We start from the raw sequence: 55,786 nt of genomic DNA on the forward strand, positions 1-55,786 counted from the left end.
GGGCCGCGTCCTTCGCCGCCGCCCCGCCGTCCGCCGCGCCGCCGCTCGAAGCGGTCGAGGCCCAGTACGCCCCGCCGCCCCCGGCCAGCAGCACGGCCGCGGCCACGGAGGCCACCGCGAGGGGCGGACGCCGCCGCCGGGGGCCGGTCACGTCGTTGTCGGGTCGCTCGGTGCTCACCGGATCGCTCCTTCGACTGCGTTGCCGTCGCGGTGTCTGCCGCGTGCCCCCCGGACGGGGACACCGGTGGGACGGAGCGGAGGGGCGTGCGGTTCCCCGACGGCCGCCGTCAGTCGCCGTACTCGGACATCGCGTCGATCAACCGGGCCGACGCGGGCGGGACCGTCACCCCGTGGATCAGGGCCGGCTCCACCCGGGCCGGGGCGCTCTTCGCGGGCACGGCCCAGTGCGGCGCCATCCGCGCGCAGTCCCCGCGCAGCTCCGCCAGGCTCACTTCGGACTCTCGCGATGCGGTGTGCTTCGACATATCCGCACCGTAACCACGGTCACGCTCGGGTAGAAAGCCCTACTATCGGGTAGTTTTCCCTATTCCTCGTCGGAGAGCTCACCCGGTAGCGTGAACTGTCACGCCGTCCCGGAGGGCGCAGTCACGGCCCTTCGCCTTCCGCAGGAGTAGCCTCCCCGTGCGTATCGCAGTCACCGGCTCCATCGCCACTGACCACCTGATGACGTTTCCCGGCCGTTTCGCCGACCAGCTGGTCGCGGATCAGCTGCACACGGTCTCCCTCTCCTTCCTGGTCGACAACCTCGACGTGCGCCGGGGCGGTGTCGCCGCCAACATCTGCTTCGGCATGGGGCTGCTCGGCACCCGCCCGATCCTGGTCGGCGCGGCGGGCTCGGACTTCGACGAGTACCGCGCCTGGCTCGACCGGCACGGCGTCGAGACCGGCTCGGTGCGGATCTCCGAGGTGCTGCACACCGCCCGCTTCGTCTGCACCACCGACGCCGACCACAACCAGATCGGCTCCTTCTACACCGGCGCGATGAGCGAGGCCCGCCTCATCGAGCTGAAGAACGTCGCCGACCGCGTGGGCGGCCTCGACCTCGTCTCCATCGGCGCCGACGACCCCGAGGCGATGCTCCGCCACACCGAGGAGTGCCGCTCCCGGAACATCCCGTTCGCCGCGGACTTCTCGCAGCAGATCGCGCGGATGGACGGCGAGGAGATCCGCATCCTCCTCGACGGCGCCACGTACCTCTTCTCCAACGAGTACGAGAAGGGGCTCATCGAGTCCAAGACCGGCTGGAGCGACGAGGAGATCCTCGCCAAGGTCGGCCACCGCGTCACCACCCTCGGCGCCCGCGGTGTCCGGATCGAGCGGGCGGGCGAGCCGGTCATCGAGGTCGGCTGCCCCGAGGAGGAGACCAAGGCCGACCCCACCGGCGTCGGCGACGCCTTCCGCGCGGGCTTCCTCTCCGGCCTCGCCTGGGGCGTCGGCCTGGAGCGCGCCGCCCAGGTCGGCTGCATGCTCGCCACCCTGGTCATCGAGACGGTCGGCACCCAGGAGTACACCCTGCGCCGCACCCACTTCATGGACCGCTTCACCAAGGCGTACGGCCACGAGGCCGCAGCCGAGGTCCAGCAGCACCTGGCGTGATTCAGCCGAGCCGGCGGACCACATAGGCCGAGCCCCGGTCCGCCGGCTCCTCGCCCATGTACTCCTGACCCCGCATCTCGCACCAGGCCGGGATGTCCAGGCGCGCCGCCTCGTCGTCGGCGAGGACCGTCACCGTGGCGCCCACCGGTACCTCCCCGATCACCTTTGCGAGCTCGATCACCGGGATCGGGCAGCGGCGGCCCAGTGCGTCGACGACCAGGGACGCGGCAGGCTCGGGGGAGGGGGACACGGAGGGCGCCGACGCCGGTGCGCCGAGCCGCTCGCGCACCTCCGCGACCACTGCGGGCAGCGCGTCGAGGAAGCGGTCCACGTCGGCCTCGGCCGTGCCCGCCGGCAGCGAGACCCGGATGTTCCCCTCCGACAGCACACCCATCGCCTTGAGCACATGGCTCGGCTCCAGCGTGCTGCTCGTACAGGACGAACCGGACGATACGGAGAACTCCCTCCGGTCCAGCTCGTGCAGCAGAGTCTCCCCGTCGACATAGAGACAGGAGAAGGTGACCAGATGCGGCAGCCGCCGCTCCGGATCACCCACCACCTCCACATCGGGCACCCGCTCCGCCACGACGGCCCGGATCCGGTCGATCAGGGCCCGCAGCCGCACCGACTCCGCCGCCGCCTCGTCCCGTACGGCGCGCAGGGAGGCGGCCGCCGCCACGATCGCGGGCAGGTTCTCGAACCCCGGCGCCCGCCCCGACTCCCGTTCCCCGGCGGGGCCTTGTGGTGCGAAGCGCACTCCCTTGCGGACGGCGAGCAGCCCCACCCCGGCCGGCCCGCCCCACTTGTGCGCGCTCGCCGTCAGCAGCGACCAGCCGCCCGCCACCGGCCCCCAGCCGAGCGACTGGGCCGCGTCCACCAGCAGCGGCACCCCGGCATCCGCGCAGCGCGCGGCGACCTCGGCCACCGGCTGCTCGGTGCCCACTTCGTGGTTGGCCGACTGGAGACAGGCCAGCGCGGTGTCCGCCCGCAGCGCCCCGGCGTACGCCGCCGGGTCCACCGCTCCCGACCGGCCCACCGGCACCTCGGTGAAGGAGCCGCCCGCCGCCTCGTGGGCCGCCGCCGAATGGAGCACCGAGGAGTGCTCGACCGCCGACACCGCCAGATGGCGGCCGACACGCCGACGCCCCGAAAGTGCCCCGGCAATTCCCGCGTGCACCGCGGACGTCCCCGAAGAGGTGAACACCAGCTCGTCCGGACGGCAGCCGACCGCCTCCGCGGCGGCCTCCCGGGCCGCGTCCAGCAGCAGCCGGGCGCGCCGGCCCTCCCGGTACAGCCGGGCGGGATCGGCCCAGCCCTCGTCCAGCGCGGCAAGCAGTGCCTGGCGTGCGACGGGGTGCAGGGGGGCGGCGGAGGCGGCATCGAAGTAGGGCACGCCGCCACGCTAGCCCGCGCCCGGCCCCACCTCGGCGGCGGCCGCCCTCCCCGGCCGGGCGAGTGGCCGTCAGATGGGGGCCGGAGGCCCGGATTCCACCCCTTGGGGGTGTCGGGCGGCGCGTTGGGCACCCTCCCCGCGCGACCCCAAATAGCGTCCAGTAGGGTTTGGTCCGCATAAACATCCAAACCCCTGCCCGCGTCAGGGCCGGCGACCGACCAGAGACATACGGGCGCGCCGACCGTGCGGGCGAGACTCTCGGGAAGGCGCTACGTGAGTCCCAACGGCTCCGACCGCTCGTCGCGGCGCCCGATGCGGCGGAAGCTGCCGCAGGTGCTGACTGCGGGCCTGGTCCTGGCGACGGCCTCCGGTTGTTCATACAACTGGGAGGATTTTCCCCGCCTCGGTATGCCCACCCCGGTAACGGAAGAGGCCCCTCGGATCCTCTCCCTCTGGCAAGGCTCGTGGGCGGCAGCGCTCGTCACGGGTGTCCTTGTCTGGGGGCTGATCCTCTGGAGCGTCTTCTTCCACCGGCGCAGCCGGACCAAGGTGGAGGTACCTCCGCAGACCAGGTACAACATGCCCATCGAGGCGTTGTACACAGTGGTTCCCCTCATCATCGTCTCGGTGCTCTTCTACTTCACCGCGCGTGATGAGTCGAAGCTCCTTGAGCTCTCCGACAAGCCCGCCCACACCATCAACGTGGTCGGCTACCAGTGGAGCTGGGGCTTCAACTACATCGAGAAGGTGGAAGGCCAGCCCGCTGCGGGCAAGGAGATCCCCAAGGAGCTCTCGGCCATCCCGGACAGGTTCCAGAAGGACTTCCCCGAGGGCGCCGGCGGCGTCTACGACGTGGGCATCCCCGGGACCCGTAACCCCCAGAACGGCAACCCGGGTCCGACCCTGTGGCTGCCGAAGGGGGAGAAGGTCCGCTTCGTCCTCACTTCGCGCGACGTCATCCACTCCTTCTGGGTGGTGCCGTTCCTCATGAAGCAGGACGTCATTCCGGGCCACACCAACGTGTTCGAGGTGACCCCCAACCGGGAGGGCACCTTCATGGGTAAGTGCGCCGAGCTCTGTGGCGTCGACCACTCCCGGATGCTCTTCAACGTCAAGGTCGTCTCCCCCGAGCGTTACCAGCAGCACCTCAAGGAGCTCGCTGAGAAGGGTCAGACGGGCTACGTGCCGGCGGGCATCGAGCAGACGGACCCGGCCAGGAATGCGGAGAAGAACCAACTGTGAGCATCCTCAACGAACCTCAGGGTGCTGCGCCGGCAGACGACTCGTACGAGGACGAGCTGCCGGTGCGGCGCAAGGAGCCGGGAAACGTCGTCATCAAGTGGCTGACCACCACTGACCACAAGACGATCGGCTCGCTCTACCTGGTCACGTCGTTCGCGTTCTTCATCATCGGCGGAATCATGGCGCTCTTCATGCGCGCCGAGCTGGCTCGTCCCGGCACGCAGATCATGTCGAACGAGCAGTTCAACCAGGCGTTCACGATGCACGGCACGATCATGCTGCTGATGTTCGCGACGCCGCTGTTCGCCGGGTTCGCGAACTGGATCATGCCGTTGCAGATCGGCGCGCCCGATGTGGCGTTCCCGCGGCTGAACATGTTCGCGTACTGGCTGTACCTCTTCGGCTCGCTCATCGCGGTGGCGGGTTTCCTGACCCCGCAGGGTGCGGCCGACTTCGGCTGGTTCGCCTACGCGCCGCTGAACGACGCGGTCCGCTCGCCGGGTATCGGCGCCGACATGTGGATCATGGGCCTGGCCTTCTCCGGCTTCGGTACGATCCTCGGCTCGGTCAACTTCATCACCACGATCATCTGCATGCGCGCACCCGGCATGACGATGTTCCGCATGCCGATCTTCACCTGGAACGTCCTGCTGACCGGTGTGCTGGTCCTGCTGGCCTTCCCGGTTCTGGCCGCCGCGCTCTTCGCGCTGGAGGCGGACCGTAAATTCGGTGCGCATATCTTCGATTCCGCCAATGGCGGCGCGTTGCTCTGGCAACACCTCTTCTGGTTCTTCGGACACCCAGAGGTGTACATCATCGCCCTGCCGTTCTTCGGAATCATTTCCGAGGTCATCCCGGTATTCAGCCGCAAGCCGATGTTCGGCTACATCGGTCTGATCGCCGCGACGATCGCCATCGCCGGTCTTTCCGTGACGGTGTGGGCGCACCACATGTATGTGACGGGCGGCGTGCTCCTGCCGTTCTTCTCCTTCATGACCTTCCTTATCGCGGTGCCAACCGGTGTGAAGTTCTTCAACTGGATCGGCACGATGTGGAAGGGGTCCTTGTCCTTCGAGACACCGATGCTCTGGGCCGTCGGCTTCCTGATCACCTTCACCTTCGGTGGTCTGACCGGCGTCATCCTGGCCTCGCCCCCGATGGACTTCCACGTCTCGGACTCGTACTTCGTCGTCGCGCACTTCCACTACGTCATCTTCGGCACCGTGGTCTTCGCGATGTTCTCCGGATTCCACTTCTGGTGGCCGAAGTTCACCGGCAAGATGCTGGACGAGCGGCTCGGCAAGATCACGTTCTGGACGCTGTTCGTGGGCTTCCACGGCACGTTCCTGGTGCAGCACTGGCTCGGCGCCGAGGGCATGCCGCGTCGCTACGCGGACTACCTCGCCGCCGACGGCTTCACCGCTCTGAACACGATCTCGACCATCGCGTCCTTCGTGCTCGGACTGTCGATGCTGCCGTTCTTCTACAACGTCTGGAAGACCGCCAAGTACGGCAAGAAGATCGAGGTCGACGACCCGTGGGGCTACGGCCGTTCGCTGGAGTGGGCGACTTCCTGCCCGCCGCCGCGGCACAACTTCCTCACGCTGCCGCGCATCCGTTCCGAATCGCCGGCGTTCGACCTGCACCACCCCGAGATCGCGGCGCTCGAACAGCTTGAGCACCACTCCGAGTCGGACAAGGCCCTCGCCGGCGGCAAGGAGGCAGGCAAGTGAAGATCCAGGGACAGATGTTCATCTGGCTGAGCGTCTTCATCCTCGCCATGGCCGTCGTGTACGGCGTGTGGTCGAAGGAGCCGGTCGGCACCACGGCCCTCTTCCTGGCCTTCGGCCTGGCCCTCATGATCGGCTTCTACCTGGCCTTCACGGCCAAGCGGGTCGACGCCATGGCCCAGGACAACAAGGAGGCGGACGTCGCCGACGAGGCGGGCGAGCTGGGGTTCTTCTCCCCGCACAGCTGGCAGCCCCTCGCCCTGGCGGTCGGTGGCGCCTTCGCCTTCCTGGGCATCGCCGTCGGCTGGTGGCTGATGTACTTCTCGGCCCCGCTGCTCCTGATCGGCCTCTTCGGCTGGGTGTACGAGTACTACCGGGGTGAGAACCAGACCCAGTGACACCCCGCCAGAGGTGACACGCGCTACACCACGAAAGGCCCGCATCGCCGCAAGCGACGCGGGCCTTTCGCTCGTTTGCAGTCACTGAACGCGCTGCAACGGACGAATCTTCTTAGCGTGGACGCATGAACCACACGCCGCGCATCCGCACCGTAGTGAGCTGCACCCTGCTGGTCGTGACCCTCGTCGCGGGTGCGACCGCCTGTGGCTCACCCGACGGCCACCCGCTCTCGACGAAGCCGTACGACGCGGGCGACCAGGTCTCCTTCAACGGCCCCTCCAAGAACGAGAAGGCCGACCCCGACAAGCCGCTGGAAGTCGTCGTCAAGGGCGACGACGGCCGCATCACCGACGTCAGCGCCGTGGACACGGGGGGCCGCCACCTGGCGGGCGAGCTCTCGGCCGACGGGCGCCGGTGGCGCTCCACCGCCCCGCTCGCGGCCGGTACCGGATACACCGTCAGGGTCTCCACCGAGAACAGCGACGGCGCCCCCGGCGTCCGTACGCTCTCCTTCGACACCTCCTCGCCCAAGAAGCTGCTGAAGGTCGCCTTCGGCCCGCAGGCAGGCACCTACGGCGTCGGACAGCCCGTCACCGCGGAACTCAGCGCCCCGATCACCGACAAGGCCTCCCGGGCCACCGTCGAGCGCGCCCTGAAGGTGCGCTCCACCCCGGCGGTCACCGGCTCCTGGTACTGGGTCGACGACAAGACGCTGCACTACCGCCCGAAGGAGTACTGGCCCGCGAACGCCACCATCGAGGTGCGCTCCAACCTCACGGGCATCAAGGTGACCAAGTCCCTCTACGGAGCCGAGGCCAAGCCCCTGAAGCTCACCACCGGCGACCGTATCGAGGCCATCACCGACGCCTCGGACCACTCCATGACGGTCCTGCGCAACGGAGAAGTGATCAACACCATTCCGGTCACCACCGGCAAGCCCGGCTTCTCCACCCGCAACGGCGTCAAGGTGGTGCTGGCGAAGGAGTACTACGTACGGATGCGCGGGGAGAGCATCGGCATCGCGGCGGGCTCCTCCGAGTCGTACGACCTGCCGGTCTACTACGCCACCCGGGTGACCTGGAGCGGTGAGTACGTCCACGCCGCGCCCTGGTCGACCGGCTCCCACGGCTATGCCAACGTCAGCCACGGCTGCACCGGCATGAGCACCGGCAACGCCGCGTGGTTCTTCGAGACCGTGCGCCAGGGCGACATCGTCAAGGTCGTCGGCAGCGCGGGGGAGGACATGAGCCCGTTCGGGAACGGGTTCGGCGACTGGAACCTCTCCTGGGAGAAGTGGCAGAAGGGCAGTGCCCTCAACGAGGGGGTGCCGGACAGCCCTCAGACCCTCCAGGCCGCCCGGCTGCGCCCCCACGTCTGATCCCGGCCCCAGGAGTGCCCCGCGACGCGGAACGCCCCTCAGGCGGCCACAGGGGCCCAGGGATGCGCAGAGGCCCCTCAGGCCTCCACAGCGAGCCGGCGGCGCAGCAGCGCCGCGAGCGCGTCGGGGAACTCCGCCGGGTCCACCGGGAGCGTCACCGCGGACTCCGCGCGGCTCCAGGTGGCCAGCCACGCGTCCTGCGGGCGGCCCATCAGCAGCAGCACCGGCGGGCAGTCGTAGATCTCGTCCTTGATCTGCCGGCAGACGCCCATACCGCCGACGGGAGCCGTCTCGCCGTCCAGCACGCAGACGTCCACACCGCCCTTGTCCAGCGCCGCCAGGACGGCCGGGAGGGTCGCGCACTCCAGGAACTCCACCGGTGGGACGTCCGCGGCAGGCCTGCGACCGGCTGCCAGCCTCACCTGCTCGCGGATGTTGGCGTCGTCGCTGTAGACCAGGACCGTGGCGGTCGCCTGCATTGTTCCTCCGTGACATCGGCGTCGTCGGGGCTCTCGGGGCATGAACCGATGCGCGGATCGTACTCCGCCCGACTGCCTGTCAGCACCGGTAATGACGACGATTCGATGGGCCGTTCGGCGCAGGGCGCACCCCCCGCAGACGGCACGGACACACCGAACGGCACCCCCCGGAGTGAGGGCGGGATAAGCGACCGACATAATGTCGGTCGTGGCGACAGCAACGACAGTAGAAACCGGGCACGCGCACCCGTCGGTCAATCGGCCGAACCTCACCAGCGTCGGAACCATCATCTGGTTGAGTTCCGAGCTGATGTTCTTCGCGGCCCTCTTCGCGATGTACTTCACCCTGCGATCGGTGACGGGACCCGAGTACTGGAAGGAGATGGCCGGCCATCTGAACTTCCCGTTCTCGGCGACGAACACCACGATCCTGGTGCTCTCCTCACTCACCTGCCAGCTCGGCGTCTTCGCCGCCGAGCGGGGCGATGTGAAGAAGCTCCGCACCTGGTTCATCATCACCTTCGTGATGGGGTCGATCTTCATCGGCGGCCAGGTCCTGGAGTACGTGGAACTGGTCAAGGAAGCGGGGCTCTCCCTCTCGTCCGGCCCGTACGGTTCGGTGTTCTACCTGACCACCGGCTTCCACGGACTGCATGTGGCGGGCGGTCTCATCGCCTTCCTGCTGGTTCTCGGGAGGACGTACGCGGCCAAGAGGTTCACCCACGAGCAGGCCACCTCAGCCATCGTCGTGTCCTATTACTGGCACTTCGTCGATGTCGTGTGGATCGGCCTGTTCGCCACGATCTACATGATCAAGTAACCGGGCTCGCACCCGCCCACCATCGACGCAGAAGATCCTGACACCGGGGTAATCCGTGAAAAAGCTCTCCGCACGACGACGCCATCCGCTGGCGGCGGTCGTCGTACTACTCCTCGCGCTGGCGGCTACCGGGGGGCTGTACGCCGCGTTCGCGCCTGCGGGCAAGGCGCAGGCCGATGAAACCGCCCAGTCCCTCGCCATCGAAGAGGGCAAGAAGCTCTACGCCGTAGGCTGCGCCAGCTGCCACGGAACCGGCGGTCAGGGCACCACCGACGGGCCGTCCCTCGTGGGCGTGGGTTCCGCCGCCGTCGACTTCCAGGTCGGCACGGGCCGTATGCCCGCGCAGCAGCCGGGCGTCCAGGTACCGAAGAAGAAGGTCATCTACACCCAGGCGGAGATCGACCAGCTCGCGGCGTACGTCGCGTCGCTCGGCGCCGGTCCGATCACGCCGACCGACAAGCAGGTCGACCCGGCCGGCGCGGACGTCGCCAAGGGTGGCGAACTGTTCCGCAACAACTGCGCCCAGTGCCACAACTTCACGGGTAAGGGCGGCGCGCTGACACACGGCAAGTACGCCCCGGACCTCGAAGGCGTGAGCCCGAAGCACATCTACGAGGCCATGCAGACCGGCCCGCAGAGCATGCCCTCCTTCCCGGACACGACGATGCCCAACCAGCAGAAGAAGGACATCATCGCGTACATCCAGACCGTGAACGGTTCGGAGACGGCGAGCCCCGGTGGCCTTTCGCTCGGTGGTCTCGGTCCGGTCAGTGAGGGTCTGTTCACCTGGATCTTCGGGCTCGGCGCTCTCATCGCAACTGCCGTTTGGGTCGCGGCCCACACCGCTAAGGCCAAGAAGTCATGAGTAGCCAACAGATTCCAGAAGACAGCCTGCCCGCAGTGCAGGAGACCGCGCACGGCGCGGTCGAGGGTACGGACGACCCGTTCGCCGACCCGGGGCTGCCGGCCCACCAGCCGCGCATCCAGGACCTCGACGAACGCGCCGCGCGCCGCTCGGAGCGGGCCGTCGCGTTCATGTTCACCCTCTCGATGCTGGCGACGGTGGGCTTCATCGCCTCCTACGTCATCTTCCCGGTGGACAAGATCGTCTACATCTGGCCCTTCGGTCATGTGAGCCCGCTCAACTTCTCCCTGGGTCTCACCCTGGGCTTCGCGCTCTTCTTCATCGGCGCGGGCGCCGTCCACTGGGCGCGCACCCTGATGTCCGATGTCGAGGTCGCCGCCGAGCGCCACCCGATCGAGGCCGAGCCCGAGGTCAAGGCCCAGGTGATGGCCGACTTCGCGGCCGGTGCCGAGGAGTCCCAGCTCGGTCGGCGCAAGCTGATCCGGAACACCTTGTTCGGTGCGCTGGCCCTGGTGCCGCTCTCCGGTGTGGTCCTGCTGCGCGACCTCGGTCCGCTGCCGGAGAAGAAGCTCCGCACCACCATGTGGGCCAAGGGCAAGCTGCTCGTCAACATGAACACCGGCGAGCCGCTCCGTCCCGAGCACGTCCCCGTGGGGTCGCTGACCTTCGCCAGGCCCGAGGGGCTTGAGGAGGACTCGCACGACTTCCTCACGCAGATCGCCAAGGCCGCCCTGATGATCGTCCGCATCGAGCCGGACGACATCAAGGACAGGCGCCAGCGCGAGTGGGCCCACGAGGGCATCGTGGCCTTCTCCAAGATCTGCACCCACGTCGGCTGCCCGATCAGCCTGTACGAGCAGCAGACACACCATGTGCTCTGCCCGTGCCACCAGTCCACCTTCGACCTCTCCGACGGCGCCCGCGTCATCTTCGGTCCGGCCGGCCACGCTCTTCCGCAGCTGCGGATCGGCGTGAACAGCGAGGGCAACCTCGAGGCGCTCGGTGACTTCGACGAGCCCGTCGGCCCTTCCTTCTGGGAGCGCGGATGAGTACTGCGACAACGAACCCGCCCGCCGACCAGGCGGGGCAGCGCAAGGCACCCGCGGGCGAGCGGGTCGCCGACTGGGCGGACGGCCGGCTGGGCATCTACGGCCTGGCCAAGGCCAACATGCGCAAGATCTTCCCGGACCACTGGTCCTTCATGCTCGGTGAGGTCGCGCTCTACAGCTTCATCATCATCATCCTCACGGGTGTGTATCTGACGCTGTTCTTCCAGCCGAGCATGAACGAGATCGTCTACCACGGTCCGTACGAGCCCATGCAGGGCATCCGGATGTCGGAGGCCTACGCCTCGACGCTGAAGATCAGCTTCGAGATCCGTGGCGGTCTGCTCGTGCGGCAGATCCACCACTGGGCCGCGCTGATCTTCCTGGCCGGCATGTTCGTGCACATGATGCGCGTCTTCTTCACGGGCGCCTTCCGCAAGCCGCGCGAGATCAACTGGGTGTTCGGCTTCCTGCTGTTCGTGCTGGGTATGTTCACCGGCTTCACCGGCTACTCCCTCCCGGACGACCTGCTCTCCGGTACGGGTGTCCGCTTCACCCAGGGCGCGATCCTGTCCGTGCCGATCGTCGGTACGTACATCTCGATGTTCCTGTTCGGCGGCGAGTTCCCCGGTCACGACTTCGTGGCCAGGTTCTACTCGATCCACATCCTGCTGCTGCCGGGCATCATGCTCGGTCTGCTGGTGGCCCACCTGATCCTGGTCTTCTACCACAAGCACACGCAGTTCGCGGGTCCCGGCCGGACCAACAAGAACGTCGTCGGCATGCCGCTGCTGCCCGTGTACATGGCGAAGGCCGGAGGCTTCTTCTTCCTGGTCTTCGGCATCATCGCGATCATCTCGGCGATCGCCACGATCAACCCGATCTGGGCGCTCGGCCCGTACCGCCCGGACCAGGTGTCCACCGGCGCCCAGCCCGACTGGTACATGGGCTTCGCCGAGGGTCTGGTCCGTGTCATGCCGGGCTGGGAGATCGTCTTCTGGGGCCACACGCTCAACCTGGGCGTGTTCATCCCGCTGGTCCTCTTCGGCCTGGTGCTCACGCTGCCCGCGGTCTACCCGTTCGTCGAGTCCTGGATCACCGGGGACAAGCGCGAGCACCACATCCTGGACCGCCCGCGCAACGCCCCGACCCGTACGGGCCTCGGCGTCGCCTGGGTCACGGCGTACTTCATCGGCCTCGTCGGCGGTGGAAACGACCTGTGGGCCACGCACTTCCACCTGTCGATCAACGCCATCACCTGGTTCGTCCGGATCTTCTTCTTCGTCGGACCGGTCATCGCGTTCATCGTCACCAAGCGGATCTGCCTCGGTCTCCAGCGCCGTGACCGGGAGAAGGTGCTGCACGGCCGCGAGACCGGCATCATCAAGCGGCTGCCGCACGGTGAGTTCGTGGAGGTCCACGAGCCGCTCAGCCAGGAGAAGCTGCACACGCTCACGGCGCACGAGCAGTACAAGCCGGTCGAACTCGGGCCCGAGGTCGACGAGAACGGCGTCAAGCGCAAGATCTCCCCGGTGCAGAAGCTGCGCGCCAAGCTCAGCAAGGGCTACTACGGCGAGAACAACCAGATCGCCAAGCCCACCACCGAGGAGTACAAGGAGATCACCGAGGGCCACGGCCACCACTGATCACCTGAACTGATCGCCACCACGAGAGCCCCGTCCATTCGATGGACGGGGCTCTTTGTGGTCCCCCGGGCTGGATAGGGTGGAGCCATCCTTCTGACCGGCTGTGGACCCTGGAGCGGACCATGAACGTTGTGACCCCGAACGGCGGCGACAGCGTGGCGGCCCCTTCCTGGCCCGGTCTGCTGAACCCCCTGCTGCGCGGCGAGAACCTCAGCTCCGAGGAGACCGCCTGGGCCATGGACCGCATCATGAGCGGCGAGGCGACCGACGCGCAGATCGCCGGGTTCGCCGTCGCGCTGCGGGCCAAGGGCGAGACCGTCGAGGAAGTCACCGGGCTGGTCCGCGCGATGTACGCACACGCCAACCTCATCGAGGTGCCCGGCCGCACCGTCGACATCGTCGGTACCGGGGGCGACCTCGCCAAGACGGTCAACATCTCCACCATGTCCGCGATCGTCATCGCGGGCACCGGCGCCAAGGTCGTCAAGCACGGAAACCGGGCCGCCTCCTCGGCAAGCGGCTCCTCCGACGTACTGGAGAAGCTGGGCGTCAACCTGGAGCTGACCCCGCGACGGGTCGTCGAGGTCGCCGAACAGGCGGGCATCACCTTCTGCTTCGCCGTGAAGTTCCACCCCGCCCTGCGGTACGCCGCCAAGGCCCGCAGGGAGCTCGGCGCGCAGACCACGTTCAACATCCTGGGCCCCCTCACCAACCCGGCCCAGGTGCGCGCCCAGGCCGTCGGGGTGGCCGACGCCCGCATGGCGCCCATCGTCGCGGGTGTCCTGGCCGACCGGGGCAACTCCGCGCTGGTCTTCCGGGGTGACGACGGGCTCGACGAGCTGACGACCACCGCCACCTCCCGGGTCTGGGTGGTCCGCGACGGCGCGGTCCGCGAGGAGCCGTTCGACCCGCGCGACGTCGGGCTGCCCATCGTCCCCGTCGAGGCGCTGCGCGGCGCCGACGCCTCGTACAACGCCGATGTGGCCCGCCGCCTGCTGGACGGCGAGAGGGGCGCGGTGCGCGAGGCGGCGCTGCTCAACTCGGCGGCCGCGCTGGTCGCGCTCGACCCGGGCCCCGGCGCGCTCACCGAGCAGATCGCGGCGAAGATCGCCGTGGCGGCCGAGGCCATCGACTCCGGCGCGGCCAAGCGCGCCCTGGAACGCTGGGTCGCCGCCAGCAACGCCTGAGCACGCCGGAGAGACACCTCCGGCGCACACGGTGTGACGCGGGGCGCAGTCCGGATACCGGACCGCGCCCTTGCGCGCGTGCGGGCGTATGGCAAGATGCTGCGCAGGTCATGAGTGACAGCGACTACGGCCCCGGCCCGCTGTCCGGCAACCCTCCGTCCGTGGCGGGGTGCCCCGGGTGAAGACCAGGCCGTAGGCAGCGAGGTCTGCGGCAAGCGCGGGCCCCTCGGCATCCAGCGGATGCCAGCCCCCGGGGTCCTGGTCCCTAGGGAGCCTCTTGTGAGCAAGCGAATGCGTTAGGGCCCGTCGTTCGGCTCAGGCCGTGCTCGCGGGCCCAGGGCTGACCGCCCTCTTCCGCGCACTTTTCCTTTCTTCTCCCGCGCTGCCGCGTACCCGCCGGCACGTGGATCTCGCCTGCCTGTTACGGGAGTTCGCCATGTCTGTCTCCACCGCTGCCCTCGACCCGTCGGTTTGTGCCCCGCTGCCCGTTCTGGGGCAGGACGTCACCGTTCCGCTCGTCACCGGCGGTGAGGTCACCTACGCCGCACTCGACTACGCCGCCAGCGCCCCGGCCCTCCAGCGGGTCTGGGACGACGTCGCCGCCTATGCCCCGTACTACGGCAGCGTCCACCGCGGGGCCGGATACCTCTCGCAGCTCTCCACCGACCTCTTCGAGAACAGCCGCCGCACGGTCGCGGAGTTCCTCGGCTGCCGCGCCGACGACCAGGTCGTCTTCACCCGCTCCACCACCGACTCCCTCAACCTGCTGGCCGCCGCGATCCCCGCCGACTGCCAGGTGTTCGTGTACGAGACCGAGCACCACGCCTCCCTGCTGCCCTGGCGCGACGCCCAAGTCACCTACCTCAACGCGCCCCGCACCCCGAGCCAGGCGGTCGAGACCCTGGAGCGCGCGCTGGCCGACCGAGCCCCCTACGGCCCCGCCCTCGTCTGCGTCACCGGAGCCTCCAACGTGACCGGCGAGCTGTGGCCGGTGAGGGAACTGGCCGCCGCCGCCCACGCACACGGTGCCCGGATCGTCCTGGACGCCGCCCAGCTCGCCCCGCACCACCCCGTCGACATCGCCGAACTCGACGTCGACTGGGTCGCGTTCTCCGGGCACAAGCTGTACGCGCCCTTCGGCTCCGGGGTCCTGGCCGGACGCGCCGACTGGCTCCGGGCGGCCGAGCCGTACCTCGCCGGCGGCGGCGCCTCCCGCAAGGTCGCCCGGCGCGCCGACGGCGGGGTGGAGGTCGACTGGCACACCACCGCCGCCCGCCACGAGGCCGGTTCGCCCAACGTCATCGGGGTCTACTCCATCGCCTCCGCCTGCAAGGCCCTGACCGAGGCGGGCTTCGACACCCTGGTCGCCCGCGAACAGGAGTTGGTGCGCCGGGTCCGCGAGGGGCTCGCGGACGTCCCCGAGGTGCGGGTGCTCTCGCTGTTCGGCGACGACGCGCCCCGGGTCGGGGTCATCTCCTTCGTGGTGCGCGGCTGGAACAGCTCCCACTTCGCCGCAGCCCTCTCCGCGGAGTACGGCATCGGCGTCCGTGACGGCCTCTTCTGCGCCCACCCGCTCGTGCGTACCCTCCTCGGCAGCGACCCGCAGGACCCGGGCGAGTGCGGCGCCCCCGAGGCCGAGCCGGGCGAACGGTCCCTGAACGCGATCCGGGTCAGCTTCGGCGCCGGTACGCCGGACGAGCACATCGAGCGCTTCCTGCGCGCGGTCACCGAGCTGGTCCGCGAGGGCGCCCGGTGGAAGTACCGCACCGAGGACGGCCGTTGCGTACCGGACCGGGGCGGGATCGCCCAGGTCCAGGTCCGAGAGACCCCGTGAACCACTTCGGCCGGGGACAGGCGCACCGCCTGTCCCCGGCCGAAGCGGTTCGCCTACGCGTCGAGGCCGATGGCGAACGCCGCTTCCAGGTCGTGCTGGGAGTACGTACGGAACGCCACATGGGTGTCGGTGCCCTCGACGCCCGGGATCTTGCTGATCCGGCCGGGGATGACATCGGCGAGGTCGTCGTGGCGGGCGACCCGGACCATGGCGATCAGGTCGTAGGTACCGGTGACGGAGAAGACCTCGCTGACACTGTCCAGCGCGGCGATGGCCTCGGCGATCTCCGGAATCCGGTCCACGCTGGTCTTGATGAGCACGATCGCGGTGATCACGGCTGGCTGTCTCCCTCGGTGGCCGTGGCTGGAACCTTCACTCTAGCCCTACGCCCATAGCGCCCCCAGGCGTAGAGGAACCCGACGGCGAACCCGGCCACATGCGCCAGATACGCCACGCCGGGTCCGGAGTCCGCGCCCTGTGCCGCCGCCCACTGGAGCCCGAACCAGAAGACCAGCACGATCCAGGCGGGAAAGCGCAGCGGTAGAAAGAAGAGGAACGGGAACAGGCTGGTCACCCGGGCCCTGGGGAACAGGTACAGGAACGCGCCGAGCACCGCGGAGATCGCGCCCGACGCCCCGACCAGCGTCTGTCCGGAGTCCGCGTGCGCCGCCGCGTAGCAGACGAGGGCCACATAGCCGCAGCCCACGTAGAACAGGGCGAACCGCACCCGGCCCATGCGCTCCTCGGCCATCGCGCCGAACACGTACAGGAACAGCAGGTTCCCCAGCAGGTGCAGCCAGCTGCCGTGGACGAACAGCGCGGTGAACGGCGTGATCAGCGCATGTGCCGAGCCGTCCCACAGCTCCGCGGGGATCACTCCCCACCGCTCGAAGTACCCGGCCTGCGCGGCGAGCAGCGCGTCCTCGGTGCCGTACGAGGCGTGGAAGCCGGACAGCGGGCTGACCAGGAAGATCACGACGCACAGGGCGATCAGCCCGTACGTGACCGGGGCACCGCTCGCCGTCGCCGTCTCCCGGAGCCTCCCGGCCGTGGCCCGTCGGCCGACCTGCCGCCAATCGATCATGTACAGAGCATGACGTACCGGCGGAGAAGGGGACGGAGCGCCTCGCCGTGCCGATGCTTATACGCGAGGCCGTAGGGTTACGCCAGGACTTCCGCAGTTCGACGGCGCACCGCGAGATCCTTGGCGTAGGACAGGAAGAGACGCGGCGGCGCGCCCGGCGCGGGCTCCGGCAGACGACGAAAGAGGACGCAACGATGACGACGGTTCCCCTGCCGACGGACGGGACCCGCTGGCGCTGCACGCTGTGCGGCAATCTCACGCGCTTCGACGTGACCCGCTCCTCCAAGGTCGTGGAGTACGTGCACCTCGACCTGGCCGGTGAGTCGAGTGTCGAGGAGCGGGAGGTGGTCAGTGAGACCATCGAGTCCGTCCGCTGTCGTTGGTGCAATGCGGTGGATCAGATCGAACTGGTGGACAGGCCGGGTGCCGCTTCCTGAGGGAGCGCACCCATCGACATATCTATGGGGTGACGGACGGTGGATCAGCCGACCAGCGGCGCCGAACCGGCCGATGCGGCCGACGGCGGCGCAGAGGCGCTCGACCGTCCGCTGCCCGAAGGTGTACGGCGGCGGGTCGTCGCCCTGGTCTCCGATGCCTTCGGCGGACTGACCGTCGCCGAACTGCCCACCCAGTTGCGGCAGTATGCCCGGTTCACGCCGACCCGTCGGGCCAAGTTCGCCGGGAACGCGATGGCCGCCGCGCTGGAGAGCGACGCCCTCTTCCGGCAGCGGATCGGTGAGCGGCTGGGCCAGTCCCAGCCGGAGCTGGCCGGTGCGCTGGAGGCGGGTTCGCCGCCCGCCGCCGCCGACCCCCTCGATGTGGCCGCCGCCGCGTACGTGCTGCGCCCGGTGGGCTGGGTCAAGCTCGTCGAAGCCGCGGGCGAGGAGGTCCAGCGCGCGGACGCGGAACGGGCCGACGAGGAGACCCGGCGCGAACTGGTCCAGCTGCGGGAGGAGCTGGAGCGGGCCCGCGCCCACACCCGCGCCGAGACGGAGCGGCTGCGCACCGAGCTGGAGGCGGCCCGCAAGGAGGCCGAATCGCTCCACCGCAAGCTGCGCAGCGCCCTGAGCGAGGTCAAGCGCGGCGAGGCCGCCCTGCGCCGCAGCGCCGCCGCCGCCGACACCGTACGGGCCGAGGCGGCCGCCCAGGTCTCCGCCGCCGAGAGCGAGTCGCGCCGGCTCAAGGGGCGTCTGGGGGAGGCGGAGTCCGCCCTGGAGGCGAGCCGCCGGGCCGCCCGCGAGGGCCGCTCGGTGGAGGACATGCGGCTGCGCCTGCTGCTGGACACCGTGCTGGACGCCGCCTCGGGGCTCCGGCGCGAACTGGCCCTGCCCCCGGTGACGACGCATCCCGCGGACACCGTGGACGCGGTGGAGCCGGGCCGGATGTCGCCCAAGGACATTGCCGCCAGAGCCCTTTCGGAGACGGATCCGGCGCTGCTGGACCAGCTGCTGGCGCTGCCGCAGGCCCACCTCATCGTGGACGGCTACAACGTGACCAAGACCGGCTATCCCCAGATGCCGCTGGAGAAGCAGCGGTTGCGGCTGCTGGGCGGCCTCTCGGTGCTGGCCGCGCAGACCGGCGCGGAGATGACCTGCGTCTTCGACGGCGCCGAGCTCGCCGCGCCCGTGCTGCTCGCGCCGCCGCGCGGGGTGCGGGTGCTGTTCAGCAAGGCAGGGGTCACGGCGGACGAGCTGATCCGCCAACTGGCCCGCGCCGAACCGCCGGGACGGCCCGTGGTGGTCGTCTCCACCGACCGGGAGGTGGCGGACGGCGTGGCCAAGGCCGGGGCCCGGCCGGTCGCGTCCGTCTTGCTCCTCAAGCGGCTTTCCCGCGTCTAGAGGGCTCCCTGAGGTGGATGTTCCGCATGTGTGGCATGTCGGATTTGCGGGAACGTACCGTCAAGTCGCTGCTACACGCGGTGGGGTGAGAGTAAAGAAGTGCCTGGTGTGACGAGAAAATTCCTGTGAGGATTTGAACTGATCACGAGATGGTCACTAGGGTCAGGCCTCGAACCTTCGCACGGTTGATCACCCACCCGGGGTGGCAGCGGAGGAACCGCCGAGTCCGTGACGTTGCTCCGTGACGTTGTACGGAGCCGGGGATTCTTTCCCCCACAGCCCGGTAGGCGGCTCAGAGGAAGAAGGAGCTCGCCTCCGTGGCGTCCCACCGTCGTCCCAAGCAGCCGAGCCGCACTCGTGTGACCGTGCTCACCGCGACCGCCGCTGCGGCCGTGGCCCTGACCTCCCAGGCCGCCCACGCCGACCCCAAGCCGAGCAAGAGCGAAGTCAAGGCGAAGGTCGACAAGCTCTACCACGAGGCCGAGGCGGCCACCGAGAAGTACAACGGGGCCAAGGAGCAGCAGGACAAGCTCAAGAAGCAGGTCGACGCGCTCCAGGACAAGGTCGCCCGCGGACAGGGCGAGCTCAACGACCTGCGCGGCGAACTCGGTTCGATCGCCACCGCCCAGTACCGCTCGGGCGGCATCGACCCCTCGGTGGCCCTCTTCCTCGCCTCCGACCCGGACAGCTTCCTCGACCAGGCCTCCGCGCTCGATCAGCTGACGGTCAAGCAGACGGAGTCGCTGCAGAAGATCCAGTCCAAGCAGCGCACTCTCGCCCAGCAGCGCAAGGAAGCGCAGGACAAGCTCGGCGACCTCGCCGACGTCCGCAAGGCGCTCGGCGAGAACAAGAAGAAGTACCAGGGCAAGCTCGCCGACGCGCAGCGCCTCCTCAACAGCCTGACCGCCGCAGAGCGCGCGAAGATCCAGGAGGAGGAGAACCGTGCCAGCCGCGCCTCCACCGAGCGGGTCGAGCTCGGCAAGGAGGCCCCCGCCTCCAACCGCGGTGCGGCCGCCCTCGCCGCCGCCGCCACCCAGATCGGCAAGCCGTACGTCTCCGGCGGCTCCGGCCCCAACTCCTACGACTGCTCCGGGCTGACCCAGTGGGCTTTCGCCCAGGCCGGTGTCTCCATCACCCGGACCACGTACACCCAGCAGCACGACGGCACGAGGATCGGCCGCAGCCAGCTCAAGCCGGGCGACCTGGTCTTCTTCAACGGCCTGTCGCACGTCGGCTTCTACGCGGGCAACAACCAGATCCTGCACGCCCCCAAGCCCGGCACCGTCGTCCGCTACGAGTCGATGGACTACATGGGCACCTTCCAGTTCGGCGTCCGTATCTGACGCCACGGCGCGCCCGAACGAGGGAATCGCCGCACCGCACGCTGACGCCCCGCCCCGCCGGAGACCCGAGGTCACCGGCGGGGCGGCGGCGTTCGGCGCCCTTCCGCACCCCTTTCCGTCCTCGGCGCGGTCTTTGGCCGGTGCGTAGTGGGCCGATTACTGTCTGGCTGCTGTGCAGCTCCCGGTCGTCGGTCCGCCCGCCCGGGCGGCAGGGGCTGCGCACGACCGCGTCAGCGGAAGGGAGTGCGGTTACCTGTGGTGTCCCATCGCCGTTCCACACAGCCGGGCCGGGGTCGGGGCGTTCGCGTCACGGTCCTCTCGGCGGCCGCCGCCACCGCGGCCGCGACGCTGACCGGGGCCCCGGCGAGCGCCGACCCCAAGGACACCCGGGAGAGCGCCAAGGCCGCCGTCGACCGGCTCTACGGCGAGGCCGAGCAGGCCACCGAGCGGTACAACGAGGCCGGGGAGCGCGTGGACCGGCTGCGCGGCGAGGCGGACCGCGCCCAGGACGCCACGGCCCGTGGCCAGGAGCGCGTCAACCTCATGCGCGACGAGCTCGGCGCGATGGCGGGTGCTCAGTACCGCAGCGGCACCATCGACCCGGCCCTCGCGCTGCTGCTCTCCTCCGACCCGGACACCTACCTGGAGCGGGCCGCCGTCCTCGACCGGGTCGGCGCCCGCCAGGCGATGACCCTGGACCGGCTCCGCCAGGCCCAGCGCAAGGTCGCCCAGACCCGTGCCGAGGCCACCCGCGCCCTGGCCGCTCTGGAGCGTGACCGGGCCGCCCTCACCCGCCACAAACGCACCGTCGAGGCCAAGCTCCGCCAGGCCCGGCAGCTGCTGAACTCCCTGCCGCCCGAGGAGCGCGCCGACTTCGACCGCGCCTCCCGCTCCGGCCGCGACGGCGCGCCCGACCTCTCCGGCGTCGCCCCCGGATCACCCCGCGCCATGGCCGCCGTGGCCGCCGTCCACCAGGCGCTCGGAAAGCCGTACGTATGGGGTGCCAACGGGCCCTCCGGATTCGACTGCTCCGGGCTCATGCAGTGGGCCTACGCCCAGGCCGGGGTGACCCTGCCCCGCACCTCGCAGGCCCAGCGGTACGCGGGCCGCATGGTGCCGCTCTCCCAGGCGCAGCCCGGCGACCTGGTCGCCTACCGGGCGGACGCCAGCCACATCGGCATGTACGTCGGCAACGGCCAGGTCATCCACGCCCCGTATCCGGGCGCCCCGGTCCGCTACGACCCGGTCGGCATGATGCCCGTCTCCTCGGTCACCCGGATCTGACCGCCGCCCGGATCCGACCGTACGATCGGCAGGGTGGCCGTACACAGACCTGATGCGCGACGGGGAGGCCCCCGTGGACGGCGGCGAGCGGCGGGACTCGTGCTCGCCGCCCTGCTGACCGCGTCCGCCTGCACGGCCGCCCCCGAGGAGACCCGCACCTCCCTCACCGCCGGGGAGATCACCGCCGTACTGGACGGCCGGGCGACCGCCGTCCTGGCGCGCGACCCGGCGGGCTACCTCGACGCACTCGCCCCCGACGCGGAGAAGCTGCGGGCCGTCCAGCGCACCGAGCTCGCCAACCTCGCCGACGTACCCCTGAAGTCCTGGACGTACGAGGTGAAGGACATCGGCGAGCGGGAAGGCGACTGGGCCACCGCCGAGGTGGAGCTGCGCTACCGGATCAAGGGCTACGACACCGCCCCGGTCGCCACCCGCCGCACCCTGGAGCTGATGCGCGACGGCGGGCGCTGGTACATCACCGCCGACCGGCCCGCCAAGGGCTCATCGGGGCAGCTGTGGCAGCAGGGGGACGTGGAGGTCGTGGAAGGCGCTCACAGCATCGTCCTGGGCGTCGGACGGACCGAGGAGGAGCTGCGCCGGATCGCCGACACCGTGGACCTCGCCGTACCGGCCGTCTCGGACGCCTGGCCCCGGCCCTGGAACCGCCGGGTGGTGGTGCTCGTCCCGGACTCCGTGGAGGACATGGCACGGCTGCTGGGCTCGCCGGAGGCCAGTTACCGGGGGATAGCGGCCGTCACCACCGGCGAGGTCGGTGGCGGCACCGGCAAGCGCCCGGCCATCGCCGACCGGGTGATCGTCAACCCGCAGGCATACGCCACCCTGGGCAGTTTCGGGCAGCGGATCGTCCTGACCCATGAGACGACCCATGTCGCCACCCGGACCAGCACCTCGACGGCCACCCCCGTCTGGCTCTCCGAGGGCTTCGCCGACTGGGCGGCCTACCGGGGCGAGGACCGCCCCGCCGACGTCGTCGCCCCCGAGCTGACCACCGCCGTCCGCGCCGGTGAGACGCCCGCCGGGCTCCCCGCCGACCGGGACTTCGGCTTCGACGGGGACCCCGTGAAGCTCGCCCGGGCCTACGAGGGCGGCTGGCTGGCCTGCGCGCTGATCGCGGAGAAGTGGGGCAAGGAGAAGCTGATCGCCTTCTACGCGGCCGTGGGAGCCCATCAGGGACGCGAAGGGGCGGTGGAGCAGGCGATGGACGCGGTGCTCGGCACCAACCCGGAAGAGTTCACCGCCGACTGGCGCGACTACCTCGGAACCCGGCTCGGCTGACCGTCGCCCACCGGCCGCGCCGAAGCCGTCGGGCCCCCGCCCGGCACCGTCGACCGCCACAGCCGCCGCGCGGCGAGCAGCGAGGCCGCCACCAGCAGCCCGTTGCGGACGAACAGCAGCGTCACGCCCCACAGGTCGCTCGCCACCACATGGCCGAAGCCGATCGGGAACTCCAGCAGCGTCACCCCCGCCGCCACCACGACCAGCACGGCGGGCAGGGTCATCGCGGCCTCCCGGAAGACCAGGCACACCGCCGCGAGGCCGACCAGCCACACCACGTACTGCGGGCTGATCACCCGGCTCGTGACGGTGAACAGCAGCACGGCCGTGAACGCCGCCTCGGCCGGGGTGTGCACCGCGAACGTCCGGGCCCGCAGCCGCCACAGCAGCAGCCAGCCCAGCGCCAGGACACCCAGCCCCAGCGCCAGCGACGAGACCAGCCCCACGTGCGGTCCGACGAACTCCAGCGAGCCGTAGCGCAGCTCCACCCGGCCCTCCCAGCCGAACCGCCGCGCCACGTGGAGGACCAGTGCCCCCAGCGACTCGACCTCGATGCCCCGGTCCCGCTGGAAGGCCAGGAACGCGAACGCCCCCGGCATCCACAGCGCGAAGGACAGCGCCAGCCCGCCCGCCGAGAGCGCCGCCGCCGACCAGGCCGCGCGCGTCGGCCGCCCCTTCCGCACCCCCACCAGCAGCAGTACCGGCCACCCCTTCAGCAGCGCCCCGAACGCCGCCAGCGCCCCCAGCGCCCGGGGCCTGCGCACCCCCGCCAGCAGCGCCGCCACCGCGACCGCCGTCACCATCAGGTCGTAGCGGGCGTAGACGGTCGGCCCCAGCAGTGGCACCCCCGCGATCCACACCCAGGCCCCCGCCGCCCGCATCCCCGGCCGCCGCCCCGCGTACAGCAGCAGCCCCAGCACCAGCGCGTCGCACAGGAGCACGAGCACGACGAAGGCCGTCGCGTACTCCCAGAACGGCAGCAGGGCCGGGGAGAGGATCGCCAGGGCGGCCCCGGGCGGATACTGCCAGGTCACGTCGGACAGCGGATACGTGCCCGTCAGCAGCACCTCGTACCAGCCCCGGTAGATCACCGACACGTCCACCGTGACGTCCGGCCCCGGCACGGTGACGGCCTTGAACGCGCACAGCAGCAGCCAGACCCGGCTCAGCGCCCACACCGCGTACGGCCACGGCCCGGTGCCGCTGGGTCCTCGTCCCGTCATCGCCGTCCCGTCGTCGCCCGCCGCCCCAGGGGTGTCCTGTCCTGCCGGATTCCCGGCGGCCCATGATGCCGCCGGGAGACGGCGTCAGCGGTGAAGCGCGGCCGTTCGGTACTGTCAGCCGCGATGGACAAGACCTTGATCGTGACCAATGACTTCCCGCCCCGCCCCGGCGGCATCCAGGCGTTCCTGCACAACATGGCGCTGCGTCTGGACCCCGACCGGGTCGTCGTCTACGCCTCCACCTGGAAGCGGAGCGCCGAGGGAGTGGCGGCCACCGCCGCCTTCGACGCCGAGCAGCCGTTCACCGTCGTCCGCGACCGTACGACGATGCTGCTGCCGACCCCGCGCGTCACCCGGCGGGCCACCGCCCTGCTGCGCGAACACGGCTGCACCTCCGTCTGGTTCGGTGCCGCCGCCCCGCTCGGCCTGATGGCCCCGGCCCTGCGCCGCGCCGGCGCCCGGCGGCTCGTCGCCACCACCCACGGGCACGAGGCCGGATGGGCCCAGCTGCCCGCCTCCCGGCAGCTGTTGCGCCGGATCGGCGAGGGTACGGACACGATCACCTATCTCGGTGAGTACACCCGCTCCCGGATCGCGTCAGCCCTCACCGCCGAGGCCGCCGACCGCATGGTCCAACTGCCCCCGGGCGTCGACGAGAAGACCTTCCACCCGGCGTCCGGCGGAGACCGGGTCCGCGCCCGTCTCGGGCTCTCCGACCGCCCGGTGATCGTCTGTGTCTCGCGCCTGGTGCCCCGCAAGGGCCAGGACACGCTGATCCTGGCCATGCCCGCGATCCTCGCGCAGATCCCGGACGCGGTGCTCCTGGTCGTCGGCGGCGGACCGTACGCCAAGGACCTGAAGCGGCTCGCGGCGGAGACCGGCGTCGAGGACTCGGTACGGTTCACCGGGCCCGTGCCGTGGGCGGAGCTGCCCGCGCACTACGGGGCCGGGGACGTCTTCGCGATGCCCTGCCGGACCCGGCGGGGCGGCCTCGACGTGGAGGGCCTCGGCATCGTCTACCTGGAGGCGTCCGCGACCGGACTGCCCGTGGTGGCCGGAGACTCGGGCGGCGCTCCGGACGCGGTGCTGGACGGCGAGACCGGGTGGGTGGTGCGCGGCGGCAGCGCCGAGGAGTCGGCGGACCGGATCGTCACGCTGCTCGGGGACCCGGAGCTGCGGCAGCGGATGGGGGAGCGGGGCCGGGCCTGGGTCGAGGAGAAGTGGCGCTGGGACCTGCTGGCGGAGAAGCTCAAGACACTGCTGTGAGTACGCGGCAGGGGCCCGCGCCGTCACGGGCGCGGGCCCCTGCTCCGTAGCGCTCAGGCGCGGTAGATCGACTCCACCTCGTCCGCGAAGTCCTTCGCCACCACGTTCCGCTTCAGCTTCAGCGACGGCGTGATGTGGCCCGCCTCCTCGGTGAACTGGGCCGGCAGGATACGGAACTTGCGCACCGACTCAGCCTTGGAGACCGCCGCGTTCCCGTCGTCCACCGCCCGCTGCACCTCGGCCAGCAGCTCCGGGTCCTCGCGCAGCGAGAGCGCCGTCGAACCCGCCGGCTTGCCGTGCTCCTCGGCCCAGCGGCCCAGGAACTCCTCGTCCAGGGTGACCAGCGCGCCGACGAACGGGCGGCCGTCGCCGACGACCATGCACTCGGCGATCAGCGCGTGGGCGCGGATGCGGTCCTCGATCACCGCCGGGGCGACGTTCTTGCCGCCCGCCGTGACGATGATCTCCTTCTTGCGGCCGGTGATCGCGAGGTAGCCGTCCTCGTCCAGCGTGCCGACGTCACCGGTGTGGAACCAGCCGTCCGCCAGCGCCTCGACGGACGCCGACTCGTTCTTCCAGTAGCCGGTGAACAGGTGCTCGCCGTGCAGCAGCACCTCGCCGTCGTCCGCGATCCGCACCACCGAACCGGGCAGCGGCTGGCCGACCGTGCCGATCTTCTGCCGGTCCCACGGGTTGAAGGCGGTCGCCGCACAGCTCTCGGTCAGGCCGTAGCCCTCCAGGACCGTGAAGCCGATGCCCCGGTAGAAGTGGCCGAGCCGCTCGCCCAGCGGGGCGCCGCCGGAGATCGCGTGCTCGCCCCGGCCGCCGAGCACCGCGCGCAGCTTCCCGTAGACCAGCTTGTCGAACAGCTTGTGCTTGAGCCTCAGCCCCAGCGAAGGCCCCTGCGGGGTGCTCAGCGCCCGGCTGTAGGCGATCGCCGTGTCGGCGGCCCGGTCGAAGATCTTGCCCTTGCCGTCCGCCTGCGCCTTGGCGCGGGCCGCGTTGTAGACCTTCTCGAAGACCCGGGGCACACCCAGGATCAGCGTCGGCCGGAACGAGGCCAGTTCTTCTGTGAGGTTCTTGATGTCGGGTACGCAGCCGAGCTTGATCGGCGCCATCACCGAGGCCACCTCGACCAGCCGGCCGAACACATGGGCGGCGGGCAGGAACAGCAGCACCGAGCAGTCGCCCGTACGGAACAGCGGCTTCAGCCGCTCCACCACGTTGCCGCACTCCGCGAAGAAGCTGCGGTGCGTCAGCACACAGCCCTTGGGGCGGCCAGTGGTGCCCGAGGTGTAGACGATGGTCGCCGGGTCGTCCGCCTTGGCGCTGACCATCCGCAGGTCCACGGTCTCGTCCGAGACCTCGGCCCCGGCCTTGACCAGCGCCTCCACCGCGCCCGCGTCGATCTGCCGGACCTGCGTCAGCTCCGGCAGCGAATCCCGCACGGAGGCCACGGCCGCCGCGTGCGCGTCACTCTCCACGAGCACCGCCACCGCCCCGGAGTCACCGAGGATCCACTGCAACTGCTCGGCGGAGCTGGTCTCGTACACCGGCACGGTCACCGCGCCGGCGCTCCAGATCGCGAAGTCCAGCAGCACCCACTCGTAGCGGGTGCGCGACATCAGGGCGACCCGGTCGCCGGGCTGCACGCCCGAGGCGATCAGCCCTTTGGCGGCGGCTCGCACCTCGGCCAGGAACTGGGTGGCGCTGACGTCCGTCCAGACACCGGCCACCTTGCGGCTCATCACCGCGACTTCGGGATGCTGAGCGGCGTTGCGGCGGATGAGATCCGTCAGATTGCCGTCCGTCGGGACCTCGTACAGGGCCGGAAGGCTGAACTCGCGCAAGACTGCTGCTCCTCATCGGGCTCCGGTGCCACGGCTCTGTGTGACGCACCGGCTGCGGTCCAAGAGTGGCGGGTGCTCAGTGGGGTGAGCACGACTGGACTGCCCGGACGTTACCCACCAGTACTCGGTTCCGGATAGGGGGTTCCGGCCAGATGTCTTATGCATCACACATATAAATGGCCCTTTCGCGCACAGTAGTCCACTGCTGTGACGACTTGGAAGTAACCGCAGGTCCGGAACGGTCTACCCAGCGTTGGAAGGGGCGCTCTAGGGTGATCCCATGCGAGGCAGCGAACCGGACAGTCGGGGCCGGACCGGGGGGTCGACCCGGATCCATGTGATCAGCGATGTGCACGGCAACACCGAGGCCCTGGCCCGCGCCGGGGACGGCGCCGACGCCCTGATCTGCCTCGGTGACCTGGTGCTCTTCCTCGACTACGCCGACCACTCGCGCGGCATCTTCCCCGATCTGTTCGGCAGGGAGAACGCCGACCGCATCGTCGCGCTGCGCACCGCCCGCCGCTACGAGGAGGCCCGCGCCTTCGGCCGCGAGCTGTGGGCGGGCCGCGACCGCAACACCGAGATCCTCGGCGCCGTACGACGGCAGTACGCCGAACTCTTCGCGGCCTTCCCCACTCCGACGTACGCCACCTACGGCAACGTCGACGTCCCCGACCTCTGGCCCGAGTACGCCCGCCCGGGCACGACCGTGCTGGACGGGGAGCGGGTGGAGATAGGCGGCCGCGTCTTCGGCTTCGTCGGCGGTGGCCTGAAGACCCCGATGAACACCCCGTACGAGATCAGCGACGAGGAGTACGCCGCCAAGGTAGAGGCGCTCGGCCCGGTCGACGTCCTCTGCTCGCACATCCCGCCCGAGGTCCCCGAGCTGACGTACGACACCGTCGCCCGCCGCTTCGAACGCGGCAGCCGCGCCCTGCTGGAGGCGATCCGCACCACCCGCCCCCGGTACGCGCTTTTCGGCCACGTTCACCAGCCGTTGGTCCGTCGGATGCGGATCGGGACCACCGAGTGCGTCAACGTCGGCCACTTCGCCTCGACCGGAACGCCCTGGGCGCTGAGCTGGTGAGTGCGGGCAGCCGGGCCGTGGACCGGGGCGCCCCGGGCACGCGATAGCCTGCACAGCGGCAGGCTTCTGCCGAACGCGACCGGTTACACCGCACTGGAGGGCCACGGCGATGGCTGAACACACCAGCTCGAACATCACGATCGAGGCGGCACCGGCCGACGTCATGGGCGTGATCGCCGACTTCGCCCGCTACCCGGAGTGGACCGGCGAGGTGAAGGAGGCCGAGGTCCTCTCCACCGACGACCAGGGCCGCGCCGAACAGGTCCGCCTCGTCCTGGACGCCGGAGCGATCAAGGACGACCACGTCCTCTCCTACACCTGGACCGGCGAGAACGAGGTCAGCTGGACCCTCGTCAAGTCCCAGATGCTGCGCTCCCTGGACGGTACGTACGCCCTCGCCCCGCTCGGCGGCGGCGAGCGCACCGAGGTCACCTACAAGCTCGCCGTCGACGTCAAGATCCCGCTGCTCGGCATGATCAAGCGCAAGGCCGAGAAGGTCATCATCGACCGTGCCCTCGCCGGTCTGAAGAAGCGCGTCGAGTCCGTCCCGCAGGCCTGAGAGCCGTGCGTACGGTCCTGGTCACCGGCCCCGGCGGCGCGGGCCGCACCACCGTCGCCGCGGCGAGCGCGCTGGCCGCGGCCGAGGGCGGCAGCCGCACCCTCCTGATCTCCGCCGAGGCCATACCCGGCTTCCCCGACGGCACGGCGCCCACCGAGGTCACCGAGGGGCTCGACCACGCCCGGATCGACTCCGGCGAGCACTTCCGCGCCGAACTCACCGAACTCCAGAAGCGCGCCTCCGGTGTCCTGGACCTGCTCGGCGCGGGACGGCTGGAGGGCGAGGAGATCACCGAACTCCCCGGCTCCCCGCAGCTCGCGCTGCTGCACACCCTGCACCGCGCCGCCGTGGGCGACTGGTCCGCCCGTGGCTACGACACCCTCGTCGTCGACCTCCCGCCGCTGCCCGACGCCCTCGCCCTGCTCGCCCTCCCCGGGCAGCTGCGCCGCTATCTGCGCCGGCTGCTGCCCGCCGAACGCCAGGCCGCCCGCGCCCTGCGCCCGGTCCTCGCCCAGCTCGCCGGGGTCCCCATGCCCGCCCAGTGGCTGTACGAGGCCGCCGCCCGCAAGGACACCGAGCTGGCCGCCGTACAGGCCCTGATCGAGGACGACGCCACCACGCTCCGTCTGGTCGCCGAACCGGGCCCCACCGCCGAGGACACCCTGCGCGCCGCCCGCGCCGGGCTCGCCCTGCACGGGCTGCGCGCCGACCTGCTCGTCGCCTCCCGCGTACTGCCCCGGCACTCCTGCGACCCGTTCTTCGCCGGGCTCGCCGCCCAGCAGGAGAAGTGCCTGGACCACTGGCACCAGGAATGGGCCCCGGACGTTCCCGTGCACGAGGCCGCCCACCAGGGACGCGAGCTCCAGGGCCCGGCGGACCTGGCCGAGCTGGAGGTCCCCGCCCCGGACGCCCGCCCGGCGGGCCGGGCCGAGGACCCCTGGTGGATCGAGGAGGCGCCGGACGCCGAGGGCGGCACGGCGACCCTCACCTGGTGCCTGCCGCTGCCCGGCGCCGCCAAGGAGGACCTGCGCCTGGTCCGCCGGGGCGACGAACTCCTCCTGACCGTCGGCCCGTTCCACCGCATCGCGCGGCTCGCCTCCGCGCTGCGCCGGTGCACCGTCTCCGGCGCGGCCCTGACCGGCGGGGTGCTGCGGGTCCGGTTCACGCCGGACCCGGAGCTGTGGCCCCGCACCTCCTGAACGCGGTGCGGCCGTTCGGGTAACGTCGGTAGTACGTGAACCGCAGGCCGACCGTCGGCCGCCCGCGTCGCAGGAGCCCGCCATGAGTGAAGCCACCGATCGTCCCGTCGACGGCGACGCGTGGGCCGATGCCTGCGCCGAGGACCTCGCAGCGGAGAAGGCCCGCCGCCGCGCCCAGTACGGCCCGCAGCCCGGCTCCGCCGCCGAGGAGCTGCGCAAGCTGGCCGACGCCGTCGCCGACAAGGTCTCCTCGCTCCAGACCCCGCTGCTCGGCTCCGCCGCCCAGGGCGCGGTGCAGCAGGCCATCCGGCAGGCGAAGTCCGCCGTCGAGCCGGTCATCGAGCGCAACCCGGAGCTCTTCGACCACCTCGCCGCCGCGGGCAACGAGCTGCTGGCCGCCTACCGCTCCGCCGTCGAGGGCCAGGAGAGCCGCTGGACGCGCACCACCGAGGGCGCGTCCGGCACCACGAGCCCCTCGAAGAAGGCCGCCGAGGACCCGTCCGACCCGCGCGACGAGGGCCCTTCCGGCACCGAACGCATCGACCTGGACTGACCCGCTCCGGCCGGTCCGGGCCCCTGCCTCGGGTACGGTTGCCCCTAGCGGGGCTCGACCGAAACTGAGGGATTCATGGGACTCACCATCGGCGTCGATATCGGCGGCACGAAGATCGCGGCTGGAGTGGTCGACGAAGAGGGCCGGATCCTCTCGACGTTCAAGGTGGCGACCCCGCCGACGGCCGAAGGCATCGTCGACGCGATCAGCGCGGCGGTCGCCGGCGCGAGCGAGGGCCACGAGGTGGAGGCCGTCGGGATCGGCGCCGCCGGATATGTCGACGACAAGCGCGCCACCGTCCTGTTCGCACCGAACATCAACTGGCGTCACGAACCGCTCAAGGACAAGGTCGAACAGCGCGTCGGCCTGCCCGTCGTCGTCGAGAACGACGCCAACGCCGCCGCCTGGGGCGAATACCGCTTCGGTGCGGGCCAGGGCCACGACGACGTCATCTGCATCACGCTCGGCACCGGCCTCGGCGGCGGCATCATCATCGGCAACAAGCTGCGCCGCGGGCGCTTCGGCGTGGCCGCCGAGTTCGGCCACATCCGGGTCGTCCCGGACGGCCTGCTCTGCGGCTGCGGCAGCCAGGGCTGCTGGGAGCAGTACGCCTCCGGCCGCGCCCTCGTGCGGTACGCGAAGCAGCGCGCCAACGCCACCCCCGAGAACGCCGCCATACTGCTCGGCCTCGGCGACGGCACGGTGGAGGGCATCGAGGGCAAGCACATCAGCGAGGCCGCCCGGCAGGGCGACCCGGTGGCCATCGACTCCTTCCGCGAGCTGGCCCGCTGGGCCGGCTCCGGACTGGCCGACCTCGCCTCGCTGTTCGACCCGTCCGCGTTCATCGTCGGCGGCGGCGTCTCCGACGAGGGCGAGCTGGTCCTCGACCCGATCCGCAAGTCGTTCCGGCGCTGGCTGATCGGCGGCGAGTGGCGCCCGCACGCGCAGGTGCTCGCCGCCCAACTCGGCGGCAAGGCAGGGCTCGTGGGCGCCGCCGACCTGGCCCGCCAGGGCTGAGCGCACCCGCACCGCGGGACCGTACGACGCATCAGGCGCCCGTCGCCGCCCTCCGGGGCCCGGCGGGCGCCCGTCGTATCGTGGCCCGCATGGTCCTGACGCCGCTGCCCGACTCCCGTACCGAGCTGGACGGTTCAGCCGTCATCAGAGTGCTGAGCTACAACGTGCGCTCGATGCACGACGACACCGCGGCCCTGGCCCGGGTCATCCGCGCCTGCGCCCCCGACCTCGTCCTCGTCCAGGAGGCCCCGCGCTTCTTCCGCTGGCGCAAGGCCGCGGCGCGGCTGGCGAAGAGCAGCGGCCTCGTGGTCCTCAGCGGCGGGGCGACCGCCGCCGGGCCGCTGCTGCTGTGCTCGCTGCGGGCGGCCGTCGAGCGCACCGAGGACGTCCTGCTGCCGCTCACCCCCGGCCTGCACCGCAGAGGCTTCGCCACCGCTGTGGTGAGGATCGCCGGGACCCGGCTCGGCGTGCTGAGCTGCCATCTGAGCCTCCAGCGCGACGAACGCCTCGCCCAGGCGGACCTGCTCCTGGAGCGGCTGGCGTCGATGGGCGTGGAGCACGCCGTGGCGGGCGGCGACCTCAATGACGTACCGACCGGGAAGGCGTTCAGGCGTCTGGCCGGGCGGCTTCAGGACTGCCGGGCCGTGGCGCCCTGGGGCGAGGAGCTGACCTTCCCTCCGGACCACCCGCGCAAGCGCATCGACGCGGTGTTCGCGACACCGGGCATCGAGGTGCTCGGCTGCGGCGTCCCGGCCGGGCTGCCCGGGGTGAACACGGCAGACCTGAGGGCGGCCACCGACCATCTGCCGGTCCTGGCCGCGCTCAGACTGCCCGCGGGTGACGCTCACACCACCGCGCCGCGCCCCGGATCGCCGTAGGTGTCGTCATCGTCATCGTGCGGCATCCGGGCCACCAGGGTGGCGAAGCCGCCGAGGAATCCGCCGATGCAGAGCGTGGTGAGCCACCACGTCATCTCCCACTGGAGCAGCACCGCCACCAGCATCAGCACCGGCCCGCCGATCACCGCGAGCCAGGCGAACTTCGCCGTGACGTCCGCCTCCGGCAACGGCGGCGGCTCCGGGGGCACGAAGTGGCCCTCGTCGCCGTCATCCGGCTCGTCGATGCCGTCGTCCTTGGACTCGGGCAGTTCGTAATCGCGGGGACCGGCCACGCCGGGCGCGAAGACGACGGAGCTGCCGAGAGGCTTCTTCTCCGGAGGCTTGGGGGGCGTCTTGCCGGACCCCTTGTCCGCCGGGTTCCCGGCCGGCCCGTCCTGCGGGCCCACCGCGTTGCGCTGGTCGTCCTCCAGCAGGGCCAGGTCCTCCACCGACTTGAACGGCTTGGCGCCCGGCGGGTCCGGCGGCTCCTCCCCGTACCCCGCGACGATCGCGGCCCAGGCCGCGTCCTCGTCGATCGCCCGCTCCTGCTCAGCCCCCTCCGCCGCCGGCGGCTTCTTCCCCTCCGGGACGGCCGCGGGCTCCGTGGGGCGCGGTTCACGCTCCTCGTCGCCGCCTGGGCGTTCCGCGTCGTGCTCAGCCACCGGACGTGCTCCCCTTCTTCCCGACGCTCGGTGCGAGACGGCCGATGAACCGGTAGCTCTCATCGAAGATCCGCTCCGCATCATGGTCCAACGTCGCGACGTGGTAGCTCTGTTCCAACAGGATCTCCGTGACGTCCGTGGAGGAGATCCGGCTCAGGATGCGGGCGCTGTCCGCGGGCGGCACGACATGGTCCTGCGGGCTGTGCAGCAGCACCACCGGCTGCGTCACCTGGGGCAGCTCGCCGTCGACCAGCCGGAAGAACTGCCGCAGCGAGTGGGCGGCGTGCAGCGGCACCTTGTCGTACCCCACCTCGTGGGCGCCCGGGAGCGCGATGTCGTCGGCCACGCCCTTCGTCGTGCGCACCAGATGGCGGGCGACCGGCAGCGCGTACGCCGAGAGGCCGTGCACCTTGTTGGCCGGGTTGACCAGCACCAGACCGCTGATCGCGTCCCCGTGCTTGGCCGCGAGCCGCAGACTCAGCGCGCCGCCCATGGAGAGCCCGAAGACGAAGACCTGCTCGCACCGCTCGCGCAGGGCCCGCAGCTCCCGGTCCACCTCCGCGTACCAGTCCTGCCAGCCGGTGACCGCCATGTCCTCCCAGCGGGTCCCGTGGCCGGGCAGCAACGGCAGCGAGACGGTCAGCCCGCGCGCGGCGAGGTGGTCGGCCCAGGGACGCAGCGACTGCGGCGATCCGGTGAAGCCATGACAGAGGAGGACGCCGACCTCTCCGCCCTCGTGGCGGAACGGCTCGGCTCCAGGGAGGACCGGCACCAGGGTCTCCTGTTCGTGGGACGGGGCGGGGGGCGTACGCGCACCTGGGGGAGTGCTTGACGGATGACTTCACCGTACGCGACCGGACCGACACCGACCAGGGCCGTCACGGCCTCGCGGATGCCCCGGGTTAAGGTCTGACCGACAGCACACAGGAGGCACAGCAGTTGATCTACGGCGCAATGAAGTTCTCCATCGGCGGGTCCCTGAAGCTCGCCTTCCGGCCGTGGGTGGAGGGCCTGGAGAACATCCCCGAGCGGGGGCCGGCGATTCTCGCGAGCAACCACCTGTCGTTCTCCGACTCGTTCTTCCTCCCGGCCGTGCTGGACCGCAAGGTCACGTTCATCGCCAAGGCCGAGTACTTCACCGCACCCGGGGTGAAGGGCAGGCTCACCGCCGCCTTCTTCAAGGGCGTGGGCCAGCTCCCCGTCGACCGCTCCGGAGCCCGCGGCGCCGGTGAGGCCGCGATCAAGGCGGGCATCCAGGTCGTCGAGAGCGGCGGCCTCTTCGGTATCTACCCCGAAGGCACCCGCTCGCCCGACGGCCGCCTCTACCGGGGCAAGCCCGGCGGTCTCGCCCGCGTGGCCCTGGCCACCGGCGCCCCCGTCATCCCGGTCGCGATGATCGACACCGAGAAGATCCAGCCGCCCGGCCAGGTGGTGCCCAGGCTGATGCGCCCCGGCATCCGGATCGGCAAGCCGCTGGACTTCAGCCGCTACCAGGGCATGGACGGCGACCGCTTCATCCTGCGCTCGGTGACCGACGAGGTCATGTACGAGATCATGAAGCTCTCCGGTCAGGAGTACGTGGACATCTACGCCACCGCCGCCAAGCGCCAGATCGCCGACGAGGCGAAGGCGAAGGCCGAGGAGGCCAAGCGCGACCGGAAGCAGGCCGCCGCGCGCGACGAGAACGGAACGGAACGGTCCGGCGCCTGACCGCGTCGTTCACCGTCCGGGGGGTGGGCCATGGCCAAGCGTGAACGGGTCGTACGGATGTCGGTGGAGCTGCCGCTGTGGCGTGCGCTGACGGGCTACCGCGTCCTGACGATGATCTACGCGGTACTGCTCGCGATCTTCGGGAAGGACGACTTCGGCCGGCAGAGGTTCGAGCGGCCCTGGGTGGCCGTCGCCTATCTGGCGTTCCTCTTCGTCTGGACGCTCGCCACACTGCCGAAGGTCCGCTCGGCGGCGAGCTGCACCAAACGCTTCCTCGGCGCGGACCTGGTCGTCGCGCTGACCGGCATCCTGCTCACCCCGCTCGCCGACTTCGACTCCCAGTCGTTCGACGGCCCGACGCTGCCGTCGATCTGGACGGCCGGCTCGGTCCTCGCCTTCGCGATCAAGGGCGGCTGGCGGTGGGCGGCCTTCGCCTCCACCTTCGTCGCCGTCGCCAACATCATCCAGCGCGGCGAGCCCAGCCGGGACACCTACCACAACGTCCTGCTGGTGTGGGTCGCCTCCATCGCCATCGGGTACGTCGTCGAGGTCGCCCGGGCCAGTGAACGCACCCTGGCCCGCGCCCTGGAGATCGAGGCGGCGACCCGCGAACGCGAACGCCTGGCCCGCGACATCCACGACAGCGTGCTCCAGGTCCTCGCCATGGTGCAGCGCCGGGGCACCGCGCTGGGCGGCGAGGCGGCCGAGCTGGGCCGGATGGCGGGCGAGCAGGAGGTCGCCCTGCGCACCCTGGTCTCCAGCGGCCTGGTCCCGCCGACCCGGGTCTCCGAGGACGCCGCCGAGGGGGCCGTGGTCCGTACGGTCGACGAGGGGGAAGGGCCCGGCGGCGACGCCACCTGCGATCTGCGGGCCCTCCTCGCCCCGCACGCGGGCGCCCGCACCAGCTTCGCGGAGCCGGGCACTCCGGTGCTGCTGCCCGCCGCGGCCGCCCGTGAGCTGGCCGCCGCCGTCAGCGCCGCCCTGGACAATGTCCGGGTGCACGCGGGGGCGGCCGCGCAGGCGTGGATCCTGGTCGAGGACGAGCCGGACGAGGTGATCGTCACCGTCCGGGACGACGGCCCCGGCATTCCGGAGGGGCGGCTCGCCCAGGCGGAGGGGGAGGGACGGCTCGGCGTCGCGCTGTCCATCCGCGGCCGGCTGCGCGATCTGGGCGGCACGGCAGAGCTGATCTCGGTACCCGGACAGGGCACCGAGGTCGAGTTGAAGGTTCCCAAAGCACCGAGGGTTTCCCGGGGGAAGGCAGGATCGGCCCGATGAGCACGCAGCACACACTCAAGGACGAACAGCGAGGAGCCCCCGACCGGCCCATCAGGGTCATGGTCGTCGACGACCACCCGATGTGGCGCGACGCGGTCGCCCGCGATCTGACCGAGTCCGGTTTCGAGGTCGTGGCGACCGCCGGGGACGGCCCGGGGGCGGTCCGCCGGGCCGGGGCGGCCCAGCCGGACGTCCTGGTCCTCGACCTGAACCTCCCCGGTATGCCCGGCGTCCAGGTCTGCAAGGAGCTCGTCGGCTCGCACCCGGGCCTGCGCGTCCTGGTCCTCTCCGCGAGCGGCGAGCACGCCGACGTCCTGGAGGCGGTGAAGTCCGGCGCCACCGGCTATCTCCTGAAGTCCGCCTCCACCCAGGAGCTGACCGACGCCGTCCGCTCCACCGCCGTCGGCGACCCGGTCTTCACCCCGGGCCTGGCCGGACTCGTCCTCGGCGAATACCGCAGGCTCGCCTCCGACCCCGCACCCGCCGCGCCGGACGAGCCCAGGGCCCCGCAGCTCACCGACCGGGAGACCGAGGTGCTGCGGCTGGTCGCCAAGGGACTCTCGTACAAGCAGATCGCCGAACGCCTGGTCATCTCGCACCGCACCGTGCAGAACCACGTGCAGAACACCCTGGGCAAGCTCCAGCTGCACAACCGGGTGGAGCTCGTGCGGTACGCGATCGAGCGCGGCCTCGACGACGTCTGACCGGGCCGTTCGACCCGGGCGGGTCCGGGGGCAGGGCCGTATATTCGCGATATCCGCGCATGTCCGGCCCTGCCCTGTGTACCGCCCCAGATCGGGAGAACCCGTGGAAATCCTTGCCTTCGGTGTGCAGTCCGACGAGAAGCCCCTGATCGAGAAGGCCTTCGCGGGGCTGCACGAGGTCCGCTGTCTGGACGTCTTCCTGAATCAGGACACCGCCCCGATCGCGGCGGGCTACGAGGTCATCTCCACCAGCGTCAACGCCGACCTCGGCAGCAAGGTGCTCCAGACGCTCGCCGCGGGCGGCACGCAGATGATCGCCCAGCGCTCCACCGGCTTCAACAACATCGACCTGGACGTCGCCGAACGCCTCGGCCTGCGCGTCGCCCGCGTCTCGCACTACTCGCCGTACTCCGTCGCCGAATTCGCCTGGACCCTGGCCATGGCCGTGAACCGGCGCATCATCCGGGCCGCGAGCCGCACCCGGGACTTCGACTTCCGCCTCGACGGGCTCCTGGGCCGGGACATGCGCGGCCGGACCGTCGGCGTGCTCGGCACCGGCAGGATCGGTGAGGCGTTCACCCGGATCGCCCACGGCTTCGGCATGAAACTGCTCGGCTGGGACGTCGTGGAGAACCCGGCCTGTATCGAGCTGGGCATGGAGTACGTCGACAAGGAGCGGCTGCTCGCGGAGGCCGACCTGGTCAGCCTGCACGTCCCGCTGCTGCCCACCACCCACCACATCATCGACGCGGCCGCCCTCAAGGCGATGAAGGACGACGCGATCCTCGTCAACTCCAGCCGCGGCGGCCTCATCGACACCGCCGCCCTGGTCACCGAAGTGCGCGCCGGGCGATTCCTCGGCGTCGGACTCGACGTGTACGAGGCGGAGGCCGGGCTGTTCTTCCTCGACAAGTCCCTGGAGGGCATCGACGACGACACCCTGGCCAGGCTGGTGACCTTCCCCAACGTCATCGTCACCTCCCACCAGGCGTACTACACCGAGGACGCGGTGGGCCAGATCATCGACGCGACCGTTCAGAACGTCACCGACCACCTGGCCCGCCGCCACAGCGAGAACGTCCTCGTACCGAGGAACGCATAGGCTCAGCGCGGCACGGGCAGCCCCGCCAGCAGCTCCGTCACGATCACCGAGCCCCGCACGGTCAGCACCGATTCCGGGTGGAACTGCACCGAGGCGAAGCCCGGCCCGCGCAGCGCGTGCAGCTCACCGCTCTCCTCGTCCCGGCTCACCTCGATGCCGTGCGCGGCCAGCTCGGCGGCGGCCGGGCCGTCGCACCGCCCGGTGAAGCTGTTGTAGAAGCCCACCGTCTCCGGCCGCCCGAACAGCTCGATCCGGGTCTGCGCCCCCTGGTACGGCACCGCCTTGCGCACGATCGGCAACCCCAGCTCGGCCGCGATCAGCTCATGCCCGAGGCAGACCCCCAGCAGCCTGTGCCGGTGGTCCCGCACCAGCTCGGCGGTGATCTCGCGCAGCAGCCGCATCTTCGGGTCGGTGAGGTCGCCCGGGTTCCCGGGGCCGGGGCCGAGCACGACCGGCCCCGGGTGCGCCCGGACCACCTCGCGCAGCCCCGGCTCGTCGTACCGCCGCACCGACACATCGAGCCCCGAAGCCCGCAGCAGATGGGCCAGCATCGCGGTGAACGTGTCCTCGCCGTCGACCACCAGAGCGTGCCCGGCCAGATCCCGGGTGCGCTCCTGCATCCGCAGCCAGAACGGGGCCAGCGAGCCGCGCCGGTCGTCCAGTGCCGCCTGCACCCGGGGGTCGGACGCCAGCCGCGGACGGTCCGCCTCCGCCTCGGGCCGCCCCGGCCGCACCCCCAGCGCGGCCAGCACCCCGGCGGCCTTGGCATGGGTCTCGGCCACCTCGCTCTCCGGGTCCGAGTGCCGTACGAGCGTGGCGCCGACGGGCACCTTCAGCGAGCCGTCCGCAGCGATGTCGGCGGTACGGATCAGGATCGGCGAGTCCAGGGTCTGCGCCCCGTTCGCATCCCGTCCCAGCAGGGCCAGCGCGCCCGCGTAGTAGCCGCGGCCCCCGGACTCGTACCGCTCGATCACCCGGCAGGCGTTCTGCACCGGCGAGCCGGTGACGGTGGCGGCGAACATCGTCTCGCGCAGGACCTCGCGCACATCCAGCGAGGACCGGCCGCGCAGCTCGTACTCGGTGTGCGCGAGGTGCGCCATCTCCTTCAGCCGGGGCCCGACCACCACCCCGCCCATGTCGCCCACCGTGCACATCATCTTCAGCTCCTCATCGACCACCATGGACAGCTCCTCGCTCTCCTTGCGGTCCCCGAGGAACGTCAGCAGGTCCTCGGGGGTGGGCCCCTCGGCCGGGTAGCGGTAGGTCCCGCTGATCGGGTTCATCACGACCGTCCCGCCGGACATCCGTACGTGTACCTCCGGGCTGGCCCCCACCAGCGTCCGCCCACCCGTCGGCCTCCGCCCCGAAGCGGAGGTCCCTTCGGCACCGCTGCCTCCTGTGTGCACGACGAACGTCCAGTACGCGCCCCGCTCACCCGCCAGCAGCCGCCGGAACAGCGCCAGGGCGTCCCTCCGCCCGAACCCCGGGATCTCGCCCCGGAACGTCCGCCGGATCACGAAGTTCGCGCCCTCGCCCTGTCCGATCTCGTCCCGGATCACCCGCCGGACGATGTCCGCGTACACGTCGTCCGCCACATCGAAGCCGCGGTCCTCCACCGTCACGTCATGGGCGGGCAGCGCCGCCAGCACCTCCGCGAGCTCCAGCTCGTGCGTCTCCTCGGCCACCAGCACGCTCAGCGGCGTCCCGTCGTCGCGCACGTCGAAACCGCGCTCGGCGATCTGCCGGAACGGCACCAGGGCGAGCGCCGGCGACGCGCCCACCGGCAGATCGGCCAGCCGGTCCACCTGCCGCACTTCGCCGATCAGCAGTTCGACGTGATCGTGGTCACGGCCGGGCGTACGCCGGCGCAGCAGGGCGAACGGCGGGGCGTCGTCGGCCAGTAGCCGACGGAGGAGTTCGGAGGCGGGGCGGGGCGCGTTCTGGGGCATGGGAGCAGGTTCCTTCCGGACGGAGGAACGGCCGCTCCGCAACGCGGAAAAGGCCGCCCCTCGGGCGGCCTTCGCGAAGTGTCAGCGCGATGAATCAGCGGGCCGCCGGATGAGCGGTCCACCACCAGTTCTGAATCGAGATCCGGATCTGTCGCGTCGACATGAACCGAACCCTAGCGGACGTCACGGGGACATCACAGAGTGCGAGGTTCACGTCTCATCTGCTGAGCGTTCGAATGGAGGGGCTCCGCGACCCCGTAATGTTGTGTCCGTGACCGTGAACGCCAATACCTCCGCCGCCGGTGGCAACACCTGGCGAGACCTTCCCGCGGCGCAGCAGCCCGAGTACCCCGACTCCGAGGCGCTGCGCGATGTACTCGCGGACCTCGCGTCGTATCCGCCGCTCGTCTTCGCGGGCGAGTGTGACCAGCTGCGCGCCCGCATGGGAGCCGTCGCCAAGGGCGAGGCGTTCCTGCTGCAGGGCGGCGACTGCGCCGAGGCCTTCGACGCCGTGTCCGCCGAGCACATCCGGGCCAAGCTGAAGACGCTGCTCCAGATGAGTGCCGTCCTGACCTACGCCGCCTCCGTACCCGTCGTGAAGGTCGGCCGGATCGCGGGCCAGTACTCCAAGCCCCGCTCCAAGTCGACCGAGACCCGCGACGGCGTGACCCTGCCGACCTACCGCGGCGACTCGGTGAACGGCTTCGCCTTCACCGAGGAGGCCCGGGTCCCGGACCCTCAGCGGCTGAAGCAGATGTACCACGCATCCGCCTCCACGCTGAACCTGGTCCGCGCCTTCACCACCGGCGGTTACGCCGACCTGCGCCAGGTCCACGCCTGGAACCAGGACTTCGTGAAGTCGTCGCCCTCCGGCCAGCGCTACGAGGCCCTGGCCCGCGAGATCGACAACGCGCTGAACTTCATGAAGGCGTGCGGCACCGACCCGGCCGAGTTCAAGGCGGTCGAGTTCTACGCCTCGCACGAGGGGCTGCTGCTGGACTACGAGTCGGCCCTGACCCGTACGGACTCGCGCACCGGCGAGCTGTACGACACCTCTGGACACATGGTCTGGATCGGTGAGCGCACCCGCCAGATGGACGGCGCGCACATCGAGTTCGCCTCGAAGATCCGCAACCCGATCGGCATCAAGCTCGGCCCGACGACCACCGTCGACGAGGCGCTCGGCTACGTCGACCGCCTCGACCCCGAGCGCGAGCCGGGCCGGCTGACCTTCATCGTCCGGATGGGCGCCGACAAGGTCCGCGACAAGCTCCCCGAGCTGGTGGAGAAGGTCACCGCCTCCGGCGCCACCGTGGCGTGGGTGACGGACCCGATGCACGGCAACACCTTCGAGGCCGCCTCCGGCCACAAGACGCGCCGCTTCGACGACGTCCTGGACGAGGTCAAGGGCTTCTTCGAGGTCCACAAGAGCCTCGGCACCCACCCGGGCGGCATCCACGTGGAGCTGACCGGCGACGACGTCACCGAGTGCGTGGGCGGCGGCCACGAGATCTTCGTGGACGACCTGCACCAGCGCTACGAGACGGCCTGCGACCCCCGGCTCAACCGCAGCCAGTCCCTCGACCTGGCCTTCCTCGTCGCCGAGATGTACCGCGACCAGTAGAAGTCCTCGCTGGACGCACCTGTGGGGCACGGATCGATGTGATCCGTGCCCCACAGGCCGTTCCAGGACTTTTACGCCACTTGAGGGACGGGTAAGGTTAGGTTAGCCTCACCGAAAGAGACCCGGGGCGGCGCCAGTGACCGACCCGCAGGGAGGTGAACCGCATGTACGTCTGCTCCTGCTTCGGCATCACGGAGGCGCAGGTCAAGAAGCATGCGGACGCCGGTGCCTGCACCCCCCGCCAGATCGCCTCGGCCTGCAAGGCCGGTACGGACTGCGGTGGCTGTGTGCGCCGTATCCAGGCCCTGCTGGGGCGCGGCGACTGCCCGCGCCGCGAGCTGCTCGACCAGCGGCAGGAGCCCGCGGCCGCCTCCGCGGCCCACCCGGTCCTCTCCGACGCGGCCTGAGCGTTCAGCTCTCCGGCTGCTCGATCAGCTGGGCGATGTAGAGCGGCTCACCGAGCTTCTCGACCAGCTCCAGCTGAGTGTCGAGGTAGTCGATGTGGTGCTCCTCGTCCTCAAGGATCGACTCGAAGATGTTCGCGGACGTGATGTCGCCCTTGCCGCGCATCACCTCGATACCGCGCTTGAGGCGGTCGATCGCCTCCACCTCGACCTGGCGGTCCGCCTGGAACATCTCGGTGACCGTCTGGCCCACCCGGACGTGGAACAGCCGCTGGTAGTTGGGCAGTCCGTCCAGGAACAGAATCCGGTCGGTGAGGATCTCGGCGTGCTTCATCTCGTCGAAGGACTCGGCCCGGGTGTATTTGGCGAGCTTCGTCCAACCGAAGTTGTCCTGCATCTTGGCGTGCAGGAAGTACTGGTTGATCGCAGTCAGTTCGGCGGTCAGCTGCTCATTGAGAAACTCAAGGACCTCGGGGTCGCCCTGCATGGCAAAGGCTCCTTCCAACCGGTGATCGATCTGGCAAGTTGGCCAGATCCTCGCACCGCGCTCAGCGGCCGTCCAGTAAGTGCACGCTTAGTACGAGTTGCCCGGATGCGGGTCCGCCCTGGTCATGACCACCCCTGGCTGTCTGTCACCATGGAGGCATGGGTCAGCCGGAAAGCCGGGAATACCGCGAATCAGAGCAGTCCGAGCTTCCGCCGGGACAGCGACTGCAACGCGGATGGCCGGTCACCCATTACGGGCCCGTTCCCAAGTTCAAGCCCGACCGCTGGGAGTTCAGGGTCTTCGGGGCCACCGCCGACGGTGACAAGCACTGCTGGAACCACCAGGACTTCTCGGCGCTGCCGTTCTCCTCGGTGGTCGCCGATCTCCACTGCGTGACGAAGTTCAGCATGATCGGCGCCGAATGGGGCGGGGTCCTCGCCCGTACGGTGCTCGACCTGGCACCGCCCGCACCCGATGTCACCCATGTGATGGTGTGGGCCGAGTACGGCTTCTCCTCGAACCTTCGCCTGGCCGACTTCGCCTCGGAGCGCGCCCTCTTCGCCACCCACAAGGACGGCGAACTGCTGACCGCGGAGCACGGCTTCCCGCTGCGCCTGGTCGTCCCCCACCTGTACGCCTGGAAGGGCCCGAAGTGGGTCCGGGGCATCGAGTACATGACGGCGGACCGGCGCGGGTTCTGGGAGGAGCGGGGCTACCACAACATCGGCGACCCCTGGCGCGAGCAGCGCTATTCGTATCAGGAGGAGCCCGGGGACGGCCCCGAGTTCTGACGGGCCTAGCTCCGACGGGTCTCGCGAAGGGCCTTCAGCCGGGCCACGTCCGCCGCGTGCCCCTCCTTGCCGCCGGGCGTCTCGATGATCAGCGGTACGCCCTCGGTCGCCGGGTGCGTGAACAGCTCCCCGAAGGGCTCCGCCCCGATATGACCGGCGCCGATGTTCTCGTGCCGGTCCTTGTGGGCGCCCACCACGTCCTTGGAGTCATTGGCGTGGATCAGCTTCAGCCGGCCCTCCCCGACCGTGTCCACCAGCAGATCCAGCGTCTGCCGCATCCCTGAGGGGCCGGTCAGATCGTGCCCGGCGGCGTAGATGTGGCAGGTGTCCAGGCAGATCCCCAGCTTCGGGTGGGAGTCCAGTGCCTCGAAGTACGGCCCGAAGTCCCAGGTCCGCGAGCAGAGCGAGGACCCCTGCCCGGCGGTCGACTCCAGCAGCAGATCCGGATCGTCCTCGTGCGTCAGCTCGTCCAGCAGCGGCCGCAGGCGGGTCCGCACCTGGGCCAGCGCCTCGGCGCGCGGCCGCCCGCCGGTCGCCGACCCCGTGTGCACCACCACGCCCAGCGCACCGATCTCCCGGGCCCGGCGCAGTGAGTGGCGCAGGGACTCCACGGACTTCTCGACCGTCGCCTCGGTGTGCGAACCGAAGTTGATCAGATACGGGGCATGGACGTACGCCGGTATCGAGGCCGCCGCGCACTCGGCGCGGAACAGCTCGTCCTGGGCCGGGTTCCCGGCGGGCGTCGCCCAGCCGCGCGGGTTGGCCACGAAGACCTGCACGGTCTCCGCCGCCAGCTCACCGGCGTACTCCAGGCCGACCTTGGCGAGACCGCCCGCCACCGGTACATGGCCGCCCACAGGGTTACGCATGTCGTCCTACAGCCCCTTGGTCCTGATCGTGATGGTGGAGCCCTCGGGGGCCTGTTCGCCGCCCTCCACGGACTGGCGCGCGACCGTGTCGCTGAAGGAGAGGAACGGCCGGTCGACCTTCACCTCGAAGCCCGCCTCCTCCAGGGTGCTCCGCGCCTCGTCGACGTTCCGTCCGGTGACGTCCGGGACGTCCAGCATCCGGGGCCCCTTGGAGACGGTCAGCTGGATCGTGTCGCCCTCGGCGGCCTCGGCGCCCCTGCCCGGGGACTGCTCGGCGATGTCGCCGGCGGCCTCGGAGGAGTGGACCCGGCCGGGCAGCACCTCGGCCTTGAGCCCCTCGGCCTCCAGCTCGGCGGTGGCGTCCTCGACCGGGAGCCCGGTGACGTCCGGGACGTCGACGGGGCTGCCCTTGCTGACGACGAGGGCCACCGCCGTATCGGGGCGGCGGTCGGTGCCCGCGCGCGGGTCCGTGCGGATCACCTCGCCCCTGGCGACGTCCTCGCTGAACTCCCTGGTCGCCATGCCGGGGATCAGGCCCACCTTCTTCAGGGAACGCCGCGCGTCCGCGAGGGAGCTGCCCACCACATCGGGCACCCGCACGATCTCCGGGCCGCGCGAGACGACCAGCCGCACCGAGCCGTTGCCCCGGATCCGCTCGCCCGACGCGGGGTCGCTGCTGACGACCGAGCCCCGCTCGACCGTGTCGCTGAAGACCCGGTCCACGCCCTTGAGCCCGAGCCCGGAGTCCGCGAGCCGCTGCTCGGCGGTCTTCTGGGTCTGGCCGAGCAGCGAGGGGACCTGGGTGAACTGCCCGGAGTTGATGTACCAGACGCCCGCACCGACGCCCAGGGTCAGCAGCACGGCGGTGAGCACGGCGATCAGCTTGCGGTGCGGCCCGCCGAAGGGGCCGCGCCGACCCGTCCCGCGCCGCTGTGCGGGACCCGGCGGTGGCGCCTCCAGACGGCTCGTGCGGTGCACTCCGTCGCCGGCGCTGTTGCCCGTGCCGTCGCCGCTCGCCGGTAGAGCCCGGGGGATCACGCTCGTACGGTCGTCCGCCCCGTCGTGCGCCTCCGACAGCGCCTGCGGCGGCAGGGCGTCCAGCTCGGCGTCGGTCAGCGCGGCCCGGGCCTCCCGGGCCTCGGCCAGCAGCAGCACCGCGTCGTGCGGGCGCACCTCGGGATTGCGTGCGGTCGCGCTCGCCACCAGGCTGTCCAGCGCCACGGGGAGCCCCGGCACGACGGCGGACGGGGCCGGGACATCGGCGTTGAGGTGCTGGTAGATCACCTGGGCGGCGTTCTCGCCGGTGTGCGGCTTGGTGCCGGTCAGCATCTCGTACAGCACGACCCCGCAGGCGTACACATCACTGCGGGTGTCGGCCGAGCCGTGCTCGATCTGTTCGGGGGCCAGATACGACACCGTGCCCAGCAGCGAACCGGTGGTGTCCGTGGCCGTGCCGACCGCCCTGACCAGGCCGAAGTCGGCGACCTTGACCCGGCCGTCGTCCCCTATCAGGACGTTCTCCGGCTTCATGTCCCGGTGTACGAACCCCGCCCGGTGCGCTGCGCCCAGCGCGGCGAGGACCGGCTCCAGGATGTCCAGGGCCGCCCGGGGCTTCAGGGCGCCCCGCTCGCGCAGCACATCGCGCAGGGTGCAGCCCGCGACGTACTCCATCGCGAGGTAGACGTACGCGCCCTGGGCGCCCTGGTCGAAGACCGCGACCACATTGGGGTGTGCGAGGCGGGCCACCGACTTGGCCTCACGGATGAAGCGCTCGACGAACGAGACGTCGGTGGCGAGCGCCGGGTGCATCACCTTGAGGGCGAGCACCCGGTCCAGGCGGGTGTCCACGGCCCGGTAGACCGTGGCCATCCCGCCGACGGCGATGCGCGCCTCGATGCGATACCGGCCGTCGAGCAGCTGCCCTACGAGAGGGTCCTGGAGGGTCGTGTCCACCCGGAGAGTCTACGAGCCGCCGCTGACACTCCGGACGGTCCGGGGCACTCCCGGAGCGGTTCTGCAGCCGATCCGTGACCGGGACACGACCCCAGGTGGGGAGCGGGCGACGGCCTCAGAACGCCGGGCGCTCCGGATCGAGCACGGCCCGCCCTTCCGCGGGTGACGAGGCCTCGGCGAAGTGGCGGCGCGGAATCCGGCCCGCCCGGTACGCGAGCCGCCCGCCCTCCACCGCGTGCCGCATCGCGCCCGCCATCAGCTCCGGCTCCTGGGCCCGGGTCACCGCCGAGGCGAGCATCACAGCGGCGCACCCCAGCTCCATGGCCTGTGCCGCGTCCGAGGCGGTCCCGGCCCCCGCGTCGAGGATCACCGGCACCCCGGCCCGCTCGACGATCAGCTCGAAGTTGTGCGGGTTGCGGATGCCGAGCCCGGAGCCGATGGGGGAGCCGAGCGGCATGATCGCCGCGCACCCCACGTCCTCCAGTTTCCGGGCGAGGACCGGGTCGTCGTTGGTGTAGGGCAGCACGGTGAACCCGTCGTCGACCAGGATCTCCGCCGCGTCCAGCAGCTCGATCGGGTCGGGCAGCAGGGTCCGCTCGTCGGCCACCACCTCCAGCTTCACCCAGTTCGTGCCGAGCGCCTCCCGGGCCAGCCGGGCGGTCAGCACGGCCTCGCCCGCGGTGAAGCAGCCCGCGGTGTTCGGCAGGACCCGGATGGAGAGCCGCTCCAGCACCGAGAGGACCGAGCCCTGCACGGTCGGGTCGAGCCGGCGCATCGCGACCGTGGTCAGCTCGGTCCCGGACGCGATCAGCGAGCGCTCCAGGACCTCCAGGCTGGGCGCCCCGCCGGTGCCCATGATGAGCCGGGAGCCGAAGGTGGCCGGTCCCAGCGTGAAGACGTCGTCGGACACGGTCAGCCTCCCTGTACGGCGGTGAGCACTTCGACGCGGTCGCCCTCGCCGAGCGTGGTGGCGGCCCACTGGCTGCGCGGGACGACGCTCTCGTTGACAGCGGCGGCGACCCCCGAGCGGGCCGGGGTGAGGGTGGCCACGAGGGCGTCCAGAACCGTCCCTGCGGGAACGGCACGCGCCGCGCCGTTGACGGAGACGGAGACGGTGGCGGCGGGTTCCGGTGCGGTGGGCTGCTGGGTCATACGGGCTGCTCCTGGAGTACGGGGGCGGCGGCGGGCGCGAAGCGGGAGGGGGCGAAGGGGCGGGCCACCTCGGGCAGCTCGCCGGTGGTCAGGGCGTCGGCCAGCGCCTCACCGGTGACGGGTGTCAGCAGGACCCCGTTGCGGTGGTGGCCGGTGGCGAGCAGGAGGCCGGGCAGGGCGGTCGGGCCGAGCAGCGGTGCGTTGTCGGGCGATGCGGGGCGCAGACCGGCCCGGGTCTCGGTGAGCGGCAGTTCGGTGATGCCGGGCACCAGCTCGTGGGCGTCGCGCAGCAGCTCGTACACCCCGCCCGCGGTCACCGTGGTGTCCCAGCCCATCTCCTCGCTGGTGGCGCCGACGACCAGCTCGCCGTTCTCGCGCGGCACGAGATAGAGGTGGCCGCCGCGGACCACGGCGCGCACGGTGCGGCTGAGGAAGGGGGCGTACGCCGGGGGCACGGTGAGCCGGAGGACCTGGCCCTTGACCGGGCGGACCGGCGGCACGAGCTCCGGCGGGAGCCCCGCGAGCCGGCCGCTGAGGCTGCCCGCGGCGAGCACGACCTGGTCGGCCGCGAACTCCGTACCGTCGCCGAGCAGCGCTCCGGCGGCCCGGCCCCCGGCCACCGTGAGCCGCTCGGCGGCCGCCCTGCGGAAGCCGACCCCGGCCCGCTCGCACGCGGTCAGCAGCGCCGCGGCGAGGCGGCGGGGGTCCACCTGGTGGTCGCCGTCGACCCGCAGCCCGCCCCGGACGCCCGGGGCCAGCATCGGCTCCAGACGGCGGCACTCGCGGCCGCTCAGCCAGACCGACTCCAGGCCCGAACGTTCCTGGAGGGCGTGCAGTTCGCGCAGATGCGCGCGGTCGTCGGCGTCCAGCGCGACCGCGAGGGTGCCGCAGGCGCGGAAGCCGGTGTCCCGGCCGCTCGCTTCCTCCAGCTCCGCCACGAACGCCGGATAGCGGGCGGCGGAGGCGAGGTTGAGCCCGAGCAGCGTCTCCTCGCCGTAGTGCAGTTCGGTGACGGCGGCCAGCATGCCCGCCGCGACCAGGGCGGCGCCGCCGCCCGGACCGGGATCGGCCACCGTGACCCGCAGACCGCGCTGGGCGGCCCGCCAGGCGGTGACCAGGCCGATGATTCCGCCCCCGATGACGAGGACGTCGGATCCGTCGGATCCGGAGGTCTTCCCCGAGACGCGCATGGGTGTCCAGCCCCTCCCTTCGCCGGCATGACCCGGATCAGGTTCGTACGGTCGGAGGCCGTCCAGCCTCCCTCTCAGCCCGGTGCGTCCGGGCTCCCGCGAGTGTTCTACCTTGGCCACCCTAAACCCACCCGCCCACGGCCAGTAAGGCCGCCAGTAAGGGAGCAGCCACCGTGGCCCGTTCGCTCGACGGACTCGTCCTCTCGCCCGTGGCCGACCAGGCCCCGGGCCAGGTGGGTACTCGTACCCGCTTCACCTACCACGAGCGGGACGGCCGGATCTGGGCCGAGTACGCGGGCGGCGACGTGGTCCGCGGCCATCTCGTCGGCACCCGGGACGGGGACGCGCTCGACTTCCGCTACGTCCAGCTCAAGCGGGACGGAACGACATCCTCCGGCCACTGCGTCTCCACCGTCGTCGACCTCGCGGACGGCAGGGTGCGGCTGGAGGAGCGCTGGGAATGGGAGTCCCAGGAGGGCAGCGGAACGAGCGTGGTGGAGGAAGTCGCTATCTGACGGTACGTCAGATGAATAGACTGGTACGTGTGAGCGAGCAGACGGAACACCACGCGACGCGACAGCGGACCCGGCACGTCGTGGTCGTCGGAGCGGGCATGGCGGGGGTGCAGAGCGCCGTGGCCCTGCGGGAGGCGGGCTTCACCGGAGCCGTCACCCTGATCGGCGCCGAGCCCCACCAGCCCTACGACCGCCCGCCCCTGTCCAAGGCTGTCCTGCTCGGCAAGGCCGAGGACTCCGCCTTCGACGTGGATTTCGAGGCCCTGGACATCACCCTGCGCCTCGGTCTTGACGTCACGGCCCTGCGCGCCGCCGACCACATCCTGGACACCGTCGAGGGGCCCGTCCGCTACGACGTCCTGGTCCTCGCGACCGGCGCGGAGCCCATCACCCTGCCCGGCTCCGAAGGCGTGCCCGGCGTCCATCTCCTGCGCACCCTGGACGACGCCGCCCGGCTGCGGCCCGTCCTGGACCGGCAGCACGACGTGGTCGTCGTCGGCGCGGGCTGGATCGGTGCGGAGTTCGCCACCGCCGCCCGCGCCGCGGGCTGCTCGGTCACCGTCGTCGAGGCCGCCGCCCGCCCGCTCGCGGGCGCCCTGCCCGCCGAGGTGGCCGCGCCCATGGCCGACTGGTACGCGGCGAGCGGCGCCGAACTCCTCACCGGCGCCCGGGTCGACCGCGTCGAGGAGGGGGCCGTGGTCCTCGCGGACGGCCGGTCCCTGCCCGCCGGGGCCGTGGTCGTCGGCATCGGCGCCCGCCCCGCCACGGGCTGGCTCGCCGGGTCCGGGGTCGCGCTCGGCCCGGACGGCTCGGTCACCGCCGACAGCGCGCTGCGCACCTCGCTGCCCGATGTGTACGCGGTCGGCGACTGCGCCTCCTTCCCCTCCGCCCGCTACGGGGCACGCCTGCTGGTCCACCACTGGGACAACGCCCTCCAGGGCCCGCGCACCGTGGCCGCCGCGATCCTGGCCGCCGAGAACGGCGAGCCGATGCCCGTCTACGACCCCGTCCCGTACTTCTGGTCCGAGCAGTTCGGCCGTTTCGTGCAGTACGCGGGCCACCACGCGCACGCCGACACCCTGCTGTGGCGCGGGGACGGGGCCGAGGCCGCCTGGTCGGTGTGCTGGCTGCGCGACGGCGCACTGGTCGCCGTGCTCGCCGTGAGCCGCCCGCGCGACCTCGCCCAGGGCCGCAAGCTCATCGAATCGGGGGCCGTCCTCGACCCGGAGCGGGCCGCCGACCCCGCCGTACCACTCAAGTCCGCTGCCCTGTGACGACCGGGGCCCCTCGTGCCCGACCCCCGTACGGTCGGACCCGGCTACCGACTGTCAGTCCCAGGTGGCACGCTTGTCCCTGTGACCGAGATTGACGCAAAGACCGATGCTCTCGTCCCCGCCTGGCTCCACCTCCCCGACATCGCGGAAATGCTCGATGTCGAGGTGACGCGTGTACGGCAGCTGGTCAAGGAAGGCCAGCTCATCGCCGTACGCCGTGGTGAGAACCGGACGCTTCAGGTGCCCGCCGCCTTCATCGACGGCGACAAGGTGGTCAAGGGCCTGACCGGCACCCTGACCCTCCTGAGGGACGACGGCTTCTCCGACGAAGAGATGCTGGAGTGGCTCTTCACCCCCGACCCGACCCTGCCCGGCACCCCCGCGCAGGCCCTGAGCGAGAATCGCGGTACGGAGGTGAAGCGCCGCGCCCAGGCGCTCGCCGTCTGACCGACACGACAGAGAGTGGTGTGCGGGCCGCCGGGCGCGGCCCGCACACCGCCACGACCACGGGGGAGCCACACCATGCCCACGCCTCGCGAGCAGCTGTCCGACGCCCGGCTCTACCTGTGCACGGACGCCCGCAAGCGGCAGGGGGACCTCCCCGCCTTCCTGGATGCCGTGCTGACCGCCGGTGTCGACATCGTCCAGCTCCGGGACAAGGGCATGGAGGCCGCCGAGGAGTTGGAGCACCTCGCGGTGTTCGCCGACGCCTGCCGTCGGCACGGCAAGCTGCTCGCGGTGAACGACCGCGCGGACGTGGCCCACGCCATCGGCGCGGATGTCCTGCACCTCGGCCAGGGCGACCTTCCGGTCCCCGCGGCCCGCGCGATCATCGGCACGGACCGGGTGATCGGCCGCTCCACGCACGCCGAGTCCGAGGTCGACGCCGCCGTCGCCCAGGACGGCGTGGACTACTTCTGCACCGGCCCCTGCTGGCCCACCCCCACCAAGCCCGGCCGGTACGCCCCCGGCCTCGACCTCGTGCGCTACGCCGCGTCGCTCGACCAGCCGCGCCCCTGGTTCGCCATCGGCGGGATCGACGCGGACAACCTGGACCAGGTGCTGGACGCCGGGGCTCGCCGGATCGTCGTCGTCCGGGCGATCACCGAGGCCGACGACCCGGCCACCGCCACCGCCGGTCTGGCGAAGCGGATCAGGGCCCGCGCGCACTGAAGTCCCCTCACCTCCGTCGAGGGAATCTCGGGGCGATTGTCCGAGGAGTGGACAACAGTCCGGCAAAACAAGACAAAGTCCCCTGCTCTGGTTGGGTGAGTGTCCACACCCTGGTTAACCTCGCCTTATGGCCCTCGGCACCCCCTCCACCAGGACAGACCACGCGCGTACCGTGCGTGACCTGCTCGCGACCGGCAAGACCTCGTACTCCTTCGAGTTCTGGGCGCCCAAGACCGAGAAGGGCGAGCGGAACCTCTGGAACGCGCTGCGCCGGGTCGAGGCGGTGCGCCCGAGCTTCGTCTCCGTGACCTACGGCGCCGGCGGCTCGACCCGCGCCGGGACGGTCAAGGCCACCCAGGAGATCGCCGCCGACTCCACGCTCACCCCGGTCGCCCACCTCACCGCGGTCAACCACTCGGTCGCCGAGCTGCGCAACATGGTCGGGCAGTACGCCGACGCGGGCATCAGGAACATCCTCGCGGTCCGCGGCGACCCGCCGGGCGACCCGATGGGCCAGTGGATCGAGCACCCGCAGGGCGTGAAGTACGCGGCCGACCTCGTCCGGCTCATCAAGGAAGCGGGGGACTTCTGCGTCGGCGTCGCCGCATTCCCGGAAATGCACCCCCGGTCCACCGACTGGGAGACCGACATCGGTCATTTCGTCGACAAGTGCCGCGCCGGAGCGGATTATGCGATCACCCAGATGTTCTTCCGTCCGGCGGACTATCTCCGGATGCGTGACCGGGTGGTCGCTGCGGGTTGTGAAACGCCCGTGATCCCCGAGGTCATGCCGCTCACCAGCGTCAAGCAATTGGAAAAGTTCCCCCAGCTCAGCAACGCGACCGTGCCCGCGTCGTTGAAAGAGCGCATCCTCGCAGCCAAGGACGATCCGGCCGCTGTACGCTCCATTGGCATCGAGTTCGCAACGGAGTTCTGCGCGGAGCTGCTGTCCGAAGGTGTGCCCGGACTGCACTTCATCACGCTCAACAACTCGACGGCAACGCTCGAAATCTACGAGAAACTCGGACTGCACAAGCAGTCGTGACCGGCCGTACCCGCCCCCCGAGCGGCTGCGGCCGAAGGAGGGGGCGGGCGTGGGCTGGACGGTCCTCTACATCGCATTCGGCCTGGTGGCGCTCTGGCTGCTGGGCGAGGTACTGCTTCAGTACAAGGCACGACTGCGGTGGCGGCTCCTCGCCTTCGCCGGATTCCTCGGCGTGGTCGTCGGCGTGCTGCTGGCCTCCGTCCCGGTCATCGTCATCGGGACGCTCGCCTTCGCCACCGGCCAGACCTTCGTCACGCTCTCCTTCCGGCGCGGCTTCTCCACCGGCTGGGCCATAGGGGGCAGCCCGGGAGAGAGCCGCCGCCGCAAGGGCGGCGGGCGCGCCGCCGTGAAGGAACCCACGCTGGAGGTCTCGGACCTGGAAGTCTCGGACCTGGAGGGCGCCGCCGCCGGCTACGACCAGCCCCCGGCCGCCCCGCCCGCGGAGTCCGTCCACGAACCGCAGCCGCTCCCCGACGACACCGGCCAGTACGGTGTGTACGGCGACACCGGCTTCGACAACGGCACCAACGGCACCGGCCAGGAGGCGGACCCCTCGGCCCAGCCGCACTACGCCTCGTACGACCCCTACACCGGCTACGACCAGCAGCCCGCCCAGGACCCCTACGCCGGAACATACGACTACGGCACCGGGCAGCAGAGCTACGCCGCCTACTCCGACCCGTACATCGGCACCACCAACCCGAGCCCTTCCTACGGCGGTTACGACAGCTACGGCAACGGCAACGACAGCCAGGGCGGCCAGCAGCAGTACGCGGACCCCTACGCCCAGAGCTACGGCGCGGAGACTTACGGCACCGACACCCCGCCCGGCGGTGTGTGGGTCCCGCAGCAGCGCGACGCCGAGCACTACCCCCCGATGTCCCCGGAGCAGCCCGCACAGCCCGCTCCGTACGGCAACGGCTACGACACCGGCCAGAACGAGCAGTACCGCTACTGAGAAGCACCGCTGCCGAGGGATCGCTCCGTCGGCAGCGGGATTGCCGCGGGATTGCAGTGGGGCTCAAGGGCGGCGGCCGGGCGCAAGCAGATGCCGGACGGCGCCCCTCCTCGCCGGGAGCCGCTCACCGGGAGCCGCGGAAGTCGTCCCCCTCCACGATGAGTCCGGCCACCAGCGTCCCCGACATCCCGGCGTGCGCGAGCCCGCCGCCCGGGTGCGACCAGCCGCCCGCGAGATACAGCCCCGGCAGCCGGGTGAGGTTGCCCGGGTGCAGCTGCGCGCCGCCGGCCCCGGCCAGCGCGGGCGGCGGCACCGCACCGCCCTCGGCCCCCGTCTCGGCCTCGGTCTCCGCCGGCGTACGGACCTCCGTCCACCGGACGCGCTCCCGCAGCCCGGGAACGGCTGCCCCCGCCCGCTCCACCAGGACGTCCGTGAACCGCTGCCGCAGCGCCGGGTCCGTCCAGTCGACCGGGCCCTGCGGCGCCACCGTCGCCGTGAGCGTCACCGCCTCGTGCGCCGCGTCCGGGCGGGTCGCCGGGTCGTCGGGCCTCAGCACCGTCACCGTGGGGTGCTCGGCGACCCGGCCCCCGAACACCGCCTCCTGCTCCGCCGCCCCGTCCGCGCTGTGCACCACGGTCCGGTGCACGGCGTCCGCCTCCCGGGCCCCGCGCAAGGACAGCAGCACCGAGAACCGCCCCGGCACCGCAGCCTCCCTGACCGCCACGTCGTCCGCGCCCCACAGCTGCTGACCCGGCACCAGACCGGGGCGCGGCCGCACCCCGAGCACGACCCGGTCGGCCTCGGCGACCTCACCGCCCGTCAGCTCCACGCCCGCCGCCCGGCCGTCCTTCTCCACGACCCGGACCACCTCGGCCCCGAAGACGAACTCCACCCGCCGGGCCAGGCACCGCTCGTACACCGCCCGGGCCAGCTCCCGTATCCCGCCCATCACGTACCAGCTGCCGAAGGTCTGCTCCATGTACGGCAGGAGCGCCGCGCTCGCGGGGGCGGTGCGCGGGTCGAGACCGTAGGAGAGCGCGTACCCGTCGAGCAGGGCGGCCAGGCGCGGGTCAGCCAGCTCCCACGCGCCGATCTCCGCGACCGTGCCCGCCTGCCGGGCCCCGCGCAGCAGACGGCGCTGCCGCAGCGCCGGATACGGGTCGCGCGCCAGCACCCGGTGGTCCGCCCGCAGCGGCTCCTCCAGCAACGGCCGCCGAGACCGGTCCCAGGCGTCCCGCGCCCGGTCCATGAAGCCGCTCCAGCGCTCACCGGCACCCGCGCCGAGGGCCCCGTCCAGAGCGTCGGCCACCCCGGCCCGGGACGCGTTGGGCAGGGACACCGCGGTGCCGTCGGCGAAGACGTGGCGGCTCGCCGGATCGACCTGGGTCAGTGTGACGCACTGCTCCAGCGGCTCCTTGCCGGTCTTCACGAAGAGGTCCCGCTGGACGGCCGGCAGATGCAGCAGTCCCGGACCGGTGTCGAAGACGAAGCCCTCGTGCGCATGGCGGCCGACCGAGCCGCCGTAGCTCGTGGAGCGCTCGTACACCGTCACCTTGTTGCCCGCCACGGCGAGCCGGGCCGCCGCCGCCATGGCGCCCGTCCCGGCGCCGATCACCGCAATTCGTGCCATGCCGCCGACTTTAGCGACCACCACTGACAGCTGAGAGCCCGCCGGGTGTCCTCGGCCGGATGGCGGACACTCGGCGGGCTCTCAGCCGGGAGGCCAGGTGCCACCCGTTCCCGCCAGGCGTTTCTCCTCGCGGCGCTGTGCCCGGCGGCGCAGGAAGCGGCGGATGCGCGAGGCCAGGAAGATCACTGTGACGATCCCGAGCACCAGGAGAACCCCGGCGATCACCGCGGCCGCGACCGGATTGAATATGGCGAAGGTGACGATCCCCGCGACCCCGAGGTCCTCGGCGATGCTGATCCCGATGTTGCTGAAGGGCTCGGGGGAGGTGTTGACGGCCATCCGCGTGCCCGCCTTCACCAGGTGGCTCATCAGTGCGGTGGAACCGCCGATGGCCCCCGCCGTCAGCTCCGGCAGCGAACCGCTCTCCCCGGCCAGCAGCGCGGCCACCACCGCCCCGGCCACCGGCCGGATCACGGTGTGCGCCGTGTCCCAGACCGAGTCCACATAGGGGATCTTGTCCGCGACCACCTCGCAGAGGAACAGCACACCGGCCACGATCAGGACATCGGTGCGCTGGAGTGCGGCGGGCACCTCGTCGGACACTCCGGTCGCACCGAAGACGCCGAGCAACAGGACCACCGCATAGGCGTTGATCCCGCTCGCCCAGCCGCTTGTGAACACCAGGGGGATTACGGACACGCAGGTGATCGTAACGACCCCCTCGCCACGCCCGGGGTGGGGTCCGGCGCAGCCCTGAGTATCCGTACCTAGGGACACAGATGAGTAGCTGCGCGGATAGGCCCCCACCTGCGCGGACGGCAGAGTGATGACCACGGAAGGGGCGCTGCGCCAGGACCGCCGGCACGGGGCGGCGGAACGGCGCGGTTCCCCCGACGCAACGGGGGTGCACGACGGAGGCCCGGGGACCACGGGGGACATACGGGGTCACGGGGAACGGGTTTCCGCAGCACGGAAGACGCCGGTCCGATGGAGTTCACGGGGGACGCGAACTCCAGCGGCCGGCGTCTTCGGCTTTTCCGGTACCGCACGCCCCGGGCGGCTTTCAGTGCCCGCTGACCCGCCCGTGCAGCAGCAGGGACAGCGCCGAGTGGACCTCGTCGATCGAGCGCTCCGGCTGGAACGCCTGCCAGTCCAGCGCCGCCACCAGCACCATCCCGACCAGCGCGGCTGCCGTCAGCGGGA

56 protein-coding genes and 2 riboswitches (1 of these 58 cut by a window edge) are annotated in these 55,786 nt (G+C 71.2%); of the genes, 36 read left to right on the forward strand and 20 right to left on the reverse strand.

From position 1 onward, the window contains the following. Positions 1-287: 287 nt before the first annotated feature. Complete coding sequence (locus CIB93_RS22365; RefSeq protein ID WP_096629358.1) at positions 288-485, reverse strand: hypothetical protein; 198 nt, start codon at positions 483-485, stop codon at positions 288-290. Positions 486-642: 157 nt separating this feature from the next. Between CIB93_RS22365 and CIB93_RS22370 the strand changes: the two genes are divergently transcribed. Further along, positions 643-1,617 (forward strand): carbohydrate kinase family protein, encoded by a 975-nt coding sequence (locus CIB93_RS22370; protein WP_096629266.1) that lies wholly within the window; start codon positions 643-645, stop codon positions 1,615-1,617. A gap of 1 nt (position 1,618) precedes the next feature. Here CIB93_RS22370 and CIB93_RS22375 read toward each other — a convergent pair whose 3' ends face one another. Beyond that, positions 1,619-3,010, reverse strand: a complete 1,392-nt coding sequence (locus CIB93_RS22375) for a cysteine desulfurase/sulfurtransferase TusA family protein (RefSeq protein WP_096629267.1) — start codon at positions 3,008-3,010, stop codon at positions 1,619-1,621. A gap of 273 nt (positions 3,011-3,283) precedes the next feature. On the opposite strand from CIB93_RS22375, the gene coxB reads away from it, so the two are divergent. The 4 genes from coxB (at position 3,284) to CIB93_RS22395 (ending at position 7,759) form a co-directional block, all read left to right on the forward strand. Beyond that, the gene (coxB, locus tag CIB93_RS22380; RefSeq protein WP_096629269.1) at positions 3,284-4,252 is read left to right on the forward strand and encodes a cytochrome c oxidase subunit II; all 969 of its coding nucleotides are present in this window, start codon (positions 3,284-3,286) and stop codon (positions 4,250-4,252) included. Next, positions 4,249-5,985, forward strand: a complete 1,737-nt coding sequence (gene ctaD, locus CIB93_RS22385) for a cytochrome c oxidase subunit I (RefSeq protein WP_096629270.1) — start codon at positions 4,249-4,251, stop codon at positions 5,983-5,985. Before coxB ends, ctaD begins: the two co-directional genes overlap by 4 nt. Then, positions 5,982-6,380: a cytochrome c oxidase subunit 4 gene (locus tag CIB93_RS22390; protein WP_096629272.1), complete on the forward strand. Its 399-nt coding sequence runs from the start codon at positions 5,982-5,984 to the stop codon at positions 6,378-6,380. The genes ctaD and CIB93_RS22390 overlap by 4 nt, the downstream gene beginning before the upstream one ends. Positions 6,381-6,505: 125 nt before the next feature. Continuing rightward, positions 6,506-7,759, forward strand: coding sequence for an Ig-like domain-containing protein (locus CIB93_RS22395; protein ID WP_096629273.1), 1,254 nt, complete (start codon positions 6,506-6,508; stop codon positions 7,757-7,759). A 77-nt stretch (positions 7,760-7,836) separates the two neighbouring features. Here the strand turns inward: CIB93_RS22395 and CIB93_RS22400 are convergent, their stop codons facing one another. Further along, positions 7,837-8,238, reverse strand: a complete 402-nt coding sequence (locus tag CIB93_RS22400; RefSeq protein WP_096629275.1) for a response regulator transcription factor — start codon at positions 8,236-8,238, stop codon at positions 7,837-7,839. A gap of 199 nt (positions 8,239-8,437) precedes the next feature. On the opposite strand from CIB93_RS22400, the gene CIB93_RS22405 reads away from it, so the two are divergent. The 6 genes from CIB93_RS22405 (at position 8,438) to CIB93_RS22430 (ending at position 15,636) form a co-directional block, all read left to right on the forward strand. Next, positions 8,438-9,058 carry a heme-copper oxidase subunit III gene (locus CIB93_RS22405; protein WP_096629277.1) on the forward strand — a complete coding sequence of 207 codons (621 nt, stop codon included), beginning with the start codon at positions 8,438-8,440 and terminating at the stop codon, positions 9,056-9,058. A 55-nt stretch (positions 9,059-9,113) separates the two neighbouring features. Next, positions 9,114-9,923, forward strand: coding sequence for a c-type cytochrome (locus CIB93_RS22410; protein ID WP_096629278.1), 810 nt, complete (start codon positions 9,114-9,116; stop codon positions 9,921-9,923). Then, positions 9,920-10,972, forward strand: coding sequence for a ubiquinol-cytochrome c reductase iron-sulfur subunit (locus CIB93_RS22415; protein WP_096629280.1), 1,053 nt, complete (start codon positions 9,920-9,922; stop codon positions 10,970-10,972). The genes CIB93_RS22410 and CIB93_RS22415 overlap by 4 nt, the downstream gene beginning before the upstream one ends. Beyond that, on the forward strand, positions 10,969-12,615 hold the full coding sequence (locus CIB93_RS22420; protein WP_096629281.1) for a cytochrome bc complex cytochrome b subunit: 1,647 nt from the start codon (positions 10,969-10,971) through the stop codon (positions 12,613-12,615). The genes CIB93_RS22415 and CIB93_RS22420 overlap by 4 nt, the downstream gene beginning before the upstream one ends. A gap of 122 nt (positions 12,616-12,737) precedes the next feature. Then, positions 12,738-13,802, forward strand: coding sequence for an anthranilate phosphoribosyltransferase (gene trpD / locus CIB93_RS22425; RefSeq protein ID WP_096629283.1), 1,065 nt, complete (start codon positions 12,738-12,740; stop codon positions 13,800-13,802). 106 nt (positions 13,803-13,908) lie between these two features. After that, positions 13,909-14,026: riboswitch (SAM riboswitch) on the forward strand. A gap of 212 nt (positions 14,027-14,238) precedes the next feature. Next, the gene (locus tag CIB93_RS22430) at positions 14,239-15,636 is read left to right on the forward strand and encodes an aminotransferase class V-fold PLP-dependent enzyme (RefSeq protein ID WP_096629285.1); all 1,398 of its coding nucleotides are present in this window, start codon (positions 14,239-14,241) and stop codon (positions 15,634-15,636) included. 53 nt (positions 15,637-15,689) lie between these two features. On the opposite strand, the gene CIB93_RS22435 is transcribed toward CIB93_RS22430, so the two are convergent. Both CIB93_RS22435 and CIB93_RS22440 read right to left on the reverse strand, forming a co-directional pair. Next, positions 15,690-15,971, reverse strand: a complete 282-nt coding sequence (locus CIB93_RS22435) for an Lrp/AsnC family transcriptional regulator (protein WP_003969641.1) — start codon at positions 15,969-15,971, stop codon at positions 15,690-15,692. Next, positions 15,968-16,720 (reverse strand): rhomboid family intramembrane serine protease, encoded by a 753-nt coding sequence (locus CIB93_RS22440; RefSeq protein ID WP_096629286.1) that lies wholly within the window; start codon positions 16,718-16,720, stop codon positions 15,968-15,970. Before CIB93_RS22440 ends, CIB93_RS22435 begins: the two co-directional genes overlap by 4 nt. A gap of 194 nt (positions 16,721-16,914) precedes the next feature. On the opposite strand from CIB93_RS22440, the gene CIB93_RS22445 reads away from it, so the two are divergent. From CIB93_RS22445 to CIB93_RS22465, 5 genes are all read left to right on the forward strand, one after another. After that, positions 16,915-17,157 carry a hypothetical protein gene (locus tag CIB93_RS22445; RefSeq protein WP_015608051.1) on the forward strand — a complete coding sequence of 81 codons (243 nt, stop codon included), beginning with the start codon at positions 16,915-16,917 and terminating at the stop codon, positions 17,155-17,157. Positions 17,158-17,196: 39 nt separating this feature from the next. After that, positions 17,197-18,558 carry an NYN domain-containing protein gene (locus tag CIB93_RS22450; protein WP_096629288.1) on the forward strand — a complete coding sequence of 454 codons (1,362 nt, stop codon included), beginning with the start codon at positions 17,197-17,199 and terminating at the stop codon, positions 18,556-18,558. 317 nt (positions 18,559-18,875) lie between these two features. After that, positions 18,876-19,901 (forward strand): NlpC/P60 family protein, encoded by a 1,026-nt coding sequence (locus CIB93_RS22455; protein ID WP_096629289.1) that lies wholly within the window; start codon positions 18,876-18,878, stop codon positions 19,899-19,901. A gap of 255 nt (positions 19,902-20,156) precedes the next feature. Next, positions 20,157-21,185 carry a C40 family peptidase gene (locus tag CIB93_RS22460; protein ID WP_096629291.1) on the forward strand — a complete coding sequence of 343 codons (1,029 nt, stop codon included), beginning with the start codon at positions 20,157-20,159 and terminating at the stop codon, positions 21,183-21,185. Between the two features lie 99 nt (positions 21,186-21,284). Further along, a complete protein-coding gene (locus CIB93_RS22465; RefSeq protein WP_373558790.1) occupies positions 21,285-22,481 on the forward strand; it encodes a hypothetical protein in 1,197 nt (398 codons plus the stop codon). Here the strand turns inward: CIB93_RS22465 and CIB93_RS22470 are convergent. Further along, the gene (locus tag CIB93_RS22470; RefSeq protein ID WP_096629294.1) at positions 22,457-23,704 is read right to left on the reverse strand and encodes a glycosyltransferase 87 family protein; all 1,248 of its coding nucleotides are present in this window, start codon (positions 23,702-23,704) and stop codon (positions 22,457-22,459) included. The two genes, CIB93_RS22465 and CIB93_RS22470, sit on opposite strands and share 25 nt — an antisense overlap. A gap of 123 nt (positions 23,705-23,827) precedes the next feature. Between CIB93_RS22470 and CIB93_RS22475 the strand changes: the two genes are divergently transcribed. Continuing rightward, positions 23,828-24,970 carry a glycosyltransferase family 4 protein gene (locus CIB93_RS22475; protein WP_096629360.1) on the forward strand — a complete coding sequence of 381 codons (1,143 nt, stop codon included), beginning with the start codon at positions 23,828-23,830 and terminating at the stop codon, positions 24,968-24,970. Between the two features lie 53 nt (positions 24,971-25,023). On the opposite strand, the gene CIB93_RS22480 is transcribed toward CIB93_RS22475, so the two are convergent. Next, the gene (locus CIB93_RS22480) at positions 25,024-26,820 is read right to left on the reverse strand and encodes a long-chain fatty acid--CoA ligase (RefSeq protein ID WP_096629295.1); all 1,797 of its coding nucleotides are present in this window, start codon (positions 26,818-26,820) and stop codon (positions 25,024-25,026) included. A 280-nt stretch (positions 26,821-27,100) separates the two neighbouring features. On the opposite strand from CIB93_RS22480, the gene CIB93_RS22485 reads away from it, so the two are divergent. The 6 genes from CIB93_RS22485 (at position 27,101) to CIB93_RS22510 (ending at position 32,113) form a co-directional block, all read left to right on the forward strand. After that, complete coding sequence (locus CIB93_RS22485; protein ID WP_096629297.1) at positions 27,101-27,907, forward strand: metallophosphoesterase; 807 nt, start codon at positions 27,101-27,103, stop codon at positions 27,905-27,907. Positions 27,908-28,016: 109 nt separating this feature from the next. Further along, positions 28,017-28,466, forward strand: coding sequence for an SRPBCC family protein (locus CIB93_RS22490; RefSeq protein WP_096629298.1), 450 nt, complete (start codon positions 28,017-28,019; stop codon positions 28,464-28,466). A 5-nt stretch (positions 28,467-28,471) separates the two neighbouring features. Beyond that, positions 28,472-29,665, forward strand: coding sequence for an ArsA-related P-loop ATPase (locus tag CIB93_RS22495; RefSeq protein ID WP_096629300.1), 1,194 nt, complete (start codon positions 28,472-28,474; stop codon positions 29,663-29,665). An 82-nt stretch (positions 29,666-29,747) separates the two neighbouring features. Next, a complete protein-coding gene (locus tag CIB93_RS22500) occupies positions 29,748-30,218 on the forward strand; it encodes a DUF5304 domain-containing protein (protein WP_096629301.1) in 471 nt (156 codons plus the stop codon). Between the two features lie 75 nt (positions 30,219-30,293). Then, positions 30,294-31,235, forward strand: coding sequence for an ROK family glucokinase (locus CIB93_RS22505; RefSeq protein WP_096629303.1), 942 nt, complete (start codon positions 30,294-30,296; stop codon positions 31,233-31,235). Between the two features lie 89 nt (positions 31,236-31,324). Next, positions 31,325-32,113, forward strand: a complete 789-nt coding sequence (locus tag CIB93_RS22510; protein WP_096629304.1) for an endonuclease/exonuclease/phosphatase family protein — start codon at positions 31,325-31,327, stop codon at positions 32,111-32,113. Here CIB93_RS22510 and CIB93_RS22515 read toward each other — a convergent pair. Together CIB93_RS22515 and CIB93_RS22520 are read right to left on the reverse strand one after the other, a co-directional pair. Beyond that, positions 32,080-32,775, reverse strand: a complete 696-nt coding sequence (locus tag CIB93_RS22515; RefSeq protein ID WP_096629306.1) for a hypothetical protein — start codon at positions 32,773-32,775, stop codon at positions 32,080-32,082. The two genes, CIB93_RS22510 and CIB93_RS22515, sit on opposite strands and share 34 nt — an antisense overlap. Then, a complete protein-coding gene (locus CIB93_RS22520) occupies positions 32,768-33,547 on the reverse strand; it encodes a carboxylesterase (RefSeq protein ID WP_096629307.1) in 780 nt (259 codons plus the stop codon). Before CIB93_RS22520 ends, CIB93_RS22515 begins: the two co-directional genes overlap by 8 nt. Positions 33,548-33,714: 167 nt before the next feature. Here CIB93_RS22520 and CIB93_RS22525 point away from each other — a divergent pair, with 167 nt between their 5' ends. The 4 genes from CIB93_RS22525 to CIB93_RS22540 all read left to right on the forward strand — a co-directional run bounded on the left by CIB93_RS22525 (position 33,715) and on the right by CIB93_RS22540 (position 37,569). Beyond that, entirely contained in the window at positions 33,715-34,485 is a 771-nt protein-coding gene (locus CIB93_RS22525; RefSeq protein ID WP_096629309.1) for a 1-acyl-sn-glycerol-3-phosphate acyltransferase, read from the forward strand. A 30-nt stretch (positions 34,486-34,515) separates the two neighbouring features. Then, complete coding sequence (gene macS / locus CIB93_RS22530) at positions 34,516-35,763, forward strand: MacS family sensor histidine kinase (protein ID WP_096629310.1); 1,248 nt, start codon at positions 34,516-34,518, stop codon at positions 35,761-35,763. Further along, positions 35,760-36,467 carry a response regulator transcription factor gene (locus CIB93_RS22535; protein WP_096629312.1) on the forward strand — a complete coding sequence of 236 codons (708 nt, stop codon included), beginning with the start codon at positions 35,760-35,762 and terminating at the stop codon, positions 36,465-36,467. Before macS ends, CIB93_RS22535 begins: the two co-directional genes overlap by 4 nt. Positions 36,468-36,570: 103 nt before the next feature. Then, entirely contained in the window at positions 36,571-37,569 is a 999-nt protein-coding gene (locus tag CIB93_RS22540; protein WP_096629313.1) for a 2-hydroxyacid dehydrogenase, read from the forward strand. Positions 37,570-37,571: 2 nt separating this feature from the next. Here the strand turns inward: CIB93_RS22540 and CIB93_RS22545 are convergent, their stop codons facing one another. Both CIB93_RS22545 and CIB93_RS39660 read right to left on the reverse strand, forming a co-directional pair. Then, positions 37,572-39,518, reverse strand: a complete 1,947-nt coding sequence (locus CIB93_RS22545) for an anthranilate synthase family protein (RefSeq protein WP_096629315.1) — start codon at positions 39,516-39,518, stop codon at positions 37,572-37,574. A 94-nt stretch (positions 39,519-39,612) separates the two neighbouring features. Continuing rightward, positions 39,613-39,681 carry a trp operon leader peptide gene (locus CIB93_RS39660; RefSeq protein WP_107403777.1) on the reverse strand — a complete coding sequence of 23 codons (69 nt, stop codon included), beginning with the start codon at positions 39,679-39,681 and terminating at the stop codon, positions 39,613-39,615. A gap of 114 nt (positions 39,682-39,795) precedes the next feature. Between CIB93_RS39660 and CIB93_RS22550 the strand changes: the two genes are divergently transcribed. Next, positions 39,796-41,142, forward strand: coding sequence for a class II 3-deoxy-7-phosphoheptulonate synthase (locus tag CIB93_RS22550; protein WP_179500206.1), 1,347 nt, complete (start codon positions 39,796-39,798; stop codon positions 41,140-41,142). Between the two features lie 164 nt (positions 41,143-41,306). After that, a complete protein-coding gene (locus CIB93_RS22555) occupies positions 41,307-41,549 on the forward strand; it encodes a bacterioferritin-associated ferredoxin (protein ID WP_096629317.1) in 243 nt (80 codons plus the stop codon). Between the two features lie 4 nt (positions 41,550-41,553). Here the strand turns inward: CIB93_RS22555 and bfr are convergent, their stop codons facing one another. Then, complete coding sequence (gene bfr / locus CIB93_RS22560; protein ID WP_007451289.1) at positions 41,554-42,033, reverse strand: bacterioferritin; 480 nt, start codon at positions 42,031-42,033, stop codon at positions 41,554-41,556. A 158-nt stretch (positions 42,034-42,191) separates the two neighbouring features. Here bfr and CIB93_RS22565 point away from each other — a divergent pair, with 158 nt between their 5' ends. Next, the gene (locus CIB93_RS22565; protein ID WP_096629318.1) at positions 42,192-42,824 is read left to right on the forward strand and encodes a sulfite oxidase-like oxidoreductase; all 633 of its coding nucleotides are present in this window, start codon (positions 42,192-42,194) and stop codon (positions 42,822-42,824) included. Positions 42,825-42,829: 5 nt separating this feature from the next. On the opposite strand, the gene CIB93_RS22570 is transcribed toward CIB93_RS22565, so the two are convergent. The 5 genes from CIB93_RS22570 to thiO all read right to left on the reverse strand — a co-directional run bounded on the left by CIB93_RS22570 (position 42,830) and on the right by thiO (position 47,988). Then, positions 42,830-43,693: a deoxyribonuclease IV gene (locus CIB93_RS22570; RefSeq protein ID WP_096629320.1), complete on the reverse strand. Its 864-nt coding sequence runs from the start codon at positions 43,691-43,693 to the stop codon at positions 42,830-42,832. A gap of 6 nt (positions 43,694-43,699) precedes the next feature. Further along, entirely contained in the window at positions 43,700-45,646 is a 1,947-nt protein-coding gene (gene pknB, locus CIB93_RS22575) for a Stk1 family PASTA domain-containing Ser/Thr kinase (RefSeq protein WP_096629321.1), read from the reverse strand. A 115-nt stretch (positions 45,647-45,761) separates the two neighbouring features. Continuing rightward, positions 45,762-46,556, reverse strand: a complete 795-nt coding sequence (locus tag CIB93_RS22580; protein WP_096629323.1) for a thiazole synthase — start codon at positions 46,554-46,556, stop codon at positions 45,762-45,764. 2 nt (positions 46,557-46,558) lie between these two features. Further along, positions 46,559-46,798, reverse strand: coding sequence for a sulfur carrier protein ThiS (gene thiS / locus CIB93_RS22585; RefSeq protein ID WP_096629324.1), 240 nt, complete (start codon positions 46,796-46,798; stop codon positions 46,559-46,561). Then, complete coding sequence (thiO, locus tag CIB93_RS22590; RefSeq protein ID WP_096629326.1) at positions 46,795-47,988, reverse strand: glycine oxidase ThiO; 1,194 nt, start codon at positions 47,986-47,988, stop codon at positions 46,795-46,797. The genes thiS and thiO overlap by 4 nt, the downstream gene beginning before the upstream one ends. Next, positions 47,986-48,098: riboswitch (TPP riboswitch) on the reverse strand. (Overlaps the previous gene by 3 nt.) 63 nt (positions 48,099-48,161) lie before the next feature. Here thiO and CIB93_RS22595 point away from each other — a divergent pair. From CIB93_RS22595 to CIB93_RS22620, 6 genes are all read left to right on the forward strand, one after another. Next, positions 48,162-48,503: a hypothetical protein gene (locus CIB93_RS22595; protein WP_096629328.1), complete on the forward strand. Its 342-nt coding sequence runs from the start codon at positions 48,162-48,164 to the stop codon at positions 48,501-48,503. A 29-nt stretch (positions 48,504-48,532) separates the two neighbouring features. After that, positions 48,533-49,777 carry an NAD(P)/FAD-dependent oxidoreductase gene (locus CIB93_RS22600; RefSeq protein WP_096629329.1) on the forward strand — a complete coding sequence of 415 codons (1,245 nt, stop codon included), beginning with the start codon at positions 48,533-48,535 and terminating at the stop codon, positions 49,775-49,777. Between the two features lie 81 nt (positions 49,778-49,858). Beyond that, positions 49,859-50,224, forward strand: a complete 366-nt coding sequence (locus tag CIB93_RS22605; RefSeq protein ID WP_096629331.1) for an Rv2175c family DNA-binding protein — start codon at positions 49,859-49,861, stop codon at positions 50,222-50,224. Positions 50,225-50,299: 75 nt separating this feature from the next. Then, positions 50,300-50,950, forward strand: a complete 651-nt coding sequence (thiE, locus tag CIB93_RS22610) for a thiamine phosphate synthase (protein ID WP_096629332.1) — start codon at positions 50,300-50,302, stop codon at positions 50,948-50,950. Positions 50,951-51,077: 127 nt separating this feature from the next. Next, complete coding sequence (metF, locus tag CIB93_RS22615; RefSeq protein ID WP_096629334.1) at positions 51,078-51,995, forward strand: methylenetetrahydrofolate reductase [NAD(P)H]; 918 nt, start codon at positions 51,078-51,080, stop codon at positions 51,993-51,995. 49 nt (positions 51,996-52,044) lie between these two features. Continuing rightward, a complete protein-coding gene (locus CIB93_RS22620) occupies positions 52,045-52,953 on the forward strand; it encodes a hypothetical protein (protein WP_096629335.1) in 909 nt (302 codons plus the stop codon). A 124-nt stretch (positions 52,954-53,077) separates the two neighbouring features. Here the strand turns inward: CIB93_RS22620 and CIB93_RS22625 are convergent, their stop codons facing one another. The 3 genes from CIB93_RS22625 to CIB93_RS22635 all read right to left on the reverse strand — a co-directional run. Further along, positions 53,078-54,583 (reverse strand): NAD(P)/FAD-dependent oxidoreductase, encoded by a 1,506-nt coding sequence (locus CIB93_RS22625; protein ID WP_179500205.1) that lies wholly within the window; start codon positions 54,581-54,583, stop codon positions 53,078-53,080. Positions 54,584-54,664: 81 nt separating this feature from the next. Continuing rightward, positions 54,665-55,282 (reverse strand): DUF4126 domain-containing protein, encoded by a 618-nt coding sequence (locus CIB93_RS22630; protein WP_096629338.1) that lies wholly within the window; start codon positions 55,280-55,282, stop codon positions 54,665-54,667. 364 nt (positions 55,283-55,646) lie between these two features. Next, positions 55,647-55,786 carry the end of a TetR/AcrR family transcriptional regulator gene (locus CIB93_RS22635; RefSeq protein WP_096629340.1) on the reverse strand. 472 nt of this gene lie beyond the right edge of the window, so 140 of the gene's 612 nt are visible here — the last part of the coding sequence; its start codon lies beyond the right edge, outside the window; its stop codon occupies positions 55,647-55,649.

It is taken from the genome of Streptomyces sp. WZ.A104, from assembly GCF_002382885.1.
Classification (GTDB): Bacteria; Actinomycetota; Actinomycetes; order Streptomycetales; family Streptomycetaceae; genus Streptomyces.

Bases quoted from the DNA above. Each gene is read 5' to 3' on its own strand.
- CIB93_RS22365 (WP_096629358.1), bottom strand. From the start codon at position 485: ATGTCGAAGCACACCGCATCGCGAGAGTCCGAAGTGAGCCTGGCGGAG.
- CIB93_RS22395 (WP_096629273.1), top strand. From the start codon at position 6,506: ATGAACCACACGCCGCGCATCCGCACCGTAGTGAGCTGCACCCTGCTG.
- CIB93_RS22400 (WP_096629275.1), bottom strand. From the start codon at position 8,238: ATGCAGGCGACCGCCACGGTCCTGGTCTACAGCGACGACGCCAACATC.
- CIB93_RS22405 (WP_096629277.1), top strand. From the start codon at position 8,438: ATGTCGGTCGTGGCGACAGCAACGACAGTAGAAACCGGGCACGCGCAC.
- CIB93_RS22415 (WP_096629280.1), top strand. From the start codon at position 9,920: ATGAGTAGCCAACAGATTCCAGAAGACAGCCTGCCCGCAGTGCAGGAG.
- CIB93_RS22420 (WP_096629281.1), top strand. From the start codon at position 10,969: ATGAGTACTGCGACAACGAACCCGCCCGCCGACCAGGCGGGGCAGCGC.
- trpD (WP_096629283.1), top strand. From the start codon at position 12,738: ATGAACGTTGTGACCCCGAACGGCGGCGACAGCGTGGCGGCCCCTTCC.
- CIB93_RS22430 (WP_096629285.1), top strand. From the start codon at position 14,239: ATGTCTGTCTCCACCGCTGCCCTCGACCCGTCGGTTTGTGCCCCGCTG.
- CIB93_RS22440 (WP_096629286.1), bottom strand. From the start codon at position 16,720: ATGATCGATTGGCGGCAGGTCGGCCGACGGGCCACGGCCGGGAGGCTC.
- CIB93_RS22445 (WP_015608051.1), top strand. From the start codon at position 16,915: ATGACGACGGTTCCCCTGCCGACGGACGGGACCCGCTGGCGCTGCACG.
- CIB93_RS22470 (WP_096629294.1), bottom strand. From the start codon at position 23,704: ATGACGGGACGAGGACCCAGCGGCACCGGGCCGTGGCCGTACGCGGTG.
- CIB93_RS22475 (WP_096629360.1), top strand. From the start codon at position 23,828: ATGGACAAGACCTTGATCGTGACCAATGACTTCCCGCCCCGCCCCGGC.
- CIB93_RS22485 (WP_096629297.1), top strand. From the start codon at position 27,101: ATGCGAGGCAGCGAACCGGACAGTCGGGGCCGGACCGGGGGGTCGACC.
- CIB93_RS22490 (WP_096629298.1), top strand. From the start codon at position 28,017: ATGGCTGAACACACCAGCTCGAACATCACGATCGAGGCGGCACCGGCC.
- CIB93_RS22500 (WP_096629301.1), top strand. From the start codon at position 29,748: ATGAGTGAAGCCACCGATCGTCCCGTCGACGGCGACGCGTGGGCCGAT.
- CIB93_RS22505 (WP_096629303.1), top strand. From the start codon at position 30,294: ATGGGACTCACCATCGGCGTCGATATCGGCGGCACGAAGATCGCGGCT.
- CIB93_RS22510 (WP_096629304.1), top strand. From the start codon at position 31,325: ATGGTCCTGACGCCGCTGCCCGACTCCCGTACCGAGCTGGACGGTTCA.
- macS (WP_096629310.1), top strand. From the start codon at position 34,516: ATGGCCAAGCGTGAACGGGTCGTACGGATGTCGGTGGAGCTGCCGCTG.
- CIB93_RS22535 (WP_096629312.1), top strand. From the start codon at position 35,760: ATGAGCACGCAGCACACACTCAAGGACGAACAGCGAGGAGCCCCCGAC.
- CIB93_RS22545 (WP_096629315.1), bottom strand. From the start codon at position 39,518: ATGCCCCAGAACGCGCCCCGCCCCGCCTCCGAACTCCTCCGTCGGCTA.
- CIB93_RS22555 (WP_096629317.1), top strand. From the start codon at position 41,307: ATGTACGTCTGCTCCTGCTTCGGCATCACGGAGGCGCAGGTCAAGAAG.
- bfr (WP_007451289.1), bottom strand. From the start codon at position 42,033: ATGCAGGGCGACCCCGAGGTCCTTGAGTTTCTCAATGAGCAGCTGACC.
- CIB93_RS22565 (WP_096629318.1), top strand. From the start codon at position 42,192: ATGGGTCAGCCGGAAAGCCGGGAATACCGCGAATCAGAGCAGTCCGAG.
- CIB93_RS22570 (WP_096629320.1), bottom strand. From the start codon at position 43,693: ATGCGTAACCCTGTGGGCGGCCATGTACCGGTGGCGGGCGGTCTCGCC.
- thiS (WP_096629324.1), bottom strand. From the start codon at position 46,798: ATGACCCAGCAGCCCACCGCACCGGAACCCGCCGCCACCGTCTCCGTC.
- thiO (WP_096629326.1), bottom strand. From the start codon at position 47,988: ATGCGCGTCTCGGGGAAGACCTCCGGATCCGACGGATCCGACGTCCTC.
- thiE (WP_096629332.1), top strand. From the start codon at position 50,300: ATGCCCACGCCTCGCGAGCAGCTGTCCGACGCCCGGCTCTACCTGTGC.
- metF (WP_096629334.1), top strand. From the start codon at position 51,078: ATGGCCCTCGGCACCCCCTCCACCAGGACAGACCACGCGCGTACCGTG.
- CIB93_RS22625 (WP_179500205.1), bottom strand. From the start codon at position 54,583: ATGGCACGAATTGCGGTGATCGGCGCCGGGACGGGCGCCATGGCGGCG.